Source organism: Streptomyces sp. NPDC051310 (genome assembly GCF_044455245.1).
Taxonomy (GTDB): domain Bacteria; phylum Actinomycetota; class Actinomycetes; order Streptomycetales; family Streptomycetaceae; genus Streptomyces.
Genome location: NZ_JBITEO010000011.1, coordinates 168,638 through 224,459, shown reverse-complemented (window position 1 = coordinate 224,459; position 55,822 = coordinate 168,638). Strand labels below are relative to the sequence as shown.

Annotated in this window: 54 protein-coding genes and 3 tRNA genes (2 of these 57 cut by a window edge); 35 read left to right on the top strand and 22 right to left on the bottom strand. The window is 71.8% G+C overall.

Annotated elements, in window-relative coordinates; genetic code table 11:
• From gnd to ACIA79_RS18620, 9 genes are all read left to right on the top strand, one after another.
• Window positions 1-145, top strand: partial view of a phosphogluconate dehydrogenase (NAD(+)-dependent, decarboxylating) gene (gnd, locus tag ACIA79_RS18660; protein WP_399429385.1) — the 3' end only. Its footprint begins 734 nt before the window's first position; only the last 145 of its 879 coding nucleotides appear in the window; its start codon lies off the left edge, out of view; its stop codon occupies window positions 143-145.
• Window positions 146-203: 58 nt separating this feature from the next.
• Entirely contained in the window at window positions 204-1,325 is a 1,122-nt protein-coding gene (recF, locus tag ACIA79_RS18655) for a DNA replication/repair protein RecF (RefSeq protein ID WP_399429384.1), read from the top strand.
• A gap of 95 nt (window positions 1,326-1,420) precedes the next feature.
• Complete coding sequence (locus ACIA79_RS18650) at window positions 1,421-1,957, top strand: DUF721 domain-containing protein (RefSeq protein WP_399429426.1); 537 nt, start codon at window positions 1,421-1,423, stop codon at window positions 1,955-1,957.
• Between the two features lie 751 nt (window positions 1,958-2,708).
• Window positions 2,709-4,772 carry a DNA topoisomerase (ATP-hydrolyzing) subunit B gene (gene gyrB / locus ACIA79_RS18645; RefSeq protein WP_399429383.1) on the top strand — a complete coding sequence of 688 codons (2,064 nt, stop codon included), beginning with the start codon at window positions 2,709-2,711 and terminating at the stop codon, window positions 4,770-4,772.
• Window positions 4,773-4,813: 41 nt separating this feature from the next.
• A complete protein-coding gene (gene gyrA / locus ACIA79_RS18640; RefSeq protein ID WP_399429382.1) occupies window positions 4,814-7,465 on the top strand; it encodes a DNA gyrase subunit A in 2,652 nt (883 codons plus the stop codon).
• 3 nt (window positions 7,466-7,468) lie between these two features.
• Window positions 7,469-8,074 carry a DUF3566 domain-containing protein gene (locus ACIA79_RS18635; RefSeq protein ID WP_399429381.1) on the top strand — a complete coding sequence of 202 codons (606 nt, stop codon included), beginning with the start codon at window positions 7,469-7,471 and terminating at the stop codon, window positions 8,072-8,074.
• A gap of 59 nt (window positions 8,075-8,133) precedes the next feature.
• Window positions 8,134-8,207 (top strand) — tRNA-Ile (locus ACIA79_RS18630).
• 144 nt (window positions 8,208-8,351) lie between these two features.
• Window positions 8,352-8,486 carry a DLW-39 family protein gene (locus ACIA79_RS18625; protein WP_003958712.1) on the top strand — a complete coding sequence of 45 codons (135 nt, stop codon included), beginning with the start codon at window positions 8,352-8,354 and terminating at the stop codon, window positions 8,484-8,486.
• 200 nt (window positions 8,487-8,686) lie between these two features.
• A complete protein-coding gene (locus ACIA79_RS18620) occupies window positions 8,687-9,985 on the top strand; it encodes a hypothetical protein (RefSeq protein ID WP_399429380.1) in 1,299 nt (432 codons plus the stop codon).
• Window positions 9,986-10,052: 67 nt separating this feature from the next.
• Here the strand turns inward: ACIA79_RS18620 and ACIA79_RS18615 are convergent, their stop codons facing one another.
• Window positions 10,053-11,438 carry a serine/threonine-protein kinase gene (locus ACIA79_RS18615; RefSeq protein ID WP_399429379.1) on the bottom strand — a complete coding sequence of 462 codons (1,386 nt, stop codon included), beginning with the start codon at window positions 11,436-11,438 and terminating at the stop codon, window positions 10,053-10,055.
• A 33-nt stretch (window positions 11,439-11,471) separates the two neighbouring features.
• Complete coding sequence (locus tag ACIA79_RS18610) at window positions 11,472-12,020, bottom strand: transcriptional regulator (protein ID WP_031071961.1); 549 nt, start codon at window positions 12,018-12,020, stop codon at window positions 11,472-11,474.
• 151 nt (window positions 12,021-12,171) lie between these two features.
• Between ACIA79_RS18610 and ACIA79_RS18605 the strand changes: the two genes are divergently transcribed.
• A tRNA-Ala gene (locus ACIA79_RS18605) sits at window positions 12,172-12,244 on the top strand.
• Between the two features lie 452 nt (window positions 12,245-12,696).
• Here the strand turns inward: ACIA79_RS18605 and ACIA79_RS18600 are convergent.
• Entirely contained in the window at window positions 12,697-13,335 is a 639-nt protein-coding gene (locus ACIA79_RS18600) for a malonic semialdehyde reductase (protein ID WP_399429425.1), read from the bottom strand.
• Window positions 13,336-13,599: 264 nt separating this feature from the next.
• Between ACIA79_RS18600 and ACIA79_RS18595 the strand changes: the two genes are divergently transcribed.
• The gene (locus ACIA79_RS18595; protein WP_399429378.1) at window positions 13,600-13,926 is read left to right on the top strand and encodes a DUF6344 domain-containing protein; all 327 of its coding nucleotides are present in this window, start codon (window positions 13,600-13,602) and stop codon (window positions 13,924-13,926) included.
• Window positions 13,927-13,941: 15 nt separating this feature from the next.
• Here ACIA79_RS18595 and ACIA79_RS18590 read toward each other — a convergent pair whose 3' ends face one another.
• Entirely contained in the window at window positions 13,942-14,637 is a 696-nt protein-coding gene (locus tag ACIA79_RS18590) for a DUF5324 family protein (RefSeq protein WP_399429377.1), read from the bottom strand.
• Between the two features lie 160 nt (window positions 14,638-14,797).
• On the opposite strand from ACIA79_RS18590, the gene ACIA79_RS18585 reads away from it, so the two are divergent.
• Both ACIA79_RS18585 and ACIA79_RS18580 read left to right on the top strand, forming a co-directional pair.
• Window positions 14,798-15,331 (top strand): peptidylprolyl isomerase, encoded by a 534-nt coding sequence (locus tag ACIA79_RS18585; protein ID WP_399429376.1) that lies wholly within the window; start codon window positions 14,798-14,800, stop codon window positions 15,329-15,331.
• A 65-nt stretch (window positions 15,332-15,396) separates the two neighbouring features.
• Window positions 15,397-16,260, top strand: coding sequence for a rhomboid family intramembrane serine protease (locus tag ACIA79_RS18580; RefSeq protein ID WP_399429375.1), 864 nt, complete (start codon window positions 15,397-15,399; stop codon window positions 16,258-16,260).
• Window positions 16,261-16,503: 243 nt separating this feature from the next.
• Here the strand turns inward: ACIA79_RS18580 and crgA are convergent, their stop codons facing one another.
• Complete coding sequence (gene crgA / locus ACIA79_RS18575) at window positions 16,504-16,761, bottom strand: cell division protein CrgA (RefSeq protein ID WP_031071972.1); 258 nt, start codon at window positions 16,759-16,761, stop codon at window positions 16,504-16,506.
• Between the two features lie 159 nt (window positions 16,762-16,920).
• Between crgA and ACIA79_RS18570 the strand changes: the two genes are divergently transcribed.
• The 6 genes from ACIA79_RS18570 (at window position 16,921) to ACIA79_RS18545 (ending at window position 21,185) form a co-directional block, all read left to right on the top strand.
• A complete protein-coding gene (locus ACIA79_RS18570; protein WP_399429374.1) occupies window positions 16,921-17,691 on the top strand; it encodes a DUF881 domain-containing protein in 771 nt (256 codons plus the stop codon).
• A gap of 25 nt (window positions 17,692-17,716) precedes the next feature.
• Entirely contained in the window at window positions 17,717-18,448 is a 732-nt protein-coding gene (locus ACIA79_RS18565; protein WP_399429373.1) for a class E sortase, read from the top strand.
• A gap of 73 nt (window positions 18,449-18,521) precedes the next feature.
• Window positions 18,522-18,683, top strand: a complete 162-nt coding sequence (locus tag ACIA79_RS18560; RefSeq protein WP_150175734.1) for a hypothetical protein — start codon at window positions 18,522-18,524, stop codon at window positions 18,681-18,683.
• A complete protein-coding gene (locus tag ACIA79_RS18555) occupies window positions 18,680-19,318 on the top strand; it encodes an aminodeoxychorismate/anthranilate synthase component II (protein ID WP_399429372.1) in 639 nt (212 codons plus the stop codon). The genes ACIA79_RS18560 and ACIA79_RS18555 overlap by 4 nt, the downstream gene beginning before the upstream one ends.
• The gene (locus ACIA79_RS18550) at window positions 19,315-20,460 is read left to right on the top strand and encodes a class E sortase (RefSeq protein WP_399429371.1); all 1,146 of its coding nucleotides are present in this window, start codon (window positions 19,315-19,317) and stop codon (window positions 20,458-20,460) included. The genes ACIA79_RS18555 and ACIA79_RS18550 overlap by 4 nt, the downstream gene beginning before the upstream one ends.
• Window positions 20,461-20,510: 50 nt before the next feature.
• Complete coding sequence (locus ACIA79_RS18545) at window positions 20,511-21,185, top strand: class E sortase (protein WP_399429370.1); 675 nt, start codon at window positions 20,511-20,513, stop codon at window positions 21,183-21,185.
• A gap of 102 nt (window positions 21,186-21,287) precedes the next feature.
• Here ACIA79_RS18545 and pknB read toward each other — a convergent pair whose 3' ends face one another.
• The 6 genes from pknB to ACIA79_RS18515 form a co-directional block, all read right to left on the bottom strand.
• Entirely contained in the window at window positions 21,288-23,306 is a 2,019-nt protein-coding gene (gene pknB, locus ACIA79_RS18540) for a Stk1 family PASTA domain-containing Ser/Thr kinase (protein WP_399429369.1), read from the bottom strand.
• Between the two features lie 145 nt (window positions 23,307-23,451).
• The gene (locus ACIA79_RS18535) at window positions 23,452-24,912 is read right to left on the bottom strand and encodes a peptidoglycan D,D-transpeptidase FtsI family protein (RefSeq protein ID WP_399429368.1); all 1,461 of its coding nucleotides are present in this window, start codon (window positions 24,910-24,912) and stop codon (window positions 23,452-23,454) included.
• Window positions 24,909-26,339: an FtsW/RodA/SpoVE family cell cycle protein gene (locus ACIA79_RS18530; RefSeq protein WP_399429367.1), complete on the bottom strand. Its 1,431-nt coding sequence runs from the start codon at window positions 26,337-26,339 to the stop codon at window positions 24,909-24,911. Before ACIA79_RS18530 ends, ACIA79_RS18535 begins: the two co-directional genes overlap by 4 nt.
• A 27-nt stretch (window positions 26,340-26,366) precedes the next feature.
• Entirely contained in the window at window positions 26,367-27,857 is a 1,491-nt protein-coding gene (locus tag ACIA79_RS18525) for a Stp1/IreP family PP2C-type Ser/Thr phosphatase (protein ID WP_399429366.1), read from the bottom strand.
• A gap of 138 nt (window positions 27,858-27,995) precedes the next feature.
• Entirely contained in the window at window positions 27,996-28,511 is a 516-nt protein-coding gene (locus ACIA79_RS18520) for an FHA domain-containing protein (protein ID WP_399429365.1), read from the bottom strand.
• A 10-nt stretch (window positions 28,512-28,521) separates the two neighbouring features.
• Window positions 28,522-29,337, bottom strand: coding sequence for an FhaA domain-containing protein (locus ACIA79_RS18515; RefSeq protein ID WP_399429364.1), 816 nt, complete (start codon window positions 29,335-29,337; stop codon window positions 28,522-28,524).
• Between the two features lie 759 nt (window positions 29,338-30,096).
• On the opposite strand from ACIA79_RS18515, the gene ACIA79_RS18510 reads away from it, so the two are divergent.
• Window positions 30,097-30,180 (top strand) — tRNA-Leu (locus tag ACIA79_RS18510).
• A 154-nt stretch (window positions 30,181-30,334) separates the two neighbouring features.
• Here the strand turns inward: ACIA79_RS18510 and ACIA79_RS18505 are convergent.
• Window positions 30,335-30,808: a MarR family winged helix-turn-helix transcriptional regulator gene (locus tag ACIA79_RS18505; RefSeq protein WP_399429363.1), complete on the bottom strand. Its 474-nt coding sequence runs from the start codon at window positions 30,806-30,808 to the stop codon at window positions 30,335-30,337.
• A 193-nt stretch (window positions 30,809-31,001) separates the two neighbouring features.
• On the opposite strand from ACIA79_RS18505, the gene ACIA79_RS18500 reads away from it, so the two are divergent.
• Genes ACIA79_RS18500 through ACIA79_RS18490 form a run of 3 tightly spaced genes read left to right on the top strand, consistent with a single transcriptional unit; the run spans window position 31,002 to window position 33,864 of the window.
• Window positions 31,002-32,483, top strand: coding sequence for a DUF2252 domain-containing protein (locus ACIA79_RS18500; protein WP_399429362.1), 1,482 nt, complete (start codon window positions 31,002-31,004; stop codon window positions 32,481-32,483).
• A 34-nt stretch (window positions 32,484-32,517) separates the two neighbouring features.
• Complete coding sequence (locus ACIA79_RS18495; protein WP_399429361.1) at window positions 32,518-33,480, top strand: hypothetical protein; 963 nt, start codon at window positions 32,518-32,520, stop codon at window positions 33,478-33,480.
• A gap of 39 nt (window positions 33,481-33,519) precedes the next feature.
• Complete coding sequence (locus ACIA79_RS18490) at window positions 33,520-33,864, top strand: rhodanese-like domain-containing protein (protein ID WP_399429360.1); 345 nt, start codon at window positions 33,520-33,522, stop codon at window positions 33,862-33,864.
• A gap of 146 nt (window positions 33,865-34,010) precedes the next feature.
• Here ACIA79_RS18490 and ACIA79_RS18485 read toward each other — a convergent pair whose 3' ends face one another.
• From ACIA79_RS18485 to paaA, 6 genes are all read right to left on the bottom strand, one after another.
• Window positions 34,011-35,231 carry an acyl-CoA dehydrogenase family protein gene (locus tag ACIA79_RS18485; protein ID WP_399429359.1) on the bottom strand — a complete coding sequence of 407 codons (1,221 nt, stop codon included), beginning with the start codon at window positions 35,229-35,231 and terminating at the stop codon, window positions 34,011-34,013.
• 86 nt (window positions 35,232-35,317) lie between these two features.
• Entirely contained in the window at window positions 35,318-36,379 is a 1,062-nt protein-coding gene (locus ACIA79_RS18480; protein WP_399429358.1) for a 2Fe-2S iron-sulfur cluster-binding protein, read from the bottom strand.
• Window positions 36,380-36,910: a 1,2-phenylacetyl-CoA epoxidase subunit PaaD gene (gene paaD / locus ACIA79_RS18475; RefSeq protein WP_399429357.1), complete on the bottom strand. Its 531-nt coding sequence runs from the start codon at window positions 36,908-36,910 to the stop codon at window positions 36,380-36,382. It lies immediately after the preceding gene.
• Window positions 36,904-37,638, bottom strand: a complete 735-nt coding sequence (gene paaC / locus ACIA79_RS18470; protein ID WP_399429356.1) for a 1,2-phenylacetyl-CoA epoxidase subunit PaaC — start codon at window positions 37,636-37,638, stop codon at window positions 36,904-36,906. Before paaC ends, paaD begins: the two co-directional genes overlap by 7 nt.
• Window positions 37,635-37,922: a 1,2-phenylacetyl-CoA epoxidase subunit PaaB gene (paaB, locus tag ACIA79_RS18465; RefSeq protein ID WP_399429355.1), complete on the bottom strand. Its 288-nt coding sequence runs from the start codon at window positions 37,920-37,922 to the stop codon at window positions 37,635-37,637. Before paaB ends, paaC begins: the two co-directional genes overlap by 4 nt.
• Entirely contained in the window at window positions 37,919-38,935 is a 1,017-nt protein-coding gene (gene paaA, locus ACIA79_RS18460) for a 1,2-phenylacetyl-CoA epoxidase subunit PaaA (RefSeq protein WP_399429354.1), read from the bottom strand. The genes paaB and paaA overlap by 4 nt, the downstream gene beginning before the upstream one ends.
• Window positions 38,936-39,063: 128 nt before the next feature.
• Between paaA and ACIA79_RS18455 the strand changes: the two genes are divergently transcribed.
• Genes ACIA79_RS18455 through ACIA79_RS18445 form a run of 3 tightly spaced genes read left to right on the top strand, consistent with a single transcriptional unit; the run spans window position 39,064 to window position 41,845 of the window.
• On the top strand, window positions 39,064-39,945 hold the full coding sequence (locus ACIA79_RS18455; protein WP_399429353.1) for a DUF5819 family protein: 882 nt from the start codon (window positions 39,064-39,066) through the stop codon (window positions 39,943-39,945).
• Window positions 39,942-41,171, top strand: a complete 1,230-nt coding sequence (locus ACIA79_RS18450; RefSeq protein WP_399429352.1) for an HTTM domain-containing protein — start codon at window positions 39,942-39,944, stop codon at window positions 41,169-41,171. The genes ACIA79_RS18455 and ACIA79_RS18450 overlap by 4 nt, the downstream gene beginning before the upstream one ends.
• The gene (locus ACIA79_RS18445; RefSeq protein ID WP_399429351.1) at window positions 41,168-41,845 is read left to right on the top strand and encodes a TrmH family RNA methyltransferase; all 678 of its coding nucleotides are present in this window, start codon (window positions 41,168-41,170) and stop codon (window positions 41,843-41,845) included. Before ACIA79_RS18450 ends, ACIA79_RS18445 begins: the two co-directional genes overlap by 4 nt.
• A 56-nt stretch (window positions 41,846-41,901) precedes the next feature.
• Here the strand turns inward: ACIA79_RS18445 and paaN are convergent, their stop codons facing one another.
• Window positions 41,902-43,596: a phenylacetic acid degradation protein PaaN gene (gene paaN / locus ACIA79_RS18440; RefSeq protein WP_399429350.1), complete on the bottom strand. Its 1,695-nt coding sequence runs from the start codon at window positions 43,594-43,596 to the stop codon at window positions 41,902-41,904.
• Between the two features lie 123 nt (window positions 43,597-43,719).
• On the opposite strand from paaN, the gene ACIA79_RS18435 reads away from it, so the two are divergent.
• Together ACIA79_RS18435 and ACIA79_RS18430 are read left to right on the top strand one after the other, a co-directional pair.
• The gene (locus ACIA79_RS18435) at window positions 43,720-45,252 is read left to right on the top strand and encodes a 3-hydroxyacyl-CoA dehydrogenase (RefSeq protein ID WP_399429349.1); all 1,533 of its coding nucleotides are present in this window, start codon (window positions 43,720-43,722) and stop codon (window positions 45,250-45,252) included.
• Window positions 45,249-45,842: a TetR/AcrR family transcriptional regulator gene (locus ACIA79_RS18430; RefSeq protein WP_399429348.1), complete on the top strand. Its 594-nt coding sequence runs from the start codon at window positions 45,249-45,251 to the stop codon at window positions 45,840-45,842. The genes ACIA79_RS18435 and ACIA79_RS18430 overlap by 4 nt, the downstream gene beginning before the upstream one ends.
• Window positions 45,843-46,110: 268 nt before the next feature.
• Here ACIA79_RS18430 and ACIA79_RS18425 read toward each other — a convergent pair whose 3' ends face one another.
• Window positions 46,111-46,638, bottom strand: coding sequence for an Lrp/AsnC family transcriptional regulator (locus ACIA79_RS18425; RefSeq protein WP_399429347.1), 528 nt, complete (start codon window positions 46,636-46,638; stop codon window positions 46,111-46,113).
• A gap of 182 nt (window positions 46,639-46,820) precedes the next feature.
• Between ACIA79_RS18425 and pdhA the strand changes: the two genes are divergently transcribed.
• The 7 genes from pdhA to ACIA79_RS18390 all read left to right on the top strand — a co-directional run bounded on the left by pdhA (window position 46,821) and on the right by ACIA79_RS18390 (window position 54,842).
• Window positions 46,821-47,954, top strand: coding sequence for a pyruvate dehydrogenase (acetyl-transferring) E1 component subunit alpha (pdhA, locus tag ACIA79_RS18420; protein WP_399429346.1), 1,134 nt, complete (start codon window positions 46,821-46,823; stop codon window positions 47,952-47,954).
• Complete coding sequence (locus ACIA79_RS18415) at window positions 47,954-48,982, top strand: alpha-ketoacid dehydrogenase subunit beta (RefSeq protein ID WP_399429344.1); 1,029 nt, start codon at window positions 47,954-47,956, stop codon at window positions 48,980-48,982. Before pdhA ends, ACIA79_RS18415 begins: the two co-directional genes overlap by 1 nt.
• Window positions 48,982-50,439, top strand: a complete 1,458-nt coding sequence (locus ACIA79_RS18410) for a dihydrolipoamide acetyltransferase family protein (protein WP_399429343.1) — start codon at window positions 48,982-48,984, stop codon at window positions 50,437-50,439. The genes ACIA79_RS18415 and ACIA79_RS18410 overlap by 1 nt, the downstream gene beginning before the upstream one ends.
• A gap of 65 nt (window positions 50,440-50,504) precedes the next feature.
• Window positions 50,505-51,347 carry an NTP transferase domain-containing protein gene (locus tag ACIA79_RS18405; RefSeq protein ID WP_399429342.1) on the top strand — a complete coding sequence of 281 codons (843 nt, stop codon included), beginning with the start codon at window positions 50,505-50,507 and terminating at the stop codon, window positions 51,345-51,347.
• Entirely contained in the window at window positions 51,344-52,732 is a 1,389-nt protein-coding gene (locus ACIA79_RS18400; protein WP_399429340.1) for a molybdopterin molybdotransferase MoeA, read from the top strand. The genes ACIA79_RS18405 and ACIA79_RS18400 overlap by 4 nt, the downstream gene beginning before the upstream one ends.
• Window positions 52,729-53,811, top strand: coding sequence for a potassium channel family protein (locus tag ACIA79_RS18395; RefSeq protein ID WP_399429339.1), 1,083 nt, complete (start codon window positions 52,729-52,731; stop codon window positions 53,809-53,811). Before ACIA79_RS18400 ends, ACIA79_RS18395 begins: the two co-directional genes overlap by 4 nt.
• A 50-nt stretch (window positions 53,812-53,861) precedes the next feature.
• Window positions 53,862-54,842 carry an NAD(P)H-quinone oxidoreductase gene (locus ACIA79_RS18390; protein WP_399429338.1) on the top strand — a complete coding sequence of 327 codons (981 nt, stop codon included), beginning with the start codon at window positions 53,862-53,864 and terminating at the stop codon, window positions 54,840-54,842.
• Window positions 54,843-54,957: 115 nt separating this feature from the next.
• Here the strand turns inward: ACIA79_RS18390 and ACIA79_RS18385 are convergent, their stop codons facing one another.
• Window positions 54,958-55,500 (bottom strand): bacterial proteasome activator family protein, encoded by a 543-nt coding sequence (locus tag ACIA79_RS18385; RefSeq protein WP_399429337.1) that lies wholly within the window; start codon window positions 55,498-55,500, stop codon window positions 54,958-54,960.
• Window positions 55,501-55,590: 90 nt separating this feature from the next.
• Window positions 55,591-55,822, bottom strand: the 3' portion of a protein-coding gene (locus ACIA79_RS18380; RefSeq protein WP_399429336.1) for an FtsX-like permease family protein. The gene runs 2,624 nt beyond the window's last position; the window shows 232 of its 2,856 coding nt (coding positions 2,625-2,856); its start codon lies beyond the right edge, outside the window — the gene reads right to left on this strand; the stop codon is at window positions 55,591-55,593.

The following is a 55,822-nucleotide window of genomic DNA, read 5'->3' as shown; positions in this document are numbered from 1 at the left end:
CATCGACAACGCGGTGCCGCTGCCGGCGATCACCGCGTCGCTGTTCGCGCGGTTCGCGTCCCGGCAGGACGACTCACCGCAGATGAAGATGATCGCCGCGCTGCGCAACCAGTTCGGTGGCCACGCGGTCGAGGCGAAGAAGTAGTTCCACAGGCTGTGCATCCCGCGGTGCACGGCATGCCGGGGGAAGGTCGGCGCACATCATGCACGTCACGCATCTGTCGCTGGCCGACTTCCGCTCGTACGCCCGGGTCGAGGTCCCTCTCGATCCGGGCGTCAGTGTCTTCGTCGGCGCGAACGGCCAGGGCAAGACCAACCTCGTCGAGGCGGTCGGCTACCTGGCGACGCTCGGCAGCCACCGGGTCTCGTCCGACGCGCCGCTGGTACGGATGGGCGCCGAGCGCGCCGTCATCCGCGCGGCCGTACGACAGGGCGAGCGGTCCCAGCTGGTGGAGCTGGAGCTCAACCCGGGGCGGGCGAACCGGGCGCGCATCAACCGGTCCTCGCAGGTCAGACCCCGCGATGTGCTGGGGATCGTACGGACGGTGCTGTTCGCGCCCGAGGACCTGGCACTGGTCAAGGGCGACCCTGGGGAGCGGCGGCGCTTCCTCGACGAGCTGATCACCGCGCGGTCGCCGCGGATGGCGGGCGTGCGCTCGGACTACGAGCGGGTCCTCAAGCAGCGCAACACGCTGCTGAAGTCGGCGGCCATGGCGCGGCGGCACGGCGGGCGCTCCATGGACCTGTCCACGCTCGACGTCTGGGACCAGCACCTGGCGCGCACCGGGGCGGAGCTGCTGGCGCAGCGGCTGGACCTCGTCGCGACGCTGCAGCCGCTGGCGGACAAGGCGTACGAGCAGCTGGCCCCGGGCGGCGGCCCGGTCGCCCTCGACTACCGGGGGCCGGTCGCGTCCGGTGTGCACGGCCGGGAGGCTCTCTACGAGGGCCTGCTGGGGGCACTCGCCGAGGTCCGCAAACAGGAGATCGAGCGGGGCGTCACGCTGGTGGGGCCCCACCGCGACGATCTGGTGCTCAAGCTGGGCGAGCTCCCCGCGAAGGGGTACGCCAGCCACGGCGAGTCCTGGTCGTACGCGCTGGCGCTGCGGCTGGCCTCGTACGACCTGCTGCGCGCCGAGGGCAACGAGCCGGTGCTCGTCCTCGACGACGTCTTCGCGGAGCTGGACGCGCGACGGCGGGAACGGCTGGCGGAACTGGTGGCTCCGGGTGAGCAGGTGCTGGTGACGGCGGCGGTCGACGACGACGTGCCGGGCGTGCTGGCCGGGGCGCGGTATGCCGTGGCGGAGGGAACGGTGGAGCGGTTGTGACGAGCGAGTGGATGCCGGACCCGTCGGTGCCGTCGGTGCCGTCGGCTTCGTGGGGCCAGCCGGGTGCGGCAGTGCAGCCGCTGTCCTCGGTGCCGATGCCGTCCGTACCGGGGCCGTCGGTTCCGGAGCCGTCGGGCGTCGACCTGGCGCGGGTCGCGCTGCGCGCGGCGAAGGAGCAGGCGAAGGCGCGCGGCGCCGCCGCGCAGCAGAAGAAGCAGGCCCGGCGGGGCGGGGGGCTGCGCTCCGGCGCCCGGGCCGACGGGCGGGACCCGCTGCCGCTGGGCGCCGCGATCAACCGGCTGATCACCGAGCGCGGCTGGGAGACGCCCGCGGCGGTGGGCGGCGTGATGGGCCGCTGGCCGCAGATCGTCGGCGAGGACCTGGCCAAGCACTGCGTGCCCCTGCGGTACGACGAGGACCCCGAGGAGCGGGTGCTCACCGTGCAGTGCGACTCCACGGCGTGGGCGACGCAGCTGCGGCTGCTGGCGCCGCGGCTGGTGGCGCGGCTGAACGAGGACCTGGGTCACGGAACCGTACGGATGATCAAGGTGCTGGGCCCGGGAGGCCCGCGACGCGGTTACGGCCCTCTGCGTGCCCCGGGGAGCACGGGCCCGGGCGACACCTACGGCTGATCCGGGGCGCGGCCCGGCCGCCCGACGCGCGCGCACCGGCCCGGGCCGCCCGGCCCGCGTCAGGAGACCAGTCCCGTCCCCGCCGGCTGCGGCCACGGGCCGACGGCAAGGAGCCTCGACCCGGCCACCCGTCCCCTGGCCCCTGGCGCGCACGGCCCCGGGCCTGCCCTGGACCCCGCCGTACGCCCCCCGGCACGCAGCCTCGACGTGGAAGCGAGCCCCCCCGCCTGCGCCCGCCGGCATCCGGCCTCGCCAGGCACTCTGCCGCCCCTCCCGTGAACGCCGGATCGGCTCCCGCCGCCCCGTCGCGGGGGCCCGCGGCGGCCGCGCCCCCGCGCCGCTGCGCACGAAAACGGGCCGTCGCCCCCCGGTGCGTCTCCGGCGCCCCCGCACCGGCACCGCGGACATGCCCGCCCACCAGCAGTGCTTCCTCGGCGGCGCCCCGGAAGGCGCGGTGCGCGGGGTGCCTGGGGGTCCCGCGGAGTGGCGCGGGAGAGAGGGGGTGAGTGAGGTGGCCGTCACCGTTGCTGGAGGTTGACAGGTCGAAGCGCTGAGTGGCGGCGTGAGCCTCTTGGAGCCCCTTCCCGGATATGGGGAGTCGGCGGGCGCCGGTTCAGGGCGGCACATGCGGACTCAGGTACCGGCAAACCCCCATGAGTGTCAGCGTCACCGGTACACTGGTAGGTAATCCCGCCCACTGCGGAACATGTCGAACGACGCAGCCGCTCCCGTATGCCCGGAGAGACGGCTTGTGCTGTGCCAGAAAGGGCGCTTCGTGGCCGATTCCGGCAACCCCAACGAGAACATTCCGTCCACTGCTGCCGGCGAGTCGACCTCGTCGTACGACGCCAGCGCGATCACCGTCCTCGAGGGTCTGGACGCGGTCCGCAAGCGGCCCGGCATGTACATCGGGTCGACCGGCGAGCGTGGACTTCACCACCTGGTGTACGAGGTCGTCGACAACTCCGTCGACGAGGCCCTGGCCGGGCACGCGGACACCATCGACGTCACCATCCTCGCGGACGGTGGCGTCAAGGTCGTGGACAACGGTCGCGGTATCCCCGTCGACATCCACCCCGTCGAGAAGAAGCCCGCCGTCGAGGTCGTCCTGACCGTGCTGCACGCGGGCGGCAAGTTCGGCGGCGGCGGCTACGCCGTCTCCGGCGGTCTGCACGGCGTGGGTGTGTCCGTCGTGAACGCCCTGTCCAGCAGGGTCTCGGTGGAGATCAAGCGCGACGGGTACCGCTGGACCCAGGACTACAAGCTGGGCGTCCCCACCGCCCCGCTCGCCCAGCACGAGGCGGTCGAGGACTCCGGTACGTCGGTGACCTTCTGGGCCGACGCGGACATCTTCGAGACGACCGAGTACTCCTTCGAGACCCTCTCGCGCCGCTTCCAGGAGATGGCGTTCCTCAACAAGGGCCTGCGGATCTCCCTGACCGACGAGCGGGAGTCGGCCAAGGCGACCATGAACGCCGACGACCCCGACGCCGCGGAGACGGCCGAGGAGGCGCCGGCCCGGACGGTCTCGTACTACTACGAAGGCGGCATCGTCGACTTCGTCAAGTACCTCAACTCGCGCAAGGGCGAGCTCATCCACCCCACGGTCATCTCGGTCGAGGCCGAGGACAAGGACCGGATGCTCTCGGTCGAGATCGCGATGCAGTGGAACTCGCAGTACACCGAGGGCGTGTACTCCTTCGCGAACACGATCCACACCCACGAGGGCGGTACGCACGAGGAGGGCTTCCGCGCCGCGCTGACCGGTCTGGTCAACCGCTACGCGCGCGACAAGAAGCTGCTGCGCGAGAAGGACGACAACCTCACGGGTGAGGACATCCGCGAGGGCCTCACGGCGATCATCTCGGTCAAGCTGGGCGAGCCCCAGTTCGAGGGCCAGACCAAGACCAAGCTGGGCAACACGGAGGCGAAGACCTTCGTGCAGAAGGTCGCCCACGAGCACCTGTCGGACTGGCTCGACCGCAACCCCAACGAGGCCGCCGACATCGTCCGCAAGGCGATCCAGGCCGCCACCGCGCGCGTGGCCGCCCGCAAGGCGCGTGACCTGACCCGGCGCAAGGGCCTGCTGGAGAGCGCGTCCCTGCCCGGCAAGCTGAGCGACTGCCAGTCGAACGACCCGTCCAAGTGCGAGATCTTCATCGTCGAGGGTGACTCCGCCGGCGGCTCCGCGAAGTCCGGCCGCAACCCGATGTACCAGGCCATCCTGCCGATCCGCGGCAAGATCCTGAACGTCGAGAAGGCCCGGATCGACAAGATCCTGCAGAACACCGAGGTCCAGGCGCTGATCTCCGCCTTCGGCACCGGTGTGCACGAGGACTTCGACATCGAGAAGCTCCGCTACCACAAGATCATTCTCATGGCGGACGCCGACGTCGACGGCCAGCACATCAACACCCTGCTCCTCACCTTCCTGTTCCGCTTCATGCGGCCGCTGGTCGAGGCCGGGCACGTGTACCTGTCGCGCCCGCCGCTGTACAAGATCAAGTGGGGCCGGGACGACTTCGAGTACGCGTACTCGGACCGTGAGCGCGACGCGCTCGTCGAGCTCGGCAAGCAGAACGGCAAGCGCATCCGCGAGGACTCGATCCAGCGCTTCAAGGGTCTGGGCGAGATGAACGCCGAGGAGCTGCGCATCACCACCATGGACCAGGACCACCGGGTGCTCGGCCAGGTCACGCTGGACGACGCGGCCCAGGCCGACGACCTGTTCTCGGTGCTGATGGGTGAGGACGTGGAGGCGCGGCGCTCGTTCATCCAGCGCAACGCCAAGGACGTTCGCTTCCTCGACATCTGAGTCGGTCTCAGCTGACCGTACGAAAGGACTGAAGACCAGCAATGGCCGACGAGAACACCCCTGCCCCCGTGATGCCCGAAGAGGAGCCCGCCGTCCCCGGTGTGGGCCTGCGCGTCGAGCCCGTCGGGCTCGAGACCGAGATGCAGCGCTCGTACCTGGACTACGCGATGTCCGTCATCGTGTCCCGCGCGCTGCCGGACGTACGGGACGGCCTCAAGCCCGTCCACCGCCGCGTGCTGTACGCGATGTACGACGGCGGGTACCGCCCCGAGAAGGGCTTCTACAAGTGCGCCCGCGTCGTCGGTGACGTCATGGGTACGTACCACCCGCACGGTGACTCCTCCATCTACGACGCGCTGGTCCGCCTGGCCCAGCCGTGGTCGATGCGCATGCCGCTGGTGGACTCCAACGGCAACTTCGGTTCCCCGGGCAACGACCCGGCGGCCGCCATGCGGTACACCGAGTGCAAGATGATGCCGCTGTCCATGGAGATGCTCCGGGACATCGACGAGGAGACCGTCGACTTCACGGACAACTACGACGGCCGCAACCAGGAGCCGACGGTCCTGCCGGCGCGTTTCCCGAACCTCCTGGTCAACGGGTCCGCGGGCATCGCGGTCGGCATGGCGACCAACATCCCGCCGCACAACCTCCGCGAGGTCGCGGCCGGTGCGCAGTGGGCCCTGGAGCACCCCGAGGCCAGCCACGAGGAGCTCCTGGACGCGCTGATCGAGCGGATCAAGGGACCGGACTTCCCGTCCGGCGCCCTCGTCGTCGGGCGCAAGGGCATCGAGGAGGCGTACCGCACGGGCCGCGGCTCCATCACCATGCGCGCGGTCGTCGAGGTCGAGGAGATCCAGAACCGCCAGTGCCTGGTGGTCACGGAGCTGCCCTACCAGGTCAACCCGGACAACCTCGCGCAGAAGATCGCCGACCTCGTCAAGGACGGCAAGATCGGCGGCATCGCGGACGTCCGCGACGAGACGTCGTCCCGGACGGGCCAGCGCCTGGTGATCGTCCTCAAGCGGGACGCGGTCGCCAAGGTCGTCCTCAACAACCTCTACAAGCACACCGACCTCCAGACGAACTTCGGCGCCAACATGCTGGCGCTCGTCGACGGTGTGCCGCGCACGCTCTCGCTCGACGCGTTCATCCGCCACTGGGTGACGCACCAGATCGAGGTCATCGTCCGGCGTACGAGGTTCCGCCTGCGCAAGGCGGAGGAGCGCGCCCACATCCTGCGCGGTCTGCTCAAGGCGCTCGACGCCATCGACGAGGTCATCGCGCTGATCCGGCGCAGCGACACCGTCGAGATCGCGCGCGAGGGCCTGATGGGCCTGCTGCAGATCGACGAGATCCAGGCCAACGCCATCCTCGAGATGCAGCTGCGCCGGCTCGCCGCCCTGGAGCGCCAGAAGATCGTCGCCGAGCACGACGAGCTCCAGGCGAAGATCAACGAGTACAACGAGATCCTCGCCTCCGAGGCGCGCCAGCGCCAGATCGTCAGCGAGGAGCTGGCCGCGCTGGTCGAGAAGTTCGGCGACGACCGCCGCTCCAAGCTGGTGCCCTTCGACGGCGACATGTCCATGGAGGACCTGATCGCCGAGGAGGACATCGTCGTCACGATCACGCGTGGCGGCTATGTGAAGCGGACCAAGACGGACGACTACCGCTCCCAGAAGCGCGGCGGCAAGGGCGTGCGCGGCACGAAGCTGAAGGAAGACGACATCGTCGACCACTTCTTCGTCTCCACCACGCACCACTGGCTGCTCTTCTTCACCAACAAGGGCCGCGTCTACCGTGCCAAGGCCTACGAACTGCCGGACGCCGGGCGGGACGCGCGCGGTCAGCACGTGGCCAACCTGCTGGCCTTCCAGCCGGACGAGCAGATCGCCGAGATCCTCGCGATCCGCGACTACGAGGCGGCGCCCTACCTGGTGCTGGCCACGAAGGCCGGTCTGGTGAAAAAGACCTCGCTGAAGGACTACGACTCCCCCCGCTCGGGCGGTGTCATCGCCATCAACCTGCGCGAACGGGAGGACGGCAGTGACGACGAACTGATCGGCGCGGAGCTGGTGTCGGCGGAGGACGACCTGCTGCTGATCTCCAGGAAGGCGCAGTCGATCCGCTTCACCGCGACGGACGACGCCCTGCGGCCGATGGGGCGTGCCACGTCCGGCGTGAAGGGCATGAGCTTCCGCGAGGGCGACGAGCTGCTGTCGATGAACGTGGTGCGGCCGGGTACGTTCGTGTTCACCGCGACGGACGGCGGGTACGCCAAGCGCACCGCCGTCGACGAGTACCGGGTCCAGGGGCGTGGCGGCCTCGGCATCAAGGCTGCGAAGATCGTGGAGGACCGCGGCTCGCTCGTCGGCGCGCTGGTGGTCGAGGAGACCGACGAGATCCTCGCCATCACGCTGTCGGGTGGTGTGATTCGCACGCGGGTCAATGAAGTCAGGGAGACGGGCCGTGACACCATGGGCGTCCAACTGATCAATCTGGGCAAGCGCGATGCCGTCGTCGGTATCGCACGAAACGCCGAGGCCGGTCGCGAGGCCGAAGAGGTCGACGGGGCCGAAGGAACCGAAGACATCGAAGGAACCGAAGCTACCGAAGGTGCCGTCGAAGGCACCGAGGTGACGGCCGAGGCCGCCGGGGGTACGGAGCCGCCGGCCGGGGAGCACGAGGAGTAGAGCGTGAGTGGAGCCACGGGTGCCGGATCGGCCGCTTCCGGAGCGAGCGGTACCCGTGGCCCAGCCACGGACTCCCAGGGGGTTACGGTGACCACGTACGACAAGGGCCCGCTGCCGGGTGAGCGGCCTGCCTCGGCGCAGCAGACGGCACAGCCGTACCAGCCGCCCCAGGCGTATTCCACGCAGGGCGGCGGGGGCACGGTGCGCCGGCCCCGGACGGGTGCGACGACCATGCCGCGCACCCGCAAGGCACGGCTGCGGGTGGCCAAGGCCGACCCGTGGTCGGTGATGAAGGTGAGCTTCCTGCTCTCCATCGCGCTGGGCATCTGCACGGTGGTGGCCGCGGCGGTGCTGTGGATGGTCATGGACGCCATGGGCGTCTTCTCGACCGTCGGCGGCACGATCAGCGAGGCGACGGGCTCCAACGAGAGCAACGGCTTCGACCTGCAGGCGTTCCTGTCCCTGCCGCGGGTGCTGATCTTCACCTCGGTGATCGCGGTCATCGATGTCGTGCTGGCCACGGCGCTGGCGACGCTGGGCGCCTTCATCTACAACCTGTCCGCCGGGTTCGTCGGTGGCGTGGAGCTCACGCTGGCCGAGGACGAGTAGCGGATTTGGGAACTCACCGCTCCGTGCGCTAATCTTCAGAGGTCAGCGCGCAGCGCGGAGGGGCTATAGCTCAGTTGGTTAGAGCGCATCCCTGATAAGGATGAGGCCACAGGTTCAAATCCTGTTAGCCCCACAGTGACGGTGATCGGCCCGGTCGGAGAAATCCGACCGGGCCGATCGCTTTTCCCGGTGGGCATAGGTCACCGTATGGTCTCGGCCGGTGTGTATAGTCGAGCGCCAGAAGGTCTCCTACGTCAACGAAAGACGAGGTCGCGCGGTGAAGAAGCTTCTCCTGGTCGCACTGGCCGCCATCGGCGGGCTCCTCGTGTACCGCCAGATCCAGGCGGATCGCGCCGAGCAGGACCTGTGGACGGAGGCGACCGACTCCGTGCCCGCAGGTTCCGGTGTGTGAGACGACACGCAGTCTGCGTACGGGCCCCGGTCGCTGAAGCGGCCGGGGCTTCGTGCTGTTCGCGACAGCGAACATATCGGTTGCTTTCGCGAATCCGCTGAGCGTGCGGCAGACAGCCCGGGGGCGGGCGGGGCAGGATGGTCCCCTGCTCGTAGGCGGGGCAGACGTGGCAGGCATCGTGGCGTACGGAGGGGAAGCGCGTGAACAGGCGGTGCGGCGGGGCCGGCGGCCGGGTGGTGCGGGCCGGGGCGGCGGCGCTGTGCGCCGCGGCGGTGCTGACCGGGCAGGCATGGGCAGCCGGACAGCCGGGGCCGTACGCCTTCGCCGAGGGCGCGCGGCAGACGCACGGGGCCTCCAGCACCAGCGAAGCCCCGCAGCTGACCGCCGGAGCGACGTACCGGGACAGCATCAAGTCCGGGGAGAAGCTGGTCTACCGGGTCGACCTGGACGCTGATCACGACGCGTACGTCTCGGCGGTGGCGGTCCCCCGGGCAGGGGCGAAGGTCGCCTACGCCGACGCCCTCAAGGTCTCCCTGCAGGACCGGGACGGCTACGACTGCAGCTCCAACGAAAGCCGGTTCGGCTCCGCCGAGTTCGCGCGGCCGCTGGCCGCCTACGCCCACCGGACCATCGAGAAGGACAGCTCCTCCTGCCAGAAGGGCGACTCGTACTACGTGGTCGTCGAGCGGTCCGACAAGGACACCGCCGGGGCCGAGCCGTGGGACCTGGAGATCCGGCACGAGCTGGAGCCCGGGGTGACGTCCACGGGGCCGACCGCGGCGCCCTCCGTCTGGCCGAGCGCGTCGCCGCCGCTGCCGGGCGGCGGTCCCCGGGAGCGCAAGGGCGGCAGCGGCTTCCACGACGCCACCGGCCTCACCGAGGGCGAGTGGACCGACCGGATCGAGCCGGGGCAGTCGCGGTTCTACCGGGTGCCCGTCGACTGGGGGCAGCAGATCTTCGCCAGCGCCGACCTCGGCAGCTCGACGGGCGACGGCTTCGTCGGCGGCGCGCTCGCCATCACACTGTTCAACCCCATGCAGGGCGTGGTGGCCGGCACCGAGTCCGTCTCGTACACCGGCAAGCAGAAGTCGGCCGCGCTCGACCCGCTGCCGCCGGTGCGGTACGAGAACCGCTACGACTCCAGCGACAAGTTCGAGGACATGCGCTTCGCGGGCTGGTACTACCTGCGCGTGAGTCTGAACCCGGAGGTCGGCGAGGAGTTCGGCAAGAAGCCGTACGGGCTGACGCTGCGGGTCAGCGTACGCGGGCAGGCGCAGCAGCCGCCCGCCTACGAGGGGCCCGCCGGGATCTTCGCGGTCACGGCCGACGACAGGGACCAGGCGGCCAGCGGGCAGAGCGGTCCGGAAGCGGAGCGCAGCGACACCATGAAGGTCGTCGCGGCGGCCGGGATCGGCACCGGCACGGTACTGGTGGCGGGGCTGGGTGTGTGGACGCTGCTGGCCCGGCGGCGCGCCGCCGCGCCGCCCGCGTCGTGGTGAGCGTGCGCTGAGCCGGTCGGGCCCCCGGATCTCCGGGGCGGGGCCGGCGGCCGGGCGGCCGGGCGGCTCAGATGCGGGTGAGCGCCCAGAACCCGATGGCGAAACAGACGAGCGCCGTCAGCAGCACCGGGACCGCGACCTTCCGGGACGGTCCCGGTCGCCGGGGCGCGACGGGGGCGGGAACCTGCGCGGGTGCGGGCTGGGCGGTGTACTGCCGGGTGCGGGGGGCCTGGTGCGGCGCGGGCACCGAGGCGGATGCGGACGCGGGCGCGGGCGCCGGTGCGGGGGAAGCCGGGTGAGGAGCCGGCTGCTGGGGCGGCGGTGCGAGGTGGAAGCTGCCGGTCCCGGACGGGGCCGGAAGGGGCGGGACCGGTACGGGGGCGGTCCGGGTCGCCTGCGCCGCGTGGGCGGCCTGGGCGGCCTGCGCCTGTGCTGTCCGGGCGGCCTGTGCCGCCCGGACGGAAGCGTCGTGGGGCGTCGCCCCGGGGGCCGGGTGTGGCGCCGGCTGCGGGGGCGTCCCGGACGCGTCCTGCCGCGCGGGCGCCGGGTCCGCGGGGGGCGCCGCGGAGGCGGGGACGGGGCCGTCCGGGCCGAAGCCGGCCGGCAGCGGGCCGAGTTGGTCGAAGACCTCGACGGGCTCCTCGTCCCCGTCGGCCTCCGGCAGCAGCTCGACGGCCGCGGACAGCGCCTTGCGCGCGCCCGTGGCCGTACGGAAGCGGGTCTGCGGATCGGGCTGCAGCAGGCCCGCGAGGACCTGCCACAGCGGCTCCGGGACGCCCTGCGGGGCGCCGGGTGTGCCGTAGGCGGCGAAGTGCTCCACGAGCGCCTGCGCGTCGGGCTTCCGCCCCTGGAGCAGATAGAGCGCGACCAGTCCGACGGCGAACAGGTCGGCCGGGAAGTCCGGTTCCGCGCCCATCAGTTGTTCGGGAGCGAAGTAACCGGGCGTGCCGACCACGTAGTTGGTCTCGGTCAGCCGGGGCTCGCCCTTGCGCATGGAGATGCCGAAGTCGGACAGGCGCAGATGCGGCCGTCCCGTTCCGGTCGCCTCCAGCAGGATGTTGGCCGGTTTGATGTCGCGGTGCACGACCCCCTCCGCGTGCACCGCGGCCAATCCGGACAGCAGCTGGTCGAGCAGGGTGCAGACGAAGCGCGGCGGCAGCGGCCCGTAGTCGCCGATCACATGGGCCAGCGACCCGCCGCCCACCAGGTCCATGGTGAACAGCACCTTGTCGTCGTCCGCGGCCCAGCTCGCCGGGGCGAGGACATGTGGGTGATCGATCCTCAGCGCCTGTTCGCGCACGAAGCGCAGCAGTGTGTGGGCGTCGCTCTGCTGCAGCACCTTGGCCGCGACGTAACGGCGCCGGCGGTGGTCCCAGGCGCGCCACACGGCACCGACACCACCCCGCCCGATCGGGTCGATCAGCTCGTACCGCCCAGCGAAGACCTCACCCATCGGCTGCGCCGCTCCCCGTCCGTCCGCCTGAACTCAGCTCTGGTGCGACTCGTAGTGGGCGACCGCGTCCGCGGTGCGCCCCGCGCCGTACACCCTGAGGAACTCTGCCAGCTCCGGGTGGGTCGGGGCGAGCGAGTCGGCCGCATCGATGATGTCGCCGGCCGCCGACACCGAGCGCAGCAGCGACTGGATCTCCCGGACCACGCGCTTGACGGTCGGGGCGCCGGAGCTGGCGGTGGTCTGGCTGGATCCGGTGAGCACCGAACCGCCCTGGGACTTCTTGATTTCGTCCATCCGGTCGGTGGCCTCGGCCGCGCTGACGCTCCCGTCGGCGACCTGGCTCGCGAGCTCCTGGAGAGCCTGCACGCGCTGCACCACGGCAGGGTTGCCGATCTTGGCGCGCTGACCGCTCATCAGCTGGGAGAGCATCGGCGCCGACAGCCCGAGCACCGCCGCGAGACGGGCCTGGTTGAGGCCCAGATCGTCGATGAGCCGGCGGAAGAGCGCCCCCAACGGCTCCCCGTACCAACTGCGCTGGAGCTCTCTGGCTCTCGCGGTCGCTTCCTGCTGTGCTGCATCCATTGCGTCTCCCCATCGCTTCGGTTCGCTGCTGCGAACCTCGCCCAGCATCTTACGGAGAGTGGTCGCCGCCGGGGAGTCCCAATCCTTTTTGCGGGCCACCCCCTGGTAACCGGTACTCTGGTCTGCGGCACGGCCACCCTGTGGCCGTCCCGGGGCCTTAGCTCAGTTGGTAGAGCGCTGTCTTTGCATGGCAGATGTCAGGGGTTCGACTCCCCTAGGCTCCACACACGAACACCTCTCCGATCTGCAGAAACGCAGCCGGAGGGGTGTTTTTGCGTGCGCCGTGGGCCCCCCGGTCCGGCCCTCCTGCGGCCCGGCCGGGCGGGGAAGAGCCACGGTCCAGCACGGGACCATGTGCCCGCCCGGCCGGTCAGCGGGAGATCTCGGCCCTCGTTCCCGCGGGCGGCCTCCCGCGGCCCCGGCGGCCTCGCGGACCGGCGGGAGGCCGCCCCGGAGCAGACCGGCGAGCGGCCCGACGATGGGGGAAGGGCCCGCGCGGAGGGCGAAGAGCTGACGGAGCGGACCCCCGAGCGGCGGAGGACGGCAGCCCGCTTTGCTGGCGTACAGCGTCCGCCTCGCACCCCCTCCGCACCGCCCGTATGCCCCCTCCCAGGCCCTCCTCCTTCCCCTCTTCAACCCCCTCACCTGCGCGAACGGGGAGGGATCGCTCGCGGGGTCAGACGGTCCGGAAGACCTCCTCGAAGGCCAGGCGCGGGGCCCGGGGGCGGAAGGCGTCCGGGGCGGGGCGGCCCACGTTCGCCACCACGAGGGCGCGGTGGTGGCCGTCGGGGAAGAACTCCGCGGTGACGGCTTCGGCGTCGAAGCCCGACATCGGCCCGACGGCCAGGCCGGCCGCCCGTACGCCCACGATGAAGTAGGCGATCTGCAGCGCGGCGTTCAGCACGGCGGCGTCGTGGCGCGGCCCTTCGTCGGTGAACAGCTCGCGGGCGTCCGGGACGTGCGGGGCGACCTTGGGCAGCTGCTCGTGGAAGTGCAGGTCGGCGGCGAGGACGACGACCAGGGGCGCCTGCCGCGTCTTGGCCTGGTTGCCCGGCGCCATGTGCTCGACCAACCGGGCCCGCGCCTCGGCGCTGCGGACCAGTACTGCGCGCAGCGGCTGGCTGTTCAGTGAGGTCGGTCCGTACTTGACCAGATCGTGGATCGCGGCGATCTGCTCGTCGGTCACCGGCTCGTCGGTGTACGCGTGGGCCGTGTGCGCCTGCCGGAACAGCAGGTCCTGGGCCCCGGCGGCCAGTGCGCGCACGGCCGGGGCGTCGGCAGCCGGCGCGCCGGAGGTGGCGGAAGCGGTGGGCATCGTGGAAGTCACGCCACTCCTCTAGTACGGCGCGGAGGGCGGGCGCCACTTCTGTTACTCCACACGAGTGCTGTTCATCGGAAGATCCGCGCGGCGCCCGTGGAGGTCCTCGCGTTCTCGAGATGCGTACACATCATGAGGAAGGTATGTAGATCGCCCAACCCGGTCAGCAGCTCACCCGCTCACCCGCTGACCCGTTCACCCGTTGACTTGCTGACTCGAACCGCTATGAACCGGCACGAACCGACACGAAAGCGAGGGGCCATGGCCGCCGTCGAAGTCACCCGCGTCTGGACCGCCTTCCTCTCCCTCCTGACCGCTCTCCTCGCCGCCCTCGGCTTCCGCCACGGCACGACGACCGCGTCCGCGGTGCCCGCTGCCCGGCCGCAGCAGCCTGCCGCGCCGGCGCCGGCCCCCGCCCCGGTGCCCGTACCGCGCAAGGCGTCCGCACGGGACCGGTCACTGCCGCCCACCATCAAGCAGCGCATCCACGCCGAGGCGCACGGATCGTCGCCCTCCGTGCGCCATCTGCCGTCCGCCGCCCTTCAGCCCGCCCCGACGGGGCTGGCCGACCTCGCGCTCGCAGCCTAGGGCGAACGCCGCGGCCTACGGCCGGTCATCGCCGTTCGGCGACTCCGCTTCCGCCTCGGCCTGCTTGGCCTCCACCTCCGGGTCCAGGGTTCCGGCACTGCCGTCGACCGACGTCAGGGGAGTCGGCTCGGAGACCTCCGTGGCAGCCGGCGGTTCGACCAGCCAGTCCGGGTTGGCCTGCTTGTCCCACCACTTCCACGCGGCGAACGCCGCACCCGCCAGGACGCCCACCACCGCCATCCCCTTGGCGACACGCCCGGCTCGCGCCCGGCGCTCGTGCTTCCTGACGATCCGCTGAATGTCCTTCGCGGTCACCTGACCGCGCAATGCCGCCACCGCGGCGGCCGAGCGGTTCACCGCCTCCACCCCCACGGGCTGGGCGGCGGCCATGGCTTTCTCCACCCGGGGCGCGGTGTACTCCGCCGCCTGACGCGCCGCCCGGCGGGTCTGCACCATCGCACGGTGCGCGGCCTGGTCGAGCTTCGGCGGCACATGCGGCGCCACCATCGTGTCGAACTGGGTGCGAGCTTGCGTCCGCGCCTGAAGCGCGACGCTGGAGACCTTCGGCGCGACCCTGACGCGCGCTTCGTTCGCGTAGTGCACGGCTGTGTCCTTCGCCGTGTTCGCGTAGGGCGCCACCACTTCCGCGGCGTGCCGCACGCTGTCCATTGCCGTATCGGTCGCGGCGCGCACGCTGTCCTTGCGGGTCACGGGGTCCTCCTCCTCGGTGGCGGGGCGGGTCGGTATTCGCCTTTCCGTCCTGTTTGAAATCATGCCTGCCGCTGTCTCCGTCGGCATGCTGTACGGGCATCCGGGGCACCGGCCGTGGGAGGATCGGGGTACGTCAGCGCAGACTTACGGAAGGCACACCGTGGCCGAGCAGCTTTACGCCACCCTGAAGACCACCATGGGCGACATCGCGATCCGGCTCCTGCCGTTCCACGCCCCGAAGACGGTGAAGAACTTCGTGGAGCTCGCCAGGGGCGAGCGCGAGTGGGTGCACCCGGCGACCGGTGTGAAGACCACGGACCCGCTGTACGACGGCACGGTCTTCCACCGTGTGATCAGCGGCTTCATGATCCAGGCCGGCGACCCCCTCGGCAACGGCACCGGCGGTCCCGGCTACGAGTTCGGCGACGAGATCCACCCGGAGCTGCACTTCACCAAGCCGTACCTGCTGGCCATGGCCAACGCCGGCCCGGGCACCAACGGCTCGCAGTTCTTCATCACCGTCTCACCGACCGCCTGGCTCACGGGCAAGCACACGATCTTCGGCGAGGTCGCCGACCAGGCCGGCAAGCGGGTCGTGGACGCCATCGCCGCCACCCCCACCAACCCGCGTACGGACCGTCCGCTGGAGGACGTGGTCATCGAGTCGGTGGAGATCGAGTCCCGCAAGAGCTGAGCGGGCACTTTTCGCCCCGTCCGTCCGTCAGGATGGACGGGGCGTCGCGTTGAGAGGGGATCCCCATGGAGCAGGCGCAGGCGCCGCATTGCTACCGCCACCCGGGCGTGGAGACCGGTATCCGGTGCACCCGCTGCGAGCGGCCGATCTGCACGGACTGCATGGTCGACGCCTCGGTCGGCTTCCAGTGCCCGGACTGCGTGCGGAACGGGTCGGGTACGGGGCACGCCCCGTCCGCTAACCAGCCGCGCACGGTCGCGGGCGGCCGGATCACCGGCGGCGACCCGCAGCTGATCACCAAGATCATCATTGCCGTCAACCTGGCCGTGTTCTTCGCCGTGCTGGCCGTCCCGCAGCTCGACGACCGGCTCTCCCTGGTGGGGCTCGCCTACGATCCGCAGCTCGGCGAGGTGGTCGGCATCGCGGACGGCGAGTGGTACCGGCTGCTGACGTCCGCCTTCCTGCACCAGGCGATCTGGCACATCGGCTTCAACATGCTCGGGGTGTGGTGGCTGGGCGGGCCGCTGGAGGCGGCGCTCGGCCGGGCCCGCTACCTGGCGCTCTACCTGCTGTCGGCGCTGGCCGGCAGCGCCTTCACCTATCTGATCGCCGCGCAGAACCAGCCGTCGCTCGGTGCCTCCGGCGCGGTCTTCGGGCTGCTGGGTGCGACGGTGGTGCTGGTGCGGCGGCTCAAGTACGACATGCGCCCGGTGATGGCGCTGCTCGTCCTGAACCTCGTCCTCACCTTCTTCTGGGAGGGCATCGCCTGGCAGGCGCACATCGGCGGCCTGATCGCCGGCGCGGTCATCGCGTACGGGATGGTCGGCGGCCCGCGCGAGCGGCGGGCCGTCATGCAGTGGGGAGCCTGTGGGCTGGTGCTCGTCCTGTCGCTGGCGACTGTCGTTGTGAGGACCGTCGCGCTCAGCTGAGCGGGGTTTTCCCCAAGCTTGTCCACAGCGCGTGGCGGTTTCTGCGCGCCGGGTGGGGAACATCTGTACCCATGGCTCTGACCTGCGGTGATGTGGAAGTGGCGCGCGAGGCGCCGCAGTCACATCGGCGTCAACACCGTGTGGGTTATCCACAGATCGTCTGACCTTTTCCACGGCCTGTACACAACGCTGTGGATAACCTCAGGGCACGGCTTGACGGCTACCGCGAAGGCTGCCCGGACGTCACTTCCACTGGGTGGAGACGCCGAAGCCGCCGGCGATGAAGCCGAACCCGACCACGATGTTCCAGTTCGAGAGCGACTTGATCGGCAGCGAGCCGTCGGTGACGTAGAAGACGACGATCCAGGCCAGCCCGATGGCGAAGAGAGCCAGCATCACCGGTGCCACCCAGCTGCGGTTGGTCAGCTTGATGGCGGTCGCCTGCTTCGCGGCCGGCGGCGGCGTGAAGTCGGCCTTCTTGCGGATACGTGACTTCGGCACGAGGGACTCTCCTGTCGATGCGCTGCGTGACCGCGCAGGGAACTGTGGCTGTGTGCTGCGTTTGTGCTGGTGCCGGGGCTGAGGACGAGGGGGACCACTGCTCCGCCCGGGCGTCCGTTAGCGTAGTGCTTCCTCGGCGCTGAAGGAGATAAGGGTACGTTGAGCAATTCCGCCGACTCTCCCGCAGAGCCCGCCCCGCGCCGTCCGTGGCGCCCGGTCCGGGTCCTCACCGCCGGCGTCTTCGCGCTCGCCGGCCTCATCTTCGTCACCAGCTTCAACACCGCCAAGGGCACCAACATCCGCGAGGACGCCTCGCTGCTGAAGCTCTCCGACCTGATCCGCGAGCGCAGCCACAAGAACGGCGAGCTCGACGAGTCGACGGCCGCCGTACGCGGTGAGGTCGACGCCCTCGCCCGGCGCGACGACGGCTCCACCAAGGCGGAGGACGAGAAGCTCGGTGCCCTGGAGAAGGCCGCGGGCACCACCCCGGTCGCGGGCCAGGGCCTGACCGTCACCCTCAACGACGCCCCGCCCGACGCCCGCGCGGCCCCCGGCTACCCCGAGCCGCAGGCCAACGACCTGGTCATCCACCAGCAGGACCTCCAGGCGGTCGTCAACGCCCTGTGGAAGGGCGGCGCCAAGGGCATCCGCGTGATGGACCAACGGCTGATCTCCACCAGCGCGGTCCGCTGCGTCGGCAACACCCTGATCCTCCAGGGCCGGGTCTACTCGCCGCCTTACAGGATCACGGCAGTGGGCGACAGCGGACGCCTCCGGCGGGCGCTGGAGGACTCGACGGCCATCCAGAACTACCTGCTGTACGTGAAGGCGTACGGGCTCGGCTGGAAAGTCGACGGGCACGAGGCGGTGACTCTGCCGGGCTACTCGGGCACAGTGGATCTCCACTACGCGAAGCCTGTGACCGACTAGCTCCGCTTCAGGGGAGGGCGGGCCCGTGCGGCTGATCGTCAGGACCCTCAGCGAGCTCTGCATCACCGCGGGCGCGGTGATCCTGCTGTTCGTCGCGTACGTGGTGCTCTGGACCGGGGTCGAGGCCCGGGACGCGGTGGCCGTTGAGATCCGGGCGCTGGAGCGGCGGTGGGCCGAGGCGCCGCCGGCCGCCGGCCCGGCCGCCCCGCCGGTGCCGCAGCGGCCCGCGCCCTCCGGGCCGTCGGAGGCGTCCGGGCCGTCCGGAGCGGCGCCCTCCGCGGCGTACGTGCCCGGGAAGCCGTTCGCCGTCATGTACATCCCCCGCTTCGGCGCCGCGTGGGACTGGCCCGTCCTGGAGGGCACCGGCGCCGGCACCCTCACGAAGGGGCTCGGCCACTACACGGCCACCGCGCCGCTCGGCGGGACCGGGAACTTCGCGGTGGCCGGCCACCGCCGTACGTACGGCGACCCGTTCAAGGACTTCCCGCGGCTGCGCCCCGGCGACGCGGTCGTGCTGAACGACGGCACCACCTGGTTCACGTACCGCATCGCGCGGCAGCCCTACCGGACCGTGCCCTCCGACGTCGGCGTCGTCGACCCCGTACCGGCGAAGGCGGGCTTCGGCGGGCCCGGGCGGTACCTGACCCTCACCACCTGCGATCCGGAGTGGGGCAGCACCCACCGGCTCATCGCCTGGGCGCGGCTGGAGGCCACACGGCCTGTGACGGAAGGCAAACCACCGGCTTTGGACAGCTGACCCACCCGGGGGGTGCGGAGCCGTACTCTGGTGCGGTATCGAAGGGCACACGACGGAAGGACCAGCAGACGTCATGTACGGCTGGATCTGGCGGCATCTGCCGGGCAACGCCTGGGTGCGGGCACTGATTTCGCTCGTGCTCGTGCTGGCGGTGGTCTACGTGCTCTTCCAGTACGTCTTCCCCTGGGCGGAGCCTCTGCTTCCGTTCAACGATGTGACGGTGGACGGTCAGTGAGCGCGCGCATTCTCGTCGTCGACAACTACGACAGCTTCGTCTTCAACCTGGTCCAGTACCTGTACCAACTGGGCGCCGAGTGCGAGGTCCGGCGCAACGACCAGGTCGAGCTCCGCCACGCCCAGGACGGCTTCGACGGCGTCCTGCTCTCGCCCGGGCCGGGAACGCCCGAGGAGGCCGGCGTCTGCGTCGACATGGTCCGCCACTGCGCCGACACCGGGGTCCCCGTCTTCGGCGTCTGCCTGGGCATGCAGTCCATGGCCGTGGCGTACGGCGGTGTCGTCGACCGCGCGCCCGAGCTGCTGCACGGCAAGACCTCGCCGGTCACGCACGAGGGCCGCGGCGTCTTCACCGGGCTGCCGTCGCCGTTCACCGCGACCCGGTACCACTCGCTGGCCGCCGAGCCGGGCGACCTGCCGGCGGAGCTGGAGGTCACCGCGTGGACGGAGGACGGCATCATCATGGGGCTGCGCCACCGTGAGCTGGCCGTCGAGGGCGTGCAGTTCCACCCGGAGTCGGTGCTCACGGAGCACGGGCACCTGATGCTCGCCAACTGGCTCGAGCAGTGCGGCGACACCGGAGCGGTGGGCCGGTCGGCAGGGCTCGCGCCGGTGGTGGGCAAGGCCGTCGCGTGACCCCCGCGCGCCCGGAGCACGGCGCGGGGGCGGGGGAACAGGGGTCGCCCTGGTTCCGGGCGACGAACCTGCCGGAGCGGGAACCGGAGCCGGAGTACCCGTACTGGCAGAGCCCGGCCGCGCCGGACGTTCCGTACGACGAGACGATGGCCCTCCGCACGGGGGACGCGCGGCGAACAGTCGCCACGCACACCGGCCCGGAGCCCACCGAACCGGCCGGGCCCGCTCCGGACCATGAGTCCGCTGCCGTGCCCCGGGCCGGGGCCGGATCCGGCGAAGCCGTGCGGCCGGCGGGCGGCCGCGCCGAGCGCCGTCGTGCGGCCAAGGGGCGCGGCCGCCGCCGCGCGGGCAAGCACACCCCGGCCGGCGCCGCGGCGGGCTCCTCGGCGGTCTCGGCGGCTTCCGGAGGGTCTGCCGCTCCCGAGCGGCCGATGACGCGCGTCGAGGCCCGGCGCGCCGCCCGCGCCCGCAAGGACAGCGTCGGTGTCGTCGCCAGCCGTGTGGTGGGCGAGCTGTTCATCACCTTCGGCGTCGTGATGCTGCTCTTCGTCACGTACCAGCTGTGGTGGACCAACGTCCGCGCCGGCCTGGAGGCCGACAAGGCCAAGAAGGGCATCGAGGAAGCCTGGGCGGAGGGGCGCAAGCCCGGGGCGTTCGAGCCGGGCCAGGGCTTCGCGATCATGTACATCCCGAAGCTGGACGTCGTGGTGCCGATCGCCGAGGGCATCGACAAGGAGAAGGTCCTCGACCGCGGCATGGTCGGCCACTACGCCGAGGGTCCCCTGAAGACCGCCATGCCCTCGGACAAGCAGGGCAACTTCTCCGTCGCCGGCCACCGCAACACCCATGGCGAGCCGTTCCGTTACATCAACCGCCTGGTGCCGGGAGACCCGATCGTCGTCGAGACGCAGGACGCGTACTACACGTACGAGATGCACAGCATCCTGCCGCAGACCCCGCCCTCGAACATCTCGGTGATCCAGCCGGTGCCGCAGGGTTCCGGCTTCTCCAAGCCCGGCCGCTACATCACGCTGACGACCTGTACGCCGGAGTTCACCAGTACGTACCGAATGATCGTGTGGGGCAAGATGGTCGAGGAACGCCCGCGCAGCAAGGGGAAACCGGACGCGCTCGTAGGCTGACGAACGACCTCTCGACTCCTCGACCTCGACCTCCAGACGGGACAGATGTAGTGGCACGTGCGCGCAGCCGGATCGCCGGCGTCATCAGTGTCTTCGGCGAACTGCTGATCACCGCCGGGGTGCTGATGGGCCTGTTCGTCGTCTACTCGCTGTGGTGGACGAACGTCCTGGCCGACCGCGAGGCCGACAAGCAGGGCAGCCAGGTCCGCGACAAGTGGGCCTCCGGGCCGGGCGCGCTGGACACCAAGGACGGCATCGGCTTCCTCCACGTACCGGCGATGAAGAACGGCGAGGTGCTGGTCAAGCAGGGCACCGACCCCAAGACCCTGAACAACGGCGTCGCCGGCTACTACACGGATCCGATCAAGTCCGCGCTCCCGGCGGACAAGCAGGGCAACTTCACGCTGGCCGCGCACCGCGACGGACACGGCGCGAAGTTCCACAACATCCACCGGCTGAAGAACGGCGACGCGATCGTCTTCGAGACCAAGGACACCTGGTACGTCTACAAGGTCTACAAGACCCTCCCGGAGACGTCGAAGTACAACGTCCGCGTCCTCGACCCGATCCCCAAGGAGTCCGGCAGGACCAAGCCGGGCCGCTTCATCACGCTGACGACCTGCACGCCGGTCTACACCTCGGACTACCGCTACATCGTGTGGGGCGAGCTGGAGCGCACGGAGAAGGTCGACCGGGACCGCACCCCGCCGGCCGAGCTGCGCTGACCGGCGGCCCCCCGAGCCGAAAGAACCCCGGCACCCTGTGGAGGGTGCCGGGGCTCTTTGCCCGGTGTCCCGTGTCCCGGCCGGTGCCCGGTGACGCGGGGGTCAGTCCTGGCGGAAGACCACGCCGGAGGGGCCGCCGAAGAAGCCGCCGTCGTTGTCCCCGTCGTTGTCGCCGTTGTTCCCGTTCCCGTTCCCGTTGCCGGCGATGGTCTGCACGTTGACCGCCTGGTTGGGCTGCGCCGGGGTGTTGGGCTGCGGGTCCTGCGCCACCACGCGCGCGTTGTCGTCGTTCGGGCCGTTGACGTTGCCGAGCTGGAGGCCGGCCTGGGCGAGGGACTGCTTCGCCTGGCCGAGGGTCTGTCCGAACAGACCCGGCACCTGCGTCTGCTGCTGCGGGCCCTTGGAGACCTTCAGGGTGATCTCACTGCCCTTGGGCGCCTGGGCGTTGCCCTCGGGGTTCTGTCCGACGACGGTGTTGGCGGGCTGGTCGGAGTCGACGTCCTCCCGCTTGACCGTGAAGCCGAGCGTCTCCAGCTGGGCCTTGGCGGCGTCGAACTGCTGGCCCGTGACCGGCGGCACATTGCGCGCGGCCTGCTTGGACACCGTGATGGTGACCTCGGAGTTCTTCTCGGCCTGGCTGCCGCCCTGCGGGTCCTGCCGGATGACCTCGCCCGGGTCCTGGTCGGACTCCTCGTACTTGACCTCGACCTTGAAGCCCTTCTCGTCGAGCGCCTGCTTGGCGTTCTCCTCGGACTTCTCGGTGACGTCCGGGACCTCGATCTTCGGCGCGCCCTCCGAGACCCAGACCTGGACGGTCTCGCCCTCGTTCATCTTGGCGCCCTCGGTGGCCTCGGGCGACTGACGGCAGATGGAGCCCTTGGGCTGCTCGCAGCGCTCCGCCCCGGCCTGCGACAGCTGGACCCCGGCGTTCGTCGCGAAGCCCTGCGCTTCCGACAGGGGCTTGCCGACCAGGTTCGGCACCGGGAGCTGGCTGGTCTCATCGCCGGTGTTGTCGAAGACCGCGCGGCCGATCAGGATCGCGCCGACCAGCACCAGGATGCCCGCCAGGACCAGCAGGATCGTGGAGGTGTTCGACTTCTTCTGGCGGCGGCGGTCCGGGCGGTCGTCGTAGCCGTACCCGCCGTCGTCCGGGTTGACGGGCGGCAGCATCGACGTCTGGCCCGCCGGGTCGGTCTGACGCAGCGCCGTCGTGGGCTGGTCGTCGGGGCCGCCGTAGCCGCCGTACCCGACCGCGCCCATCGCCGCGGTCGCGGCGACCGGCTGCCCGTCCAGGCACGCCTCGATGTCGGCGCGCATCTCGTCGGCCGACTGGTAGCGGTAGTCCGGGTCCTTGACCAGCGCCTTCAGGACGATCGCGTCCATCTCGGGTGTGATCTCGGGGTCGAAGTTGCTGGGCGGCTGCGGCTCCTCGCGGACGTGCTGGTACGCGACCGCGACCGGGGAGTCGCCCACGAACGGCGGGCGGACGGTGAGCAGCTCGTACAGCAGGCAGCCGGTGGAGTACAGGTCGGACCGGGCGTCGACCTGCTCGCCCTTGGCCTGCTCCGGGGAGAGGTACTGGGCGGTGCCGATCACGGCCGCGGTCTGCGTCATGGTCATCCCGGCGTCGCCCATGGCGCGGGCGATGCCGAAGTCCATGACCTTGACCTGGCCGGTACGGGTCAGCATGACGTTGGCCGGCTTGATGTCGCGGTGGACGATGCCGGCGCGGTGCGAGTACTCCAGGGCCTGGAGGATGCCGACCGTCATCTCCAGCGTGCGCTCGGGCAGCAGCTTGCGGCCCGAGTGCAGCAGCTCACGCAGGGTGGAGCCGTCGACGTACTCCATCACGATGTACGGGATGGAGATGTTGTCGACGTAGTCCTCGCCGGTGTCGTAGACAGCGACGATCGCCGGGTGGTTGAGCGAGGCGGCCGACTGGGCCTCACGGCGGAACCGGGCCTGGAAGGACGGGTCACGGGCGAGGTCGGCCCGCAGCGTCTTCACGGCGACGGTGCGGCCGAGCCGGGTGTCGTGGGCGAGGTAGACCTCCGCCATGCCACCGCGGCCGAGCACCGAGCCCAGCTCGTACCGGCCGCCGAGGCGACGCGGCTCTTCCATAACTGTTCCAGCCCTCTCCGTCAGTCCCGACCGCACCCCTCTGTGTGGTCCGGCGGTGTGCTGTTCGCGCATACGCTACCGGCCACGGGGAGCCGATCAGACCGCGACCGCCACCTGATACGCGACCGGTACACAGCCACAGCCGTCACTTCCTGCTGTCCACGACCGCCTTCATGACATCGCGCGCGATGGGACCGGCCAGGCCGCCACCGCTGATGTCGTCACGGGTGGCGTCGGAGTCCTCGACGATGACCGCCACGGCGACCGGGGAGCCGCTGTCGGTCTTCGCGTATGAGATGAACCACGCGTAGGGGCGGGCCTTGTTCTTCTCGCCGTGCTGGGCCGTACCGGTCTTGCCGCCGACGGTGACGCCGTCGATGGCGGCCTTGCCGCCGGTGCCGTTCTCGACGACGTTCTCCATCATCTGCTGCACCAGCTGCGCGGTCTGCGCCGACATCGGCCGGCTCATCTCCTCGGGCTCGTTCTTCTCCAGAACGTCGAGGTTGGGCGCGGTGACGTGGTCGATCATGTACGGCTTCATCAGCTTGCCGTCGTTGGCGATCGCCGCGGCGACCATGGCCATCTGGAGCGGGGTGGCCGCGGTGTTGAACTGGCCGATCGAGGAGAGGGCGTTGCCCGGGCGGTCCATCTGCTTGTCGTAGACGGACTTGGCGGCGCGGACGGGGGTGTCGATCTCCCCGTTGTTGAAGCCGAACTTCTCCGCCATCTTGACCATCTCGTCCCGGCCCACCTGGTCACCGAGCTTGGCGAAGACCGAGTTGCAGGAGACCTCCATGGCCCGGTTCAGGCTGGCGTTCTCGCACCCCTCGGCGTGGTTCCTCATCGGCGTGGTGGTGTGCGGGAGGATGTACGGCTCCGGCGTGTCCGTCGGCGCGTTGATGTCGGTGACCTTGCCCGTCTCCAGCGCGGCGGCGGCGGTCAGCACCTTGAAGGTGGACCCGGGCGGGTAGACCTCGCGCAGGGCGCGGTTCAGCTTCGGCTTGTCCTTGTCCGTCTCCAGCGCGACCCAGGCCTTCTCGTCCTTGCGGCTGTACCCGGCGAAGGACGAGGGGTCGTACGACGGGGTCGAGGCGAGCGCGAGGATCCTGCCCGTCTGCGGGTCGATGGCGGCGACGGCGCCCTTCTTCTTCCCGAGGCCCTCGAAGGCGGCCCGCTGGGCGGCGCCGTTGAGGGTGGTGATGACGTTGCCGCCCTTCTTCTTGTCGCCGGTGAACATCGACAGGGTGCGGTCGAAGAAGAGCCGGTCGTCGTTGCCGGTGAGGATGCCGTCCTCGAGCTTCTCGATCTGGTTGGCGTCGTACGCCTGCGACGCGTACCCGGTGACCGGTGCCCACATGGGGCCGTCGACGTAGGTGCGCTTGTACCGGTAGAAGGGGTCCTTCGAGTCGACGGAGCCGGTGATCGGCTTGCCGTCGACGATGATGTTGCCGCGCGGGTTGGCGTACCGCTCGATCGTGACGCGCTTGTTCCGCTCGTGCGTGCTCAGCTCGCCGGCCCGGACGTACTGGATCCAGTTGTCGCGGATGAGGAGGGCGAGCACCAGCAGCCCGCAGAAGATCGCGATATGGCGCAGGGGCTTGTTCACGGTCGGACCACCTGGGTCATCTCGGCATCGGGGGACGGGGCGGGGGCCGGCGCGGGACGGCGCGCGGTGTCGCTGATCCGCAGCAGGATGGCGATGAGGGCCCAGTTCGCGATCACGGAGGAACCGCCGTACGCGAGGAACGGCATGGTCATACCGGTCAGCGGGATCAGGCCCATGACGCCGCCGGCGACGACGAAGATCTGCAGGCCGAACGCGCCGGACAGGCCGGTCGCGAGCAGCTTGCCGAACGGGTCGCGGGCGGCGAGGGCGGTGCGCATGCCGCGCTCGACGATCAGGGCGTACATCAGCAGGAACGCCATGACGCCGGCCAGACCCAGCTCCTCGCCGACGGTGGCGAAGATGAAGTCGGAGTTGGCGGCGAAGCCGACCAGGTCGGAGTTGCCCTGGCCGAGGCCGGTGCCGAGGGTGCCGCCGGAGCCGAAGGACATCAGCACCTGGGTCATCTGGTCACAGGCCTGGATCATGTTGGAGCCCTCGGGGGCCGTCTCCAGGCACCCGAAGGGGTCGAGCCAGGCGGCCACGCGGGACTTCACGTGGCTGGCGGTCGAGCCGACGACGACCGCGCCGCCCACGGCCATCAGCAGACCCATGATGATCCAGCTGGTCCGCTCGGTCGCCACGTACAGCATGATCACGAACATGCCGAAGAACAGCAGCGAGGTGCCGAGGTCGTTCTCGAAGACCAGGATCAGCAGGCTGACGGCCCAGATCGTGAGGATCGGGCCGAGGTCCCGGCCGCGCGGCAGGTAGAGCCCCATGAAGCGGCGGCTGGCGAGGGCGAGCGCATCGCGCTTCACCATCAGGTAGCCGGAGAAGAACACCGCGATCACGATCTTGGCGAACTCACCCGGCTGGATGGAGAAGGGGCCGATCCGGATCCAGATCTTGGCACCGAAGACGTCCGCGCCGAGGCCCGGGACGAGCGGCAGCAGCAGCAGGATGATCGCCACCACCATGGAGATGTACGTGTAGCGCTGCAGGACGCGGTGGTCCTTCAGGAACATCAGCACCAGCAGGAACAGCGCGACGCCGATCGCCGAGTACATCAGCTGCTTGGGCGCGTCCGGCGTGAAGGTGTCGTACCGGGCGATGATCCGCGGTGACTGGTCCAGCCGCCAGATCAGCACCAGGCCCAGGCCGTTGAGCAGGGTCGCGAGGGGGAGCAGCAGCGGGTCGGCGTACTTGGCGAACTTCCGCACCAGCAGGTGCGCGATGCCCGCGAGCAGAGCGAGGCCGACGCCGTACCCGAGCATGCCCGCCGGGACCTCGCCGTCCAGGGCCAGGCCCACGTTCAGGTACGCGAACACCGGAATGGCGACGGCGAAGCCGAGCAGCGCCAGCTCGGTGTTGCGGCGGCTCGGCAGGTCGATCGCGCCGATGGTGGTCGTGTTGGTGACAACGCTCATGGTGGTGAAAGGCCCCCCTACGGGTCCTTACTGCTTTCCGCAGTTCGAGGCCAGCTTCTGCTCCTCCTCCGAGAGGGTGGGGCCCGGGGAAGGAGTGGCTGCGGTGGCGGTGGGCGTGGGTGCGGTCGGGAGTCCGGTCGTGCCGCCGGCCTGGCCCTCACCGGGCGGTGCCGCGGGCGCCTGGTCGGTCGCCTTCCGGCGCTGCTCCTGCTTCTTGCAGGCGGAGGCCTGGACGGCGAGCTCCTCGATCTTGTTCTGCGCCTTCGCGAGGCTGCCACCGGTGATGGTGTCCTCGACCTGCTTGCGCTGGTAGTCGGGGAGGTACTTGAGTTCGATCTCGGGGTGGTCCTTCTCGACCTCCGAGAGGGAGACCCAGGCCAGGTCCTGGCTGATGCCGCGGTACAGCGCGACGTGCTCGTCGTTGGCCCCGACGTAGTACTGCGTCTGCGTCCAGCGGTACCCGCCGTACAGCCCGCCGCCGATCACGGCCAGCGCGAGCACGATGTAGAACGACCGCTTCAGCCAGGAGCCGCCCTTGCGGGGCTTGGTGAAGTCGTCCTCGGAGTACGCCCCGAAGGAGCCCTCGGGCGGCATGCCGCCGTAGCCGAGGTCGCCGCCGCTGCCGGGCGGGCCGAAGCCCCCCTGGGGCTGCTGCGGCGCCGGGCGCCCGAGACCGGACGCGCGGCCCGCCGGGGTCTCCATGGCGCCGCCGTCGTTGAGCTGCGTCTGGTTCTCGGCGACCGCGCCGACGATGACCGGCGTGTCGCTGAGCTGCCCGGCGAGGGTGTCACCGCCGTCGACGTCCAGGACGTCGGCGACGATCACGGTGATGTTGTCCGGGCCGCCGCCGCGCAGCGCGAGCTGGATCAGCTCCTGCACGGTCTCCTGGGGGCCCTGGTAGCTCGCCAGGGCCTCTTCCATCGTCTGGTGGGAGACGACGCCCGACAGGCCGTCGGAGCAGATCAGGTACCGGTCCCCGGCCCGCACCTCACGGATGGACAGGTCCGGCTCGACGTGGTCGCCGCTGCCCAGCGCGCGCATCAGCAGCGCACGCTGCGGATGGGTGGTGGCCTCTTCCTCGGTGATGCGGCCCTCGTCGACCAGCCGCTGCACCCAGGTGTGGTCCTGGGTGATCTGGGTCAGGACACCGTCGCGCAGCAGGTACGCGCGGGAGTCGCCGACGTGGACCAGACCGAGGCGCTGACCGGTCCACAGGAGGGCGGTCAGGGTGGTCCCCATGCCTTCCAGCTGGGGGTCCTCCTCGACCATCATCCGCAGCTGCTCGTTCGCGCGCTGGACCGCCGTGCCGAGCGAGGTGAGGATGTCGGAGCCGGGCACGTCGTCGTCGAGGGTGACGAGCGTGGAGATCACCTCGGAGGAGGCGACCTCGCCGGCGGCCTGACCGCCCATGCCGTCGGCGATCGCGAGCAGGCGGGGACCGGCGTAACCCGAGTCCTCGTTGCCCTCGCGGATCATGCCCTTGTGCGATCCGGCGGCGAAGCGCAGTGAAAGGCTCATGCGCACCTGCCCGGTCGACTCTGCCTCGGGGTACAGCCGGTCTCGAGCCACACTGCCCACCCTCCGGTCGGGAGCCGGTGCAGTTCGCCTGTGGGCGCCACCGCTGCGGCTCGCTCGCTCCGCTCGCTCATTGTCGTACTACTTCCGCAGCTCGATGACGGTCTTGCCGATGCGGATCGGCGCGCCCAGCGGAATGGGTGTCGGGGTGGTGAGTCGGGTCCGGTCGAGATACGTGCCGTTGGTGGACCCGAGATCCTCGACGATCCACTGGCCGTCACGGTCCGGGTAGATCCTGGCATGCCGGCTGGACGCGTAGTCGTCGTCCAGCACGATCGTGGAGTCGTGCGCACGGCCCAGCGTGATGGTCTGGCCCTGGAGCGCGACCGTGGTGCCGGTCAGGCTGCCCTCGGACACGACCAGCTTGGTCGGCGCGCCCCGCCGCTGTCGGCCGGACTGCTGCTGCTGGCGCTGCTGCGGCGGCGCCGCGGCCTGCCGCGCCGCCTGCTGCGGCCGTGCGGCGTCACGGCGCGAACCGCGCTGCGTGACGCGCGTGCCGAACAGGTCGCTACGGATGACCTGGACGGCCACGATGACGAACAGCCACAGTACGGCGAGGAAACCCAACCGCATGACCGTGAGGGTCAGCTCTGACATTGCCCCCGCTTCACCCTTCGGCTTGCCGGTAAACGATGGTGGTGCTGCCCACGACGATCCGCGAGCCGTCGCGGAGCGTAGCGCGGGTGGTGTGCTGCCCGTCCACCACGATGCCGTTGGTGGACCCTAGATCCTGGATCGTCGAGGGCGTTCCGGTCCGGATCTCGCAGTGTCGGCGCGATACGCCGGGGTCGTCGATCCGCACGTCGGCGTCGGTGCTGCGACCCAGCACGAGCGTCGGGCGGGAGATCTGGTGGCGGGTGCCGTTGATCTCGATCCAGCGGCGCACCTGGGCGCCGGGCACGGGTCCCGGGACGGCCGGAGGACGGCCGGCGGCGGGTGGACGGTTCATGCCGGGCGGCGGGGCCGCCGGCATGGGAGGAGCGCCGGCCGGGGGGTACCCGTAACCGCCGGGGCGCGCGCCCTGCGACGGCTCGGCGGACTGTGACGTACTCGACGCGAGGGTGCGGCTGCGCACCCGGTACAGCCCGGTGTCGAGGTCGTCGGCCTTCTCCAGGTGGACCTTGATCGGCCCCATGAAGGTGTACCGCTGCTGCTTGGCGTAGTCGCGGACCAGGCCGGACAGCTCGTCGCCGAGCTGGCCCGAGTACGGGCTCAGGCGCTCGTAGTCCGGGGCGCTCAGCTCGACGATGAAGTCGTTGGGGACGACCGTCCGCTCGCGGTTCCAGATCGTCGCGTTGTTGTCGCACTCGCGCTGGAGGGCGCCCGCGATCTCGACGGGCTGCACCTCGGACTTGAAAACCTTGGCGAAGGTGCCGTTGACCAGGCCTTCGAGTCGCTGCTCGAACCGCTTCAGGACTCCCATGGGGCACCTCCTCCGTCGTTGCCGTCCTGGTACTGCTTACTGATCGTATCCACGCGTCGGGAAATCGGCTGGTTCCCCTTCTCTGGCCTGTGGACGAGTGTCACCTCTCACACGGATCGTAGAGGTGGCCTCCTGACAGTGTCCCGCACGCGGGGTACACCGTGGAGGAGTGGGTACGGCCGGGTCCGGTTCGCCGTGTTCTCCATGTCTTCTGCCGGCACCCGTCGGCTTCCGGTTTCGTTTCCCGGGGGGCTTCCGGTTCGCCGGGCGCGGGGGCGGGGGCGGGCGCTTGCGGTTTGTCGGGCGCCGGGCGGGGCGGGTGCTGCGGGGGCCGGTGCGGTGCGGATCGGGCGCGGGCGGCGCGGTGCGGGTGCGGGCGGGCGCGGTGCGGGGTGGCGGATCGGGTGCGGGGCGGGCGTGGGGGCCGATGGGGCTGGGGCGGGGGTGCGGATGTGGCGCCGGTCGGGTGCCGGGCCGGCGTGCGGTCGGGTGCGGGGGCGGGGCCGTGGGCGGGGTGTGGTCGTGCCGGAGCCGGCCCGGGCGTGTGGCCGGGGCGGGCCTGGCACCGCGCCGTGGTCATGGTGGGGCTGCCTCCCTCCCCTCCCTGCGGGGCTCTGCCGCCGTTCCTCACCCTCTCTCTGTTCGCGGTCCGGGGCCTCGAAACAACGGATGTGAATCCACCCTCGGCGACGTGCTAATCTTCTGATGTCGCCAGGCGCTCCGGCCGAAAAGCCGGGGAAGACAGCGGCAACACCCAATGCGCGGGTGGCGGAATAGGCAGACGCGCTGGATTCAGGTTCCAGTGCCCGCAAGGGCGTGGGGGTTCAACTCCCCCCTCGCGCACAGGAGAACGGGTCTCCGTCAGAACGAAAGTTCTGGCGGGGGCCCGTTCCTCGTTGTGTCCCCCGTTCCTCATCGTGTACGGGGTTGTGTCCGGGCCGGGTTGTACCCCCCGGCCATGTCCGGACACGGCGTGTCCGCTCTCCGGCTCGGCGCCTCAGCGGTGCGTGTGCTCCGGGCCGTCGTGGTGCGTGTGCCCCGGACCGTCGTGGGTGCCGTTGTAGCGCAGCAGGTACGCGGCGAAGCGGTCGAGGTCCTCGGTGGTCCAGTCGGCGAGGCGTGCTTGGTACGCGGCCCGGCGGCTGGCGTGCGTGGAGGAGAGCAGCCGGCTGCCGGCCTCGGTGGGATGCAGGACATGGACGCGGTGGTCGTTGACGTCCGGGCGTCGCTCGACCAGGCCCAGCTTCTCGAGGACGGCGACCTGGCGGCTGACCGTCGACTTGTCGAGCATGTAGTGGGCTGCGAGGTCGGTGGCGCGGCAGCCCTGGCGGTGGTCGATGTGCGCGAGGAGCGTGTACGAGACGAGGGGCAGCTCGGGATGGAGCCGGGCGGCCGCCGCTCGGGCCCGGCGGGCGAACGCGGTGAGCTCTCGCTGGATGATCTCGACGGCCTCGTCGCGCGCCCCGGGCATCGGTTCGCCTTCCTCGTGCGGTTCCTGCGGTTGTGGGCTTCGGGTGTCCGGTGTGGGGAGTGGGTCCGCGGGGCGAGTACCGCGTGGTGGGCGGGTTATCCACAGTGTGTTGTCCACAGGGGAAGACGCTTGTGCGAGGGCGGCGGTACCGTCTTGGCAGTTGTCGGCGGGGCGGTTGTGGACGGGGGGCTTCATGTACGAGGGCGAGGCGGTGGCGGTGTCCGCCGGGGCTGGTGCCGGTGCCGGTGCCGGGGCGGATGCCGGTGGCGGTGGCGGGCGCATTCCGATGGTGCCGGGGTTCGCCCAGCGGGCGCCCGGTGCGGCGGCAGCGGCGGCCCAGTCCCTGAAGGCGCGCGGCAAGGCGCTGCGCGACCGGGTGCCGAGGAGCGCGCACGGCGCGCTGGTCCTGGCCGAGGGGCGGCCGGACGCGGTGCTCGCGGTGGAGGAGTCCAGCCGTGGCCGGGTGCCCTCGCTGACGCCGATACGCGTGGGCCGGATGGCCGCGACGCCGTTCGCCTTCCTGCGCGGTGCTGCCGGCCTCATGGCCCATGACCTGGCCGGTACGCCGGTCACCGGGATCGGCGCGCAGATATGCGGAGACGCGCACGCGGCGAACTTCGGCCTGTACGGCGATGCGCGCGGCCGTCTCGTCATCGACCTGAACGACTTCGACGAGACCGTCGTCGGCCCCTGGGAGTGGGACGTCAAGCGGCTGGCCACCTCGCTGGTCCTCGCCGGGCGGGTGGCGGGCGCCGACGAGGACGTGTGCCGGGCGGCGGCGTACGACGCGGTCGGGGCCTACCGGCGGACCATGCGGCTGCTCGCGAGGCTTCCGGTGCTCGACGCGTGGAACGCCATCGCCGACGAGGAACTCGTCTCGCACACGGACGCGCGGGACCTGCTGGGCACCCTGGAGCGGGTGGCGGAGAAGGCACGGGCCAACACCAGCGCGCGCTTCGCCGCCAAGTCGACGGAGGTGTGCGAGGACGGCAGCCGTCGCTTCGTGGACGCGCCGCCCGTGCTGAGCCGGGTGCCGGACGCGGAGGCGGCGGCGGTCGCCGCGTCGCTGGCCGCGTACCTGCGCACGCTGCCGGAGGACCGGCTGCCGCTGCTCGCGCGGTACGCGATCCATGACGTGGCGTTCCGGGTGGTCGGCACCGGGAGCGTGGGGACCCGTTCGTACGTGGTGCTGCTGCTCGACCACCGGGGCGAGCCGCTGGTGCTGCAGGTGAAGGAGGCCCGGCCGTCGGCCCTGCTGCCCCACCTCGCCCGGGTGGGCTTCGGAGCGCCGGGCGTGGAGCACGAGGGGCGGCGCGTGGTCCTCGGGCAGAAGCGCATGCAGGTCGTCAGCGACAATCTGCTGGGCTGGACGACCGTCGACGGCAGGCCCTATCAGGTGCGCCAGTTCCGCAACCGGAAGGGCAGCGTGGACCCCGCGGCGCTCTCGGCCGACCAGCTCGACGACTACGGGCGGATGACCGGGGCCCTGCTGGCCCGGGCGCACGCGCACAGCGCCGATCCGCGGCTGATCGCCGGATACTGCGGCAAGGGCGACGAGCTGGACGAGGCGATGGCGCGGTTCGCCGTGGCGTACGCGGACCGTACGGAGGCGGACCACGCGGATCTGGTCGCCGCGGTCGGGAGCGGGCGGATAGCCGCCGAAACGGGGGTGTGACCGGCTGGGCCGGTTCCGCCCGTACGCTGGTCGGGTGACGACCCCGAGCGACGACCTGACCGGCGAGCAGAGCACCGGGCACGGCACCGACCAGACCACCGGCCGGGCCGCGGCCGGCGAGACGACCGCCCAGGCCGGCGGCGCCCCCGTCGGCGCGCAGGCCGACGGCGCTCCCGGCGGCGCGCAGAGCGGTGGGTCCGGCGATGAGCAGGCCGAGCGGCCGGAGGCGCGGCTGGAGCGGGCCGTGCGGGCGGCCGAGCAGGCGCTGATCGAGTTCGAGATCGCGGTGGAGACCTTCCGGGTCGAGGTGGAGAACTTCTCCCGGCTGCACCACCAGAAGCTCGGCCCGATGTACGCCCGCCTGGACGAGCTGGACGCCCTGATCGCGGAGGCCCGCGCCGCGCGCACCGGGGATCCGGAGGATCTGCGGCGGGCGCAGGAGGCGCGCGCCATGGTGCTGCCGATGCCGGGGGTCGACGAGCTGTTCCACAGCTGGATCGACTCCGACGGTCTCTCCCCGGAGGCCGCCGCGATGCTCAACGACCAGGCCGTGCAGCCGCCGAAGCGGGTGCGGGTCGGGGATGCGGTACGCAAGCTCTACCGTGAGCTGGCCCGCAAGGCTCACCCGGACCTCGCCCGGGACGAGGCGGAGCGGCAGCGGCGCGAGGAGTTCATCACGCGGGTGAACGCCGCCTACGGGCGCGGGGACGAGGCACTGCTGCGTGAGCTGTCGGAGGAGTGGGAGCGCGGTCCGGTGCCCGCGGCGGACGAGCTGAGTGAGAGCGAGGAGCTCTATGCCCGGCTGGACTGGCTGGCCCGGCGCAAGGAGCTGCTGACCGTGGTCGCGCGGGACCTGGAGGACAGCGCGATCGGCGCGATGCTGCGGATGGCGCCCGACGACCCGGACCGGCTGCTGGACGAGATCGCCGAGCAGCTGCTGGCGCAGGTCGCCGAGCGCGAGGCGGAGCTGGCGGCGCTGGTGCAAGGGGTGCAGTAGGTTCGAGATGTTGGCTACGACGAGAGAAGGCGTGACCCCATGAACTTCGCACCGCTGCCCACGGTGGACGCAGCTTCGGTGCCGGCCGACGGGCTGGTGCTGGACGTCCGCGAAGCCGACGAGTGGGCGGCCGGGCATGTCGACGGTGCGCTGCACGTGCCGATGAGCGACTTCGTGGCGCGCTTCGGCGAGGTGACGGAGGCGGTGGCCGACGGGCGGCGCGCCTACGTGATGTGCCGGGTCGGCGGCCGGTCCGCGCAGGTCACCCAGTACCTGGTGCAGCAGGGCATCGACGCGGTGAACATCGACGGCGGCATGCTCGCGTGGGAGAGCGCGGGCCGCCCGATGGTCACGGACTCCGGCGCCCCCGCCGTCGTCCTGTAGCTCCAAGTTCTGGCCGGGCTCCGGCCTGTAGTGGCGCCGTCCGGCGGCCGTGAGGACGGGCCTCGCGGTGCCGGAAGCCGGGCAGCCGTCCGGGCCGGCCGCGGCCCCTCAGCGAACGGGGGCGGCGGTGGGGCAGTCGCCCGGCCTCATCCCAGCGGGTGGGCGGCCAGCAGGTCGCCGAGGGCCTCCTCGTGCGCGGCGGCCGGGCCGAGCGAGAGCTCCAGCTGCTTGGCCCAGGCGTGGAAGCGGTGCAGTGGATAGTCGGTGTCCGCGCCGAAGCCGCCGTGCAGGTGCTGCGCCGTCTGTACGACGCGCCGCACGCCTTCCGAGGCCCAGATCTTCGCCACCGCGATGTCCGCCGGCGCGGGCAGCGCCCCTCCCGCTCCCGTGCTGATCCGCCAGGCGGCCTGCCAGAGGGTGGCCTCCATGGCACGCAGGTCGATGTACCGGTCGGCGGCCTGGACGGCGACGGCCTGGAACGTCGCGACGGGGAAGCCGAACTGCTCCCGTTTGCCGGTGTACGCGCTGGTCATGGTCAGCACCTGCTCCCCCAGGCCGAGTGCCAGCGCACAGGTGCCGGTGGTGAGCAGCCCGCGCAGCCACTCCCAGGCGCCCTCCGCGTCGATCAGCTCCCGGTCGGTGACGCGTACGGAACCGAGCCGGACCTCGGCGAAGAGCTCACCGTTCGTGGAGACCTGCTCGGCGAGCGTCACGCCCTCGTGGTCGGGGCGCACGAGGGCGAGGACCGCCCGCCCGTCCGGTGTGTGCGCCGGAACGGCGATGCGGTCGGCGCCCTGGGCCCACGGCACGCCCGTCTGCGTCCCGTCCAGCACCCAGCCGCCGCCCTCGCCGTCGGGCGCGGGGCGGTCCCTCGTCACGCCGCCGCCGCCGGCCGCGGTTCCGTCCCCGGTCGTGCTGCCGGCGCCGTCCGCGTCGCGGCGGGCGGTCACGGCCAGCTCTGCCGGGCCGTGACCGGTGCGGCCGTGCGCGCCCACGGTCAGCACCAGCTCGCCGCGGCCCACCCGGGGCAGCAGCTCGGCGGCCAGGGCGGGGCTGCCGTAGCGCTCGACCGCCATCGCGACCGCGCAGGTTTCGAGCAACGGCACACGGGCCAGCACCCTGGCCGCCTCACGCAGCACCAGGCACAGGGCGACGGGGTCCAGTCCCGCGCCGCCGTGCTCGGGGGAGAGCACCAGGCTCAGCAGGTCGGAGTCCGCGAGCCGGGACCACAGCGCGCGGTCGAAGTCGTCCGCCACGGCACCCTCGGTGAGCGCGGGACTCGGCACCCCGTCGGGAGCGACGCCCGAGAACACCGCCCGCGCCGCCTCGACGGCCGCCTGCTGCTCCTCGCTGAAGGTGAAGTCCACAGCCCTGCCCCTCCTGCCCGCGACCGCCCGTGCCTGACGGAGCGTCAAGATAGAACAGGTTCTAGGGGAAGGGAATGGGCAGGGACTCAGCGGTCGAAGTCGAGCACTACCTCGGGCGTGACGGCGTGCGACTGGCAGGCCAGTACGTAACCCGCCTCGGTCTCCTCGTTCTCCAGCGCGTAGTTGCGGTCCATTCGCACCTCGCCACGGACGAGGAACGCCCGGCAGGTCCCGCAGACCCCGCCCTTGCAGGCGTACGGCGCGTCCGCGCGGGCCCGCAGCACCGTCTCCAGCAGCGACTCCGACTCACGGACCGGCCAGGTACCGGACCGGCCGTCCAGGGTGGCCGTGAGCGTGGCGTGTGCGGCCACCGCGGCAGCCCGCACGGCGGCCGCTGCCGAACCGTCGTCCACGTGGAAGATCTCCTGGTGGATGCGCCCGCGCTCCACGCCGAGATCGCGCAGCGTGCGCTCGGCGCCCTGCACGAGCCCGAACGGTCCGCACAGGTACCACCCGTCCACCTCGCCGACCGGCAGCAGCCGGGGCAGCAGCGCGGTCAGCCGCTCGCGGTCCAGCCGTCCGGACGGCAGACCCGCCTGCTGCTCCTCCCGCGACAGCACGGTGACCAGCTGGAAGCGGCCGGGGAAGCGGTCCTTGAGGTCCGCGACCTCGTCGACGAACATCGTCGAGGAGGCGGTGCGGTCACTGCGTATCAGGCAGAACCGGGCGTCCGGCTCCCTCTCCAGCACGGTCGCCGCCATCGAGAGCACCGGCGTGATGCCGCTGCCGCCGACGATCGCCGCGAAGCGGCCCGGGCGCGGCGCCAGCAGGAACCTGCCCATCGGCGCCATGACGTCGACCGTGTCCCCGGCCGCGAGCTCCTTGAGCGCGTACGTCGAGAACTCGCCGCCGTCCACCAGCCGGATGGCCACCTTCAGGACCGGGTCCGCACCCGCGGGAGCGGCCGGGGAGCAGATCGAGTACGTACGCCGGATCTCCTCGCCGCCGGCCGTGCTCCGGCGCAGCGTGACGTGCTGGCCGGGGGTGTGGCGGAAGGTCTCGCGCAGGGCGGGCGGTACGGCGAAGGTGACGGCCACCGAATCGTCCGTGAGCCGCTCGACCTCGCTCACCCGGAGCGGGTGGAACATCTACAACTCCTTGAAGTGGTCGAACGGTTCACGGCACGTGGTGCAGCGGCGCAGGGCCTTGCAGGCGGTGGAGGAGAACCGGCTCAGAAGTTCGGTCTCGGTCGAGCCGCAGTGCGGGCACCGGATGGCGAGCGACACCGGGACGGGGCCGCTGCCGGGGGCGCCCGCCGCGCCCTGCGGGCGGGGCGGGGCTATGCCGAACTCGGCCAGCTTGCGCCGGCCTTCCGCGCTGATGTCGTCCGTCGACCAGGCCGGGGACAGCACCGTCACCACGGTCACGTCCGGTATCCCGTGCTCGTTCAGCACCCGCTCTATGTCGGAGGACATGGCCTCGATCGCGGGGCAGCCGGTGTAGGTGGGGGTGAGCCGCACCTCGACCCTGCCGGGGGCCATGACCCGCACGCCGCGCATCACCCCGAGCTCCTCCAGGGTCAGTACGGGCAGCTCCGGGTCGGGCACCGAACCGGCCAGCCGGTTCAGTTCCTCCTCCAGGGCGGTCATGCCCGCCGGGGCGGCGGTGCCGGTCACCATGTCGCTCCCGGGTGGCTGCGGTGCAGGTGCTGCATCTCGGCGAGCATCCGCCCGAACGATTCCGTGTGCAGACCCTGGCGTCCCGCGCCCGCGCTCCATGCGCCGCTGCGCGGCCCGTCGGGAACGGTCAGCGTGGCCCGCTCCAGCAGGGCCGTCACCGACGTCAGCCAGTCGGCCTCCAGCTCGCGCCAGTCGATGTCCACTCCGTCGACCGGCTGGAACAGCTCGCCGGTGAAGCGCCACAGCGCCTGACAGGCCCGCTGCATCCGCTCATGGCTCTCGGCGGTGCCGTCGCCCAGCCGCAGTGTCCACTGCTCGGCGTGGTCCTGGTGGTAGGCGACCTCCTTGACCGCCTTCGCGGCCAGCCCGGACAGGTCACCGGCGTCCGCCGCGGCCAGCCGGCCGTACATCAGGCGCTGGTAGGTGGAGAAATACAGCTGTCGCGCGATGGTGTGGGCGAAGTCGCCGTTGGGCTGCTCCACCAGCTGGACGTTGCGGAAGGCCCGCTCCTCGCGCAGATAGGCGAGCTCGTCCTCGTCCCCGGCCAGGGACAGCAGCACCCGGGCCTGGCCGAGCAGGTCCAGCGCGATGTTGGCGAGCGCGACCTCCTCCTCCAGGACGGGTGCGTGACCCGCCCACTCCCCGAGCCGGTGCGACAGCACCAGTGCGTCGTCGCCGAGGGCGAGCGCCGCGGCGGTCGCCGTGGGAGTCGTCTCCGGAGCCGTCACAGGTGCTGCACCCCTTCCGGGATCTCGTAGAAGGTCGGGTGCCGGTAGGGCTTGTCCGCGGCCGGCTCGAAGAAGGGGTCCTTCTCGTCCGGCGAGGAAGCGGTGATCGCCGCGGAGGGCACGACCCAGATCGACACGCCCTCGCTGCGACGGGTGTACAGGTCCCGGGCGTTGCGCAGGGCCAGCTCGGCGTCCGGCGCGTGCAGGCTTCCCGCGTGCGTGTGGGACAGCCCGCGGCGCGAGCGCACGAACACCTCCCACAGCGGCCAGTCCGTGTTCGTCATGCCGTCGCCTCCCCGTGCTCCGCCTGCCGGTCGTGCTCTTCGCGCTGTCCGTGCTCTTCACGCCGGCCGCGCTGCTCGTGCTTCGCGGCGTACGCCGCTGCCGCTTCCCTGACCCAGGCGCCCTCTTCGTGCGCACGGCGCCGCTGGGAGATCCGCTGCTCGTTGCAGGGCCCGTTGCCCTTGAGGACCTCCCAGAACTCCGTCCAGTCGATCGCCCCGAAGTCGTAGTGCCCGCGCTCCTCGTTCCACCGCAGGTCCGGGTCGGGGAGCGTGAGCCCCAGCGCCTCGGCCTGCGGGACGCAGATGTCGACGAAACGCTGGCGCAGCTCGTCGTTGGAGTGCCGCTTGATCTTCCAGGCCATCGACTGCGCCGAGTGCGCCGACTCGTCGTCCGGCGGGCCGAACATCATCAGCGACGGCCACCACCAGCGGTCCACCGCGTCCTGAGCCATCGCGTGCTGCTCCGGCGTCCCGCGGGAGAGCGCGAGCAGGGCCTCGTACCCCTGGCGCTGGTGGAAGGACTCCTCCTTGCACACCCGCACCATCGCGCGGGCGTACGGGCCGTACGAGCAGCGGCACAGCGGCACCTGGTTGGTGATCGCGGCGCCGTCGACGAGCCAGCCGATGGCGCCGACGTCGGCCCAGGTCAGCGTCGGGTAGTTGAAGATCGAGGAGTACTTCTGGCGGCCGGAGTGGAGCTTGTCGAGCAGCTCGTCCCGGCTGACGCCCAGCGTCTCGGCTGCGCTGTACAGGTACAGGCCGTGCCCGGCCTCGTCCTGGACCTTGGCCATCAGGATCGCCTTGCGCCGCAGCGAGGGCGCACGGGTGATCCAGTTGGCCTCCGGCTGCATGCCGATGATCTCGGAGTGGGCGTGCTGCGCGATCTGCCGGACGAGTGAGGCGCGGTACGCCTCGGGCATCCAGTCGCGCGGCTCGATCCGCTCGTCGGCGGCCACCGCGGCGTCGAACACCGCCTGGTACGCCTCCTGCGTCTCCGCAGTCACTGCCGTCATCGGGCCCCCTACCGACCGATCGTTCGGTTGAATGACTTCAATGGTGAGTCGGCGGCCCGTATGGTGTCAACCCTGTGGATAACTGCGGTGGAGCGATGCGGCCGCGGATCGAGGCGGATCGGGGCGGGATGGACGCGTACGACAAGGACGGCGGGCGCGCCGAGCTCGCCGCGAACCCCCGGGGCACCGCCCCGCACCCCTCCCCACCCGGCGCACCCGCCGCGTCCCGCTCCGCCGGCGCACCCCCCGGCCGGTCGCCCGGCGCGGACGGCGACCCGGGCGCGGACGCCGGCCTCGGCGCGGACGCCGATGCCGACGCGGTGCCGGCCCCCCGCAGCGGGGGCATAGCCGGGCTCTCGATGCCGTACCAAGTGGTGGCCTCCGTCGCTCTCGCCGTCGTCTCGGTCCTCGCCTGCTACCACCTGGCCATGGTGTTCCTGCACGTCGCGCCGTCGAACACGCTGACCAAGCAGCACGGCAAGGCGGTCGACGAGTGGGTCTTCCCGGAGTTCGAGCAGAACTGGAAGCTCTTCGCGCCGAACCCGCTCCAGCAGAACATCGCCGTCCACGCCCGGGCCGAGATCACCACCGCCGACGGCGGGCGCCGGACCACCGGGTGGATCGACCTCACGGCCGACGACGGGGAAGCCATCCGCGGCAACCTCCTGCCGAGCCATGTGAACCAGAACGAGCTGCGCCGCGGCTGGGACTTCTTCGTCAACTCGCACACCACCGACAACCGCCCCAACGGCCTGCGCGGCCGGCTCTCCGAGCGCTACATCCGCCGCATCGCGATGCTCCGTCTGGACGCCCATGACCTGGGCGGCCGCGTCGAGCGGATCCAGTTGCGCTCCTCCACCCGGGGGATCCAGGCCCCGGTCTGGAGTGAGGAGAGGACGGACACCCGGACCTACTACCGGACGCTCCCGTGGTGGACGGTGACCGCTGCCGATCTCCCCGCAGGCGTGGAACGCGGCGCGGACGGCGGCCGTACGGAGGCGCACCAGTGAACCCCACCAGCACCCGCCGCACCGCCCCGTCCCCCCGGGCCCTGCGCGAGCCGGCCGACCGCCGTCTCGCACGTGCCGTCCAGCGCGTCACGGCCACCGCCCTCGGCCCGTACCAGACCGCCATCGTGCGCATCGGTTTCGCCGGCGCCTGGCTGCTCTTCCTGCTGCGGGAGTTCCCCCACCGTCGCGAGCTGTACGGCCCCGAGGGCCCGTGGTCCTGGGACATGGGCCAGCAGCTGATCGCGAACAACCACTCGTTCACCGTCCTGATGTGGTCGGACAGCCCCGTCTGGTTCGAGGTCGTGTACGCGGTCGCCATGCTCTCCAGCGTGGGCCTGCTGATCGGCTGGCGCACCCGGACCATGTCCGCGCTGTTCATGATCGGTGTGCTGTCGCTGCAGAACCGCTCCATCTTCATGGGCGACGGCGGGGACAACGTCATCCACCTGATGGCGATCTACCTGGTCCTCACCCGCTGCGGCCAGGTCTGGTCCCTCGACGCCCGCCGCGCCGCGCGCGCCGGTTCCCGCGGTGACGCGATCGGCGTCGCCCTGTGGACGGCACTCGGCTGCGGGGTGGTGGCCGCGACCCTGCTCGGCGACCGGAGCGGCGAGACCTGGTTCCTGTGGTTCCTGTGGCTGCTGTGGCTGGCGCAGGGCCTGTGGTGGGCGGTGTGCCGGTACGCGCCCGGCGAGCCGCGCGTGCTGCTCGACGTCCTCGCCAACCTCGCCCACAACGCCGGCCTGTTCGTGATCATGGCGGAGGTCTGCCTGATCTACGCCACGGCCGGCTGGTACAAGATCCAGGGCTCCCGCTGGCAGGACGGCACCGCGCTGTACTACCCGCTGAAGCTGGACTACTTCACGCCCTGGCCGTTCTTCTCGGACATCCTCGCCAACAGCGGCGTGGTCGTGCTGCTGCTGACGTACGGCACGGTCGTGGTGCAGGTCGCGTTCCCCTTCACGCTCTTCAACCGGCGCGTCAAGAACGTCCTGCTCGTGGCGATGATGCTGGAGCACGCGGGCATCGCGGTGCTGCTGGGGCTGCCGTTCTTCTCGCTCGCCATGATCGCCGCGGACGCCGTCTTCCTGCCGACGGCCTTCCTGGTCCGGCTCGGTGCCCGGGTCCGGCTCGGCCGGGACCGGCTGCTGCCCGGGCGGAGCGGGCCCGTGCCGGACGATCGGCCCGCCGGCGACGCGCGAGCCCCCCGTACCCTCGTGGGGTGAGCAGCGAGACCCCCCTCCAGTACGACGACGGATACGGCCCCGAGATCGGTGTCGGCCCGCACCCCCTGCCCTGGCCCGAGGGCGAGCGGTACGACCCCGAGCTGCTCGCCGGGGGCGACCGGCGCAATGTCGTGGACCGCTACCGGTACTGGACGCGCGAGGCGATCGTGGCCGACCTGGACACCCGGCGCCATGACTTCCATGTGGCCGTGGAGAACTGGGGCCACGACTTCAACATCGGTTCCGTCGTCCGCACCGCCAACGCCTTCCTCGCCAAGGAGGTCCACATCGTGGGCCGCCGCCGCTGGAACCGGCGCGGTGCGATGGTCACCGACCGGTACCAGCACGTGCGGCACCACCCGGACACCGAGTCGCTGACCGCGTGGGCCGCCGCCGAGGGGCTGCCGGTCATCGGCATCGACAACCTCCCCGGGGCCGTACCGCTGGAGCGCACCGAGCTGCCGCGCCGCTGCGTGCTGCTGTTCGGCCAGGAGGGGCCGGGCCTCACGGAGGAGGCCCGCAAGCACACGGCGATGGTCTGCTCGATCGCCCAGTTCGGCTCGACCCGCTCGATCAACGCGGGCGCGGCCGCGGCGATCGCCATGCACGCGTGGGTGCAGCGGTACGCGGAGATCTCCCCCGAGGTGCCGGGGGCGGCCGCGGCCGGCGCCTGACCGGTGGAGGTCACGCCCGGCGGCGGACCTCCATCACGGTGAGCCGGAGGGGGGCCTCACGCCTGGCGGCGTACCTCCACCACGCGGAAGCGGTTCGACACGAAGGCGCCGTCGCACAGCGCGGCGTTCGCCGCCGGGTTGCCGCCGGAGCCGTGGAAGTCGGAGAACGCCGCCGTCTGGTTGACGTACACCCCGCCCGTCAGGTTCAGCGACAGCTGCGCCGACTCCTCCAGGCAGACCTCCTCGACCGCGCGCTCGACGTCCGCCGACGTCGTGTACGCGCCGACCGTCATGGCGCCCTTCTCGCGCACCGTGCGCCGCAGCAGGTCCAGCCCGTCGGCGGTCGAGTCGACCGAGACGGCGAAGGCGACCGGGCCGAAGCACTCCGACATGTACGCCGCTTCCGCGTCCGGCTTGGAGCCGTCGAGCTTGACGAGGACGGGCGTGCGGACGACGGCGTCCGGGAAGTCGGGGTTGGCGATCTCGCGCGAGGCGAGGGCGACCTCGCCCAGGCCGGCGGCCGCCTCCAGGCGGGCCTTCACGTCGGGGTTCACGATGGCGCCCAGCAGGGCGTTCGCCCGGGCGTCGTCGCCGAGCAGGCCGTCGACCGCGGCGGCCAGGTCGGCCACGACCTCGTCGTACGACTTGGGGCCGGCGTCGGTGGAGATCCCGTCGCGCGGGATGAGCAGGTTCTGCGGGGTGGTGCACATCTGGCCGCTGTACAGGGACAGGGAGAACGCCAGGTTGGACAGCATCCCCTTGTAGTCGTCGGTGGAGTCGATGACGACGGTGTTGACGCCGGCCTTCTCCGTGTACACCTGGGCCTGCCGGGCGTTGGCCTCCAGCCAGTCGCCGAAGGAGGTCGAGCCGGTGTAGTCGATGATCCGGATCTCGGGCCGGAGCGCGAGCTCCTTGGCGATGCCCTCGCCGGGCCGCTCCGCGGCCAGGGCCACCAGGTTCGGGTCGAAGCCGGCCTCGGCGAGCACCTCACGGGCCACCTTGACCGTGAGCGCCAGGGGCAGCACCGCGCGCGGGTGCGGCTTGACCAGGACCGGGTTGCCGGTGGCCAGAGAGGCGAACAGGCCCGGGTAGCCGTTCCACGTCGGGAAGGTGTTGCAGCCGATCAGCAGCGAGATGCCGCGCCCCACCGGTGTGAACGCCTTCCGCAGCTCCAGCGGGTCGCGCTTGCCCTGCGGCTTCGACCAGTCCGCCACCAGGGGTGTGCGCACCTGCTCCGCGTACGCGTACGCCACCGCCTCGAGCCCGCGGTCCTGCGCGTGCGGTCCGCCGGCCTGGAACGCCATCATGAACGCCTGCCCGCTGGTGTGCATCACCGCGTGCGCGAACTCGTGGGTCCGGGCGCTGATGCGGGCCAGGATCTCCAGGCACACCAGCGCACGGGTCTCCGGGCCGGCGTCCCGCCAGGCGGCCGTGCCGGCGCGCATCGCGGGCAGCAGGACGTCCACGTCGGCGTGCGGGTACTCCACGCCCAGCTCCGGCCCGTACGGGGACACTTCGCCGCCCGTCCAGCCGTCCGTGCCCGGCTGGTCCAGCTCGAAGCGGGCGCCGAGGACGGCCTTGTGGGCGGCGAGGCCGTCGGCCGCGCTCAATGAGCCGTTCTCCCCGTACGCCTTGGGGTGCTCGGGATGCGGGGACCAGTAGGCCCGGGTGCGGATCGCCTCGAGGGCCTGGTCCAGCGTGGGCCGGTGCCTCTCGGACAGGTGGTCGGTGGTGAGCTGAGCGGCGGCCATGACGGACCAACTCCTCGTCGAGCTGGGCAGGGACAGGCGGACAGAGCTAGAGTAACCGAACGATCGGTCGGGACAAGGGGGCCTCCCGAACCTGTGGACAGCTCATCGGGGAGGATCACTGTCATGACCGACAACATGGCCATCGAGCGCAGCCGCACCGTCGCGGTCGTCGGCACCGGCACCATGGGGCAGGGCATCGCCCAGGTCGCGCTGGTCGCCGGCCACCCCGTGCGCCTCCACGACGCAGGTCCCGGCCGCGCCGCGCAGGCCGCCGCGGCCATCACCGCACGACTGGACCGTCTGGCGGAAAAGGGCCGTCTCACCGCCGGCGAGCGCGACGCGGCGGCCGGCCGGCTGCACGTGGCGGACACGCTCGACGACCTCGCCGACGCCGCGCTCGTGATCGAGGCGATCGTCGAGCGGCTCGAGGTCAAGCAGGAGCTCTTCACCGCCCTGGAGAAGATCGTCCCCGACGACTGCCTGCTCGCCACCAACACCTCGTCGCTCTCGGTCACCGCCATCGCGGGGGCGCTGCGCCTGCCGGGCCGTTTCGTGGGCATGCACTTCTTCAACCCCGCGCCGCTGCTCCCGCTCGTCGAGATCGTCAGCGGCTTCGCCACCGACGACACCGCGGCCACGCGCGCGTACGACACGGCCGGGGCCTGGGGGAAGACGCCGGTGCGCTGCGCCGACACCCCCGGCTTCATCGTCAACCGCATCGCCCGCCCCTTCTACGCCGAGGCGCTGCGCCTGTACGAGGAGCGGGCCGCCGACCCGGCCACCATCGACGCGGTCCTGCGCGAGTGCGGCGGCTTCAGGATGGGCCCCTTCGAGCTGACCGACCTCATCGGGCAGGACGTCAACGAGGCCGTCACCCGGTCCGTGTGGGAGTCCTTCTACCAGGACCCCAAGTTCACGCCGTCCCTCGCCCAGCGCCGCCTGGTCGAGTCGGGGCGCCTCGGCCGCAAGGCGGGGCAGGGCTGGTACCCGTACGCCGAGGGCGGCGAGCGGCCCGCCCCGCGCACCGAGGCCCCGGCACCCGCACCCGCAGCCGTCACCGTCCACGGCCACCTGGGCCACGCCGAACCGCTCGTCGCCATGATGGAGCAGGCCGGCATCAAGGTCCGGCGCAGGAAGCACGGCAAGCACCTCGTCCTCCCGGGCGGAGGACAGGTCGGCCTCGCCGACGGCGAGACCGTCTTCGAGTACGACGGCGACGAGATCATCTACTTCGACCTCGCCCACGACTACACGACCGCCACCCGCATCGCCCTGTCCACCGCCCCCTCCACCTCGGAGGAGACGCTGCGGGAGGCCGTCGGGCTCTTCCAGGCGCTGGGCAAGGACGTCACGGTGATCGGCGACGTGCCCGGCATGATCGTCGCCCGCACGGTCGCGATGCTGGTCGATCTCGCCGTCGACGCCGTCGACCGCGGCGTCGCCTCCGCCGAGGACATCGACACCGCGATGCGCCTGGGGGTCAACTACCCGGCCGGACCCTTCGAGTGGGCCGCCCTGCTCGGCTACGAGCACGTGGCGGAGCTGCTCGGCGCGCTGCACGAGCGCTACCCGACCGGCCGTTACGCCCCCTGCCTCGGCGTCCTGCGCAAGGAGCACGAGGAGCGGGCCGCCACGAAGGACCAGGACAGCCGATGACCACCGCCAAGCGTGACACCTACACCCCCGAGACGCTGCTCTCGGTCGCCGTCCGCGTCTTCAACGAGCGCGGCTACGACGGCACCTCCATGGAGCACCTCTCCAAGGCGGCCGGCATCTCCAAGTCCTCGATCTACCACCACGTCACGAGCAAGGAGGAGCTGCTGCGGCGTGCGGTCAGCCGGGCACTCGACGGGCTCTTCGCGGTCCTCGACGAGCCGGGTGCCGTGCGGGGGCGGGCCATCGAGCGGGTCGAGTACGTGACCCGGCGCACCGTCGAGGTGCTCATGGACGAACTGCCGTACGTGACCCTGCTGCTGCGGGTGCGCGGCAACACGACGACCGAGCGGTGGGCGCTGGAGCGGCGCCGCGAGTTCGACCACCGCGTCGCGGAGCTGCTCAAGGCCGCGGCCGCGGACGGCGACCTGCGCGCGGACGTGGACATACGGCTCGCCACCCGGCTGCTCTTCGGCATGATCAACTCGCTCGTGGAGTGGTACCGCCCGCAGCCGGGCGGCGGCTCCGAGCGGCAGCAGCTCGTCGACACCGTCGTCCACCTGGCTTTCGACGGGCTGCGCACCGGCTCCTGATCCGCACCGCACCACGAGGCGCGCCGGGCGGCGTCCGGCGCGCCTCGTCGTGCTTCCCTGCCTGGTCATGGCGTGGCGCAGGCCCGGCGCGCACCGTCGTACCGCCGAGCGGTCCGCCCGGGGGCGGCTCCCGGCCGTCGGCTCCCGCTCGTCGGCTCCGGGCGGGCGGTCTCCGCTCGTCGGCTCCGGGCGGGCGGTCTCCGCTCGTCGGCTCCCCGTCGTCGCCGTCCGCGTCGAGCGTGCCGCCGGAGGGGCCGGCGGGCTGCTGTCAGCTCTCGTCCGTCAGGATCCGCCGGTTCAGGTCGGTCTCCTCGAAGACCAGCAGGGTCCGCGTCGACAGCACCTCCGGGATGGACTGGAGCTTGGTCAGGACCAGTTCGCGCAGGGTGCGGTTGTCCGGTGTGTGGACCAGCAGCAGGACGTCGAAGTCACCGCTGACCAGCGCGATGTGTGCCGCTCCCGGCAGCGCCTGGAGCTTCTCGCGGACCGTGCGCCACGAGTTCTGGACGATCTTGAGCGTGATGTAGGCGGAGGCCCCCTGGCCGGCCCGCTCGTGGTTCACCCGTGCGCTGAAGCCGCGGATCACGCCGTCCTCGATGAGCCGGTTGATCCGCGCGTAGGCGTTGGCGCGCGACACATGGACCCGCTCGGCCACGGAGCGTATCGAGGCCCGGCCATCCGTTTGGAGGATCCGGAGGATGTCGCGGTCGATCGCGTCGAGCGGCCGCGGCGCGTGTTCGGGCTCGCCACCCGTCGGCCTGAGCTCCCTGCCGTCGGCCATTTGTTCAGCTGCCATGTCCCCCCGCCTCTCTCGCATGGACGACCTGCCTCCATCCCAGGCTGTGGAGAACCGTTTGTCCACAGGCTGAAGGCGCCTGTAGCCAAAATGCCGCCACGACCGAACAATCGGTAGGTGAGGCGCGTCACAGTCGTGCCCCCCTTCGGGTCTTATGCCCGCTCCCACGAGGAGGTGCTGTCATGACGGTCCAAGAGCTGCCCGGTGCCGCCCCTTACCGGCCCACCCCGCCCCCGGCGTGGAAGCCGCGCACCGATCCCGCACCGCTGCTCCCGGACCCCGAGCCGTACCGGGTGCTCGGTACGGACGCCGCGACCGGCTTCGCCCCCGAGCTGCTGCGCCGGCTCTACGCCGAGCTGGTGCGCGGCCGCCGGTACAACGCGCAGGCGACGGCCCTCACCAAGCAGGGCAGGCTCGCGGTGTACCCGTCGACCACCGGCCAGGAGGCCTGCGAGGTCGCCGCCGCCCTCGTGCTGGAGGAGCAGGACTGGCTCTTCCCGTCGTACCGCGACACGCTCGCCGCCGTGGCGCGGGGCCTGGACCCCGTCCAGGCGCTGACCCTCCTGCGCGGCGACTGGCACACCGGGTACGACCCGCGTGAGCACCGCATCGCGCCCCTCTCCACCCCGCTCGCCACCCAGCTCCCGCACGCCGTGGGACTGGCCCACGCCGCGCGCCTGAAGGGCGACGACGTGGTGGCCCTCGCCATGGTCGGCGACGGCGGCACCAGTGAGGGCGACTTCCACGAGGCGCTGAACTTCGCCGCGGTCTGGCAGGCACCCGTCGTCTTCCTCGTACAGAACAACGGCTTCGCCATCTCCGTCCCGCTCGCCAAGCAGACGGCCGCGCCCTCGCTGGCCCACAAGGCCGTCGGTTACGGCATGCCGGGCCGGCTCGTCGACGGCAACGACGCGGCCGCGGTGCACCAGGTCCTCTCCGAGGCGGTGGCCCGCGCCCGGCGCGGCGGCGGCCCCACCCTCGTGGAGGCCATCACGTACCGCATCGACGCCCACACCAACGCCGACGACGCCACCCGCTACCGAGGTGACGGCGAGGTCGAGGCGTGGCGCGCGCACGATCCGATCAGGCTGCTGGAGCAGGAGTTGACGGAAAGGGGCCTCCTCGACGAGGAGGGGATACGGCAGGCGGCCGAGGACGCCGAGGCGATGGCGGCGCGGCTGCGCGAGCGGATGAACGCCGACGCGGAGCTCGAACCCATGGACCTGTTCGCGCACGTCTTCGCCGAGCAGACGGCACAACTGCGGGAGCAGGCCGCGCAGTTGCGTGCCGAGCTCGACGCCGAAGGTGAGGCGTGATGACGACCGTGGCAACCACGTCCGCGGCCAGGGCGGCGGCCAAGCCCGCCACCATGGCGCAGGCCCTCCAGCGCGCGATGCGCGACGCGATGGCCGAGGACCCGTCGGTCCACGTCATGGGGGAGGACGTCGGCACGCTCGGCGGCGTCTTCCGGGTGACGGACGGGCTCGCCAAGGAGTTCGGCGAGGACCGCTGCACGGACACCCCGCTCGCCGAGGCGGGCATCCTCGGCACGGCGGTCGGCATGGCGATGTACGGGCTGCGGCCGGTCGTCGAGATGCAGTTCGACGCCTTTGCCTACCCGGCGTTCGAGCAGTTGATCAGTCATGTCGCGCGGATGCGCAACCGGACGCGGGGCGCGATGCCGCTCCCGATCGTGGTGCGCGTGCCGTACGGCGGCGGTATCGGCGGCGTCGAGCACCACAGCGACTCGTCCGAGGCGTACTACATGGCGACTCCGGGGCTCCATGTCGTCACGCCCGCCACGGTCGCCGACGCGTACGGGCTGCTGCGGGCGGCGATCGCCTCCGACGACCCCGTCGTCTTCCTGGAGCCGAAGCGCCTCTACTGGTCGAAGTCCGACTGGTCGCCGGAGGCGCCGGCGCAGGTGGAGCCGATCGGCCGCGCGGTGGTGCGGCGCACCGGTCGCAGCGCGACGCTCATCACCTACGGGCCTTCCGTGCCGGTCTGCCTGGAGGCCGCCGAGGCGGCCCAGGCCGAGGGCTGGGACCTGGAGGTCGTCGACCTGCGCTCGCTGGTGCCGTTCGACGACGAGACCGTGTGTGCGTCCGTACGGCGCACCGGCCGGGCGGTCGTGGTGCACGAGTCCAACGGCTTCGGCGGACCGGGCGGGGAGATCGCCGCTCGTGTCACGGAGCGGTGCTTCCACCACCTGGAGGCGCCGGTGCTGCGCGTGGCCGGGTTCGACATCCCCTATCCGCCGCCGATGCTGGAGCGGCACCACCTGCCCGGTGTGGACCGGATCCTTGACGCGGTGGCGCGACTGCAGTGGGAGGCGGACAGCTGATGGCCCAGGTGCTGGAGTTCAAACTGCCCGACCTCGGCGAGGGCCTCACCGAGGCGGAGATCGTGCGCTGGCTGGTGGACGTCGGCGACGTCGTCGCCATAGACCAGCCGGTCGTCGAGGTGGAGACGGCCAAGGCGATGGTGGAGGTGCCGTGCCCTTACGGGGGTGTGGTGACCGCACGGTTCGGTGAGGAGGGGACGGAGCTGCCGGTCGGGGCGCCGCTGCTGACGGTGGCCGTCGGCGCGACGTCGGTGCCGCCGGACTCCTCCCCGGACGGCCAGGCCCGGCCCGCCTCCCCCGGATCCGCGGCCCAGGGATCCTCGAACGCCTCCGGATCGCCGGCCTCCGCGGCCGCCGCCGCGCAGGAGACGTCCGGGAACGTCCTCGTCGGGTACGGGACGGGGGCGCCGGTGGCTCGCAGGCGCCGGGTAAGGGCGGCGGCCGCTGCCGCTCCGTCCGGCTCCGCGCGGGTGGACGCCCGAACGGCGCCCGCCGCTCCGGCCGCGAGCGCGCCCGGCGCCACCGCTGCCGCCACCGCCGTACCGGCTCCGGCGACGGTGCCCGGGGACGGGCCCGTGCCGGTGATCTCACCGCTCGTGCGGAAGCTGGCCCGGGAGCAGGGCATCGACCTGCGTGCGCTGCGCGGCTCCGGCCCCGACGGGCTGATCCTGCGCGCCGATGTCGAGCGCGCGATCGCCGCGCCGGCGCAGCCGGCCGCCGCCCCGGCCTCCGCTCCCGCTCCCACCGCCCTCGCCGCCGCGGCCGCGGTCGCGGAGCGGGTGCCGCTGCGCGGCGTGCGCGGCGCGGTCGCCGACAAGATGTCCCGCAGCCGACGTGAGATCCCCGAGGCCACCTGCTGGGTCGACGCCGACGCGACCGACCTCATGGCCGCGCGGACCGCGATGAACGCGGCCGGAGGGCCGAAGATCTCCCTGCTGGCGCTCCTGGCGCGTATCTGCACGGCCGCGCTGGCCCGCTACCCGGAGCTCAACGCCACGGTCGACACCGAGGCACGGGAGATCGTGCGGCTCCCCGAGGTGCATCTGGGCTTCGCGGCCCAGACCGACCGGGGCCTGGTCGTCCCCGTCGTCCGCGACGCCCACCGCCGCACGGCGGAGTCGCTGACGGCGGAGTTCGCCCGCCTGACGGAGGTGGCACGGGCCGGGACGCTCACCCCGGCGGACCTCACGGGCGGCACGTTCACCCTGAACAACTACGGGGTGTTCGGGGTCGACGGCTCGACGCCCATCATCAACCACCCCGAGGCGGCCATGCTGGGTGTGGGCCGGATCATCCCCAAGCCGTGGGTGCACCAGGGCGAACTCGCCGTCCGCCAGGTCGTGCAGCTCTCGCTCACCTTCGACCACCGGGTCTGCGACGGAGGCACGGCAGGCGGATTCCTCCGGTACGTGGCGGACTGCGTGGAGTCTCCGGCGGTGCTGCTGCGCACCCTCTGAGGTCCCGCTCCCCGGGGTGATCCCCCGGGGACCGGGGCTCCGGCGGGGTTCGGGATACTGGTCGCGTGACCCGAACTGACGTCGTCGTGCTCGCCGGGGGAGCCGCCAAGCGGCTCGGCGGGGCGGACAAGCCCGGGCTGAGCGTGGGCGGGCGCGCCCTGCTCGACCGCGTCCTCGCCGCCTGCCGGGAAGCCACCCGCGTCGTGGTGGTCGGGGACCGGCGCCCCACCGTGCGGCCCGTGGTGTGGGCGCGGGAGGAACCTCCCGGAGGCGGGCCGGTGGCCGCGCTCGCGGCCGGACTGCGGCACGTGGAGGCCGGCCGCGTGCTCGTCCTCAGCGGCGATTTGCCGTTCCTGGATGAGGACAGCGTCCGGAAGTTGACCGGTGCCCTGGAGGCCGGCGACAGCGAAGGTGTGCTGTCCGTGGACGACGAGGGCCGCGACCAGCCGCTCGTCGCGGCCTATCGCACCGAGCCGCTGCGGCGGGAAGTCGCGCTGCTGGCAACGGAATACGGCAGCTTGTCCGGATTGCCGCTCCGGCTGCTCGTCCAGGAGCTCGACCTCGCACGGCTCCCCCTCGGACCGCTCGCCTCCTTCGACTGCGACACCTGGGAAGACCTCTCCACGGCACGCGCCCGGATCAGGGAGCATGGGAACGTGCTGGAGGAATGGATCACCGCAGTCAAGGCCGAGCTCGGCATCGAACTCGACGTCGACACCGGCGTCCTGCTCGATCTCGCCCGGGACGCCGCGCACGGCGTCGCCCGGCCCGCCGCGCCGCTCACCACCTTCCTGGTCGGGTACGCGGCCGCCAAGGCCGGCGGCGACGCCCCCGAAGCCGTCGCCGAGGCGGCGCGCAAGGCCGCCGCGCTCGCGGACCGCTGGGCGAACGAGGCCGGCCGGGAATGACACCACCAGGACGCGGAGGCGAGGAGCGGCACCGGGCCACGCCCTGGGCCGAGGCCCGCGCCCTCGCGGCGCGGGCCGGCCGGACAGGACCGGTGCGGTCCCGGCGCGTGCCCCTGACGGAGGCCCTCGGCCGCGTACTGGCCGAGCCGCTCGTCGCGCTCACCGACCTCCCGTCCTTCGACACCTCCGCCATGGACGGCTGGGCCGTCGCCGGCCCCGGACCCTGGATGGTGTCCGAGGGCGGCTCCGTGCTGGCCGGTCACGCCCGGGCGGCCGAGCTGCCCGACGGCGAGGCGGTACGGATCGCCACCGGCGCCCGCGTTCCGCCCGGGACCACCGCCGTGATCCGCACCGAGCACGCCCGCACCGAGCAGACACGCACCCGCCCCGCGCGTACCGAGCAGACACGTACCGAACGCGCAGGCACCGAGCAGACACGTACCGAGCACGCAGGCACCGAGCAGACACGTACCGAACACACAGGCACCGAGCACGCAGGCACCGAGCCGTCGCGTGCTCCGGCCGGCGGCGTGCGGTTGCACGCCGAGCGCGAGGTGCTGCCGGGGCAGGACATCCGGCCGCGGGGCCAGGAGTGCCGCTCCGGTGACGAGCTGCTGCCGGCCGGCGGCCCCGTCACCCCGGCCGTGCTCGGCCTCGCCGCGGCCGCCGGGTACGACGAGCTGGTGACCGTGGAACGCCCGCGGGTGGACGTCCTCGTGCTCGGCGACGAGCTGCTGACGGCGGGCCTTCCGCGCGACGGCCTGATCCGGGACGCCCTCGGGCCGCTGCTCGGGCCCTGGCTGGCCGCCCTGGGCGCGGACGTCGCCGTCACCCGGCGTATCGAGGACGACGCGGACGCGCTGTACGCCGCCGTCACCGACTCCCGGGCGGACCTGGTGATCACCACCGGCGGCACGGCGGCGGGACCGGTCGACCATGTGCACCCCGTCCTGCGCAAGGCCGGCGCCGAGCTCCTCGTCGATGGAGTGAAGGTGCGCCCGGGCCACCCGATGCTGCTCGCACGCCTCGCCCCCGAGCGCCATCTGGTCGGCCTGCCCGGCAATCCGCTGGCGGCCGTCTCCGGACTGCTCACCCTCGCCGAGCCGCTGCTGCGCGGCCTCTGCGGGCGTCGGCCGGTTGCGGAGCCGTACCGCCTCCCGCTGCGCGACGAGGTGCACGGCCATCCGCACGACACGCGACTGGTGCCGGTGGTGCACCGGGCCGGCCGGGCGGTGCCGCTGCACTACAACGGGCCGGCCATGCTGCGCGGCATAGCCGAGGCCGATGGCCTGGCGGTCGTCCCTCCGGGCGGAGCCAGGGCCGACGATGTCCTGGAAATCCTCGGCCTGCCGTGGCCGTCGCCCACCGAAGGGTGTTTCACGTGAAACTTCCCGGCCACGACGCGATGGCCCGCCGCGCCGAGGAGCACCTGGACATCTCCCGGGTGCAGATGCCGCGCCAGGTCGTGGAGAGTCCTCTGCGACAGGTGGCCAAGCGGCTGCTGATGGCGCTGTGCGTCCTCGCCCTGACCGTCTTCATCGTCGTGGTGGACAGATCCGGCTACCACGACAACGCCGACGGGGCCGTCGATGTCCTCGACGCCATCTACTACGCCACCGTGACGCTGTCGACCACCGGCTACGGCGACATCGTCCCGCACAGCGACAGCGCCCGGCTCGTCAACGTGCTGCTGGTGACCCCGCTGCGCGTGCTGTTCCTGATCATTCTCGTCGGTACCACTCTGGAAGTGCTCACCGAGCGCACCCGTGAGGAGTGGCGGCTGAACCGCTGGAGGTCCACCTTGCGCGACCACACCGTCATCGTCGGTTTCGGTACGAAGGGCCGCTCGGCCGTCGAGACGCTCTGCGCGACCGGCCTGAAGAAGGAGCGCATCGTCGTCGTCGACCCGAGCGACAAGGTCATCGAGGCGGCGAACAGCGACGGGCTCGTCGGCGTCGTGGGCGACGCCACGCGCAGCGATGTGCTGCTGCGGGCGGAGGTGCAGCGGGCCCGCCAGATCGTGATCGCGACACAGCGGGACGACACGGCCGTGCTGGTCACCCTGACGGCGCGCCAGCTCAACCGCGGGGCCAAGATCGTCGCGACGGTGCGGGAGGAGGAGAACGCCCCGCTGCTGCGGCAGTCGGGCGCGGACGCGGTCATCACGAGCGCGAGCGCGGCCGGCCGGCTGCTCGGGCTGTCGGTGCTGAGCCCGAGCGCGGGCACGGTGATGGAGGACCTGATCCAGTCGGGGAGCGGGCTCGACCTGGTCGAACGGCCGGTCATAAAGGCCGAGGTGGGCAAGAGCGTGCGGGAGACCGACGATCTGGTGGTGAGCGTGCTGCGCGGTCACCGGCTGCTGGGGTACGACGATCCGGCGGCCAGTCCGCTGCAGTTGACCGACCGGCTGATCACGATCGTCCGCGCCAAGCCGGTCTCATCGCTGAGCTCGCCGCCGGAGTGACCTGCGGACGGCACGTCCGGAGCGGACGTCGCCGGAGTAGCCTCGCCGCCATGCATGCGATCACGATTCCGGAACCAGGTGGACCCGAGGCGCTCGTCTGGGCCGACGTGCCCGATCCCGTGCCGGCCGAGGGCGAGGTCCTCATCGAGGTGGCCGCCGGCGCGGTCAACCGTGCCGACCTGCTGCAGCGGCAGGGCTTCTACGACCCGCCGCCCGGGGCGTCCCCGTACCCCGGCCTCGAATGCTCCGGCCGGGTCGCGGCGCTCGGGCCGGGCGTCGTCGGCTGGTCCGTCGGGGACGAGGTCTGCGCGCTGCTGGGAGGCGGCGGATACGCGGAGAAGGTCGCCGTGCCGGCGGGACAGGTGCTGCCCGTGCCGCAGGGGCTCGACCTGGTCACGGCGGCGGCGCTGCCCGAGGTCACCGCGACGGTGTGGTCGAACGTGTTCATGGTGGCGCACCTGCGGCCGGGCGAGACGCTGCTCGTCCACGGGGGCGCGAGCGGCATCGGCACGATGGCCATCCAGCTGGGGAAGGCCGTGGGCGCACGGGTCGCAGTCACGGCGGGCGGCCCCGAGAAGCTGGAGCGCTGCGCCGAGCTGGGCGCCGACATCCTGATCGACTACCGGGAGCAGGACTTCGTCGAGGAGCTGAAGAAGGCGACGGACGGAGCCGGGGCGGACGTCATCCTCGACATCATGGGCGCCAAGTACCTCGACCGGAACATCAAGGCCCTCGCGGTGAACGGGCGGCTCGCGGTCATCGGCCTCCAGGGCGGGGTGAAGGGCGAACTGAACCTCGGCGCCCTGCTGGCGAAGCGCGCGGCGGTGACGGCGACGTCGCTGCGGATGCGGCCGCTGGAGGAGAAGGCGGCGATCATGGCGGCGGTCCGCGAGCACGTCTGGCCGCTGATCGCCGCGGGGACGGTACGGCCGGTGGTGGACAGTACGTTCCCGCTCCCGGAGGCGGCGGAGGCGCACCGCGCGCTGGAGAGCGGCACGCACGTGGGCAAGATGCTGCTGGTCAGGCCCTGACCCCCGCACGACCGGAAACCCCCGCACGACCGGAGGCCCGGCACCCGCGTGTGCGGGCGCCGGGCCTCGGCGGCGGTTCCGGCGCGGCGTCGGTGCCTGCCGGTCCGGTGCGGGCTTACAGGTACGGGCCCGAGCGGATGGCGCCGTGAGGGTGCTCCTCGTCGTCGTGGTGCGCGGCGGCGGGAAGCGCGCGGCGCATCTGCTCCAGCTGCGCGCGGGCCGCCATCTGCTGGGCGAACAGCGCGGTCTGGATGCCGTGGAACAGCCCCTCCAGCCATCCCACCAACTGCGCCTGTGCGATCCGCAGTTCGGCCTCGGAAGGAACGGCCTCGTCCGTGAAGGGCAGGGAGAGGCGTTCCAGCTCCTCGACGAGTTCCGGCGCCAGACCGTCCTCCAGCTCCTTCACCGAGCTGGCGTGGATGTCCTTGAGACGGACCCGGCTGGCCTCGTCGAGAGGAGCCGCGCGCACTTCTTCCAGAAGCTGCTTGATCATGCTTCCGATGCGCATGACCTTCGCAGGCTGTTCGACCATTTCCGTCACCGGGACCTCGCGCGACTCGTCGTCACCGTCACCGCCGCCGAGAGCCATCCCGTCCTGTCCCACGACGAGGATGTGGGGGTTGCTCTCCTGCGACCGTTCATTCCTCGGCATCTCCATGCCGCCCATTCTCTCGTACAGGTGCGTCAACACACGGTCTGCCCCTGGAGGAGGGTGATCCACCCTCCTCCAGGGGTACATCCGTCCGGCTTACGTCGCCGCGCGGCGGGCCAGCGCCCCGCGGGAGCGGGTGACCAGCGCCGCCAGCAGCGCCGCACCCAGCGGCACGGCGACCAGCAGGGCGGCCAGCGTTCCCCAGGGGACGATGATCGGGACGTGCGGGACGTCACCCATCGCGCCGTACCCCTGGTCCAGGGCTTCCTGGTACCACTTCATCTGCTCACGCCGCTCGGTCAGCCGGAGCCCGATCGCGGGCAGGACG

Excerpts from the sequence above, each read along its gene's own strand:
- recF (WP_399429384.1), top strand. The coding sequence starts at position 204 with ATGCACGTCACGCATCTGTCGCTGGCCGACTTCCGCTCGTACGCCCGG.
- ACIA79_RS18650 (WP_399429426.1), top strand. The coding sequence starts at position 1,421 with ATGCCGTCCGTACCGGGGCCGTCGGTTCCGGAGCCGTCGGGCGTCGAC.
- gyrA (WP_399429382.1), top strand. The coding sequence starts at position 4,814 with ATGGCCGACGAGAACACCCCTGCCCCCGTGATGCCCGAAGAGGAGCCC.
- ACIA79_RS18615 (WP_399429379.1), bottom strand. The coding sequence starts at position 11,438 with ATGGGTGAGGTCTTCGCTGGGCGGTACGAGCTGATCGACCCGATCGGG.
- ACIA79_RS18610 (WP_031071961.1), bottom strand. The coding sequence starts at position 12,020 with ATGGATGCAGCACAGCAGGAAGCGACCGCGAGAGCCAGAGAGCTCCAG.
- ACIA79_RS18600 (WP_399429425.1), bottom strand. The coding sequence starts at position 13,335 with ATGCCCACCGCTTCCGCCACCTCCGGCGCGCCGGCTGCCGACGCCCCG.
- ACIA79_RS18595 (WP_399429378.1), top strand. The coding sequence starts at position 13,600 with ATGGCCGCCGTCGAAGTCACCCGCGTCTGGACCGCCTTCCTCTCCCTC.
- ACIA79_RS18580 (WP_399429375.1), top strand. The coding sequence starts at position 15,397 with ATGGAGCAGGCGCAGGCGCCGCATTGCTACCGCCACCCGGGCGTGGAG.
- ACIA79_RS18560 (WP_150175734.1), top strand. The coding sequence starts at position 18,522 with ATGTACGGCTGGATCTGGCGGCATCTGCCGGGCAACGCCTGGGTGCGG.
- pknB (WP_399429369.1), bottom strand. The coding sequence starts at position 23,306 with ATGGAAGAGCCGCGTCGCCTCGGCGGCCGGTACGAGCTGGGCTCGGTG.
- ACIA79_RS18530 (WP_399429367.1), bottom strand. The coding sequence starts at position 26,339 with ATGAGCGTTGTCACCAACACGACCACCATCGGCGCGATCGACCTGCCG.
- ACIA79_RS18525 (WP_399429366.1), bottom strand. The coding sequence starts at position 27,857 with ATGAGCCTTTCACTGCGCTTCGCCGCCGGATCGCACAAGGGCATGATC.
- ACIA79_RS18520 (WP_399429365.1), bottom strand. The coding sequence starts at position 28,511 with ATGTCAGAGCTGACCCTCACGGTCATGCGGTTGGGTTTCCTCGCCGTA.
- ACIA79_RS18515 (WP_399429364.1), bottom strand. The coding sequence starts at position 29,337 with ATGGGAGTCCTGAAGCGGTTCGAGCAGCGACTCGAAGGCCTGGTCAAC.
- ACIA79_RS18505 (WP_399429363.1), bottom strand. The coding sequence starts at position 30,808 with ATGCCCGGGGCGCGCGACGAGGCCGTCGAGATCATCCAGCGAGAGCTC.
- ACIA79_RS18500 (WP_399429362.1), top strand. The coding sequence starts at position 31,002 with ATGTACGAGGGCGAGGCGGTGGCGGTGTCCGCCGGGGCTGGTGCCGGT.
- ACIA79_RS18490 (WP_399429360.1), top strand. The coding sequence starts at position 33,520 with ATGAACTTCGCACCGCTGCCCACGGTGGACGCAGCTTCGGTGCCGGCC.
- ACIA79_RS18480 (WP_399429358.1), bottom strand. The coding sequence starts at position 36,379 with ATGTTCCACCCGCTCCGGGTGAGCGAGGTCGAGCGGCTCACGGACGAT.
- paaD (WP_399429357.1), bottom strand. The coding sequence starts at position 36,910 with ATGGTGACCGGCACCGCCGCCCCGGCGGGCATGACCGCCCTGGAGGAG.
- paaB (WP_399429355.1), bottom strand. The coding sequence starts at position 37,922 with ATGACGAACACGGACTGGCCGCTGTGGGAGGTGTTCGTGCGCTCGCGC.
- paaA (WP_399429354.1), bottom strand. The coding sequence starts at position 38,935 with ATGACGGCAGTGACTGCGGAGACGCAGGAGGCGTACCAGGCGGTGTTC.
- ACIA79_RS18455 (WP_399429353.1), top strand. The coding sequence starts at position 39,064 with ATGGACGCGTACGACAAGGACGGCGGGCGCGCCGAGCTCGCCGCGAAC.
- paaN (WP_399429350.1), bottom strand. The coding sequence starts at position 43,596 with ATGGCCGCCGCTCAGCTCACCACCGACCACCTGTCCGAGAGGCACCGG.
- ACIA79_RS18435 (WP_399429349.1), top strand. The coding sequence starts at position 43,720 with ATGACCGACAACATGGCCATCGAGCGCAGCCGCACCGTCGCGGTCGTC.
- ACIA79_RS18430 (WP_399429348.1), top strand. The coding sequence starts at position 45,249 with ATGACCACCGCCAAGCGTGACACCTACACCCCCGAGACGCTGCTCTCG.
- ACIA79_RS18425 (WP_399429347.1), bottom strand. The coding sequence starts at position 46,638 with ATGGCAGCTGAACAAATGGCCGACGGCAGGGAGCTCAGGCCGACGGGT.
- pdhA (WP_399429346.1), top strand. The coding sequence starts at position 46,821 with ATGACGGTCCAAGAGCTGCCCGGTGCCGCCCCTTACCGGCCCACCCCG.
- ACIA79_RS18415 (WP_399429344.1), top strand. The coding sequence starts at position 47,954 with ATGACGACCGTGGCAACCACGTCCGCGGCCAGGGCGGCGGCCAAGCCC.
- ACIA79_RS18410 (WP_399429343.1), top strand. The coding sequence starts at position 48,982 with ATGGCCCAGGTGCTGGAGTTCAAACTGCCCGACCTCGGCGAGGGCCTC.
- ACIA79_RS18400 (WP_399429340.1), top strand. The coding sequence starts at position 51,344 with ATGACACCACCAGGACGCGGAGGCGAGGAGCGGCACCGGGCCACGCCC.
- ACIA79_RS18390 (WP_399429338.1), top strand. The coding sequence starts at position 53,862 with ATGCATGCGATCACGATTCCGGAACCAGGTGGACCCGAGGCGCTCGTC.
- ACIA79_RS18385 (WP_399429337.1), bottom strand. The coding sequence starts at position 55,500 with ATGGAGATGCCGAGGAATGAACGGTCGCAGGAGAGCAACCCCCACATC.